Genomic DNA, 56,473 nt, shown 5'->3' on the forward strand with positions numbered 1-56,473 from the left:
TATAGGAGCCTCCTTCGGTACAAGATGTCAGAAAAAACCAAACCGGTTTTTTTCAATAATAAAGAGCGGAGCAAAGCCCCACTCTCACCATACTACCTCTACTATCATACGCAGTATACCACGGAACAGGCTCCATTGCAAGGGCTTTCCATGTTTTTTCACCGGGTACGGACGGGTAAAAATGGACGAAAAGGAGGGCGGAATCGGGAAATGCAGCCCAGCTGCAACTTTTTTTCACCTTGATGCGATATCATCACAGGGAAAATGAACGGCGGAGGCCTCGCCAGTGTTTTCCGCGTTGACATAAATAGAAAATATCCCTAAAATAATGTCTAAAGGTGCTGTTCCATATAGCCAAAAGGAAATGAGGAGAAGAAGGTATGAACCAGGCAGTACAAATTTTGCAGGAAGTGAAAAAAGCGGTGGTGGGCAAGGACGAGGTGCTGGCCCGTGCCCTGCTGGCCATCCTGGCCCGGGGGCATATTCTGCTGGAGGATATCCCCGGCGTGGGCAAGACCACCATGGCCCTGGCCTTCTCCCGGGCGCTGTCCCTGGACTACAACCGGGTGCAGTTTACCCCCGACGTCATGCCCTCCGACATCACCGGCTTCTCATTATATAATAAGGAGACTGGGAAGATGGAGTACCAGCCCGGCGCGGCGCTGTGCAATCTGTTCCTGGCCGACGAGCTCAACCGTGCCACCAGCCGCACCCAGTCCGCTCTGCTGGAGGCCATGGAGGAGGGGCAGGTGACGGTGGACGGCGTGTCCCACCCGGTGCCCCGGCCCTTTGTTGTCATCGCCACCCAGAACCCGGCTGGCGCCGCAGGCACCCAGTTGCTGCCCGACTCCCAGATGGACCGTTTTATGGTGCGCCTGTCCATGGGCTACCCGGCCCCTGAGGCGGAGAAGGAGATGCTCCGCCGTAAGCAGGGGGGCAATCCCCTGGAGCGGGTAGAGCGGGTGGTGGACCACGGCGGTCTGCTGGACCTCCAGCGGCAGGTGGACGCCGTACATCTCTCCGAACAGGTGCTGGACTACGTGGTGGCCCTGGTGGGCGCCACCCGGGTTCACCCCATGATTGAGCAGGGGGCCAGCCCCCGGGCCTCCCTTGCCTTGGCCGCCATGGCCAAGGCAGCAGCCTTTGTCCAGAACCGGGACTACGTGCTGCCCGAGGACGTGTCCCTGGTGTTCAAGGACACCGTGGCCCACCGGCTCATCCTCTCGCCCAGAGCGGGGGAGAACGATCCGCTGGAGGATGTGCTGCGGGCGGTGGCGCCGCCCAGGGTGCAGTAATGGCCCGGTGCCGGATTGGGTACCTGCTGGCGCTGGGGGCGGCGGTACTCTTTTTCATCTGCTTTAACGGGTATTTCTCTTTTTATGTCCTGGTGCTGGCCCTGGTATTCCCCATCTTCTCCCTGCTGGTGAGCCTGCCGGGCATGCTGGGGTGTACCGTAGAGCTGGCCCTGACTGCCAGAGCAGTGCGCCGGAATGAGACGGCGGCGGCCCAGATTACTGTTGCAAGCCGCAGCCGCCTGCCGGTGGGGCGGCTGAGCGTGGAGCTGCGGTGGGACAACGCCATGAACGGACAGTCCGGCCGTATCCGTATGGGGCTGTCCGGAGCGTCCCTGGGGGCAGTGCGGCGGGAGAGCCTGCCCACTGGCCACTGCGGCATGGTCCGCTGCCGGGCGGCGCGGGTGCGGGTGTGCGATCTGCTGGGCCTGTTCGCCCTTCGGCGGCCCCTACCTCCTGCGGCTGAGCTGGCAGTGCTCCCTCTGGAGCTGCCCCCAGAGCCGGTACCGGCCCTGCTGGGGGCGGAGAAAAACCCGGTTCTGCGTCCCCGGCCCGGCGGAGGCCCCGGTGAGGACTACGACCTGCGGCCCTACCGGGCGGGAGACCCCCTGCGCTCGGTGCACTGGAAGCTCTCCACCAAGGTGGATTCCCTGGTGGTGCGGGAGACTCTGGAGCCCCGAAAGACCATCATCATCCTCAGCTTCGACCATTTCGGTACGCCGGATGAGCTGGACCGGATACAGGACCGGCTGGACGCGGTGTCCCGGGCCCTCATCGAGCGGGAGCGGCCCCACGCCGTCCGCTGGCTGGAGGAGGGGAGCGGACGGGTCAGAGAGGAGAAAGTGTCCAGCCTGACCGAGCTGCGGACCTGCCAGTGGGAGATTTTCTCCACGCCGGCTCCTGAGCGGGCCGGAGGGGCTCCGGCGGGCGGCCTGGATGGAACCGCCGGTGACAGCCTGGTCCGCCGGCTCCACATCACGGCGGAGGACGACAGGGAAGGGGAGGGAGACCGATGAAGGAAAATCTCACCCCAATCCGCCGTACTGCGGTGCTGCTGTCCGACTGCCTCATGCTCTTCCTGGGCCTGTACGGCACGGTGTTCTGTCTCATTACGGCATTCCAACTGCTGGTGGAGTACCGGACCATCACCGTCACCTGTCTAGTGTGCGCCATCTTCTTTACGGCAGTGTTTGCCCTGCCCTGGCGCTGGGCCAGAGGCGCACTCTATCCGGGCTGCGCCGTGGCGGTGGCGGTGACGGCCTGGCGCTGGCTGGATCTGCTGGAGCTGGGCGGCCTGGTGCTGGCCAGGCAGGTGGTGAATACCTTTGCCTGGGCCGTGGGCAGCAGTGTGACTCTGGATATCACCGATCTGACCGGCACCACCACGCTGTGGAGCGAGGCGGCGGCTATTACCGCCCTGTTCCTGCTGCTGACGGTGGTCCTGGCCTTCTGGATCGGATGGCTGTGGCAGCGGATGAGGTCCTTCTGGCTCACCTTCTGGGGCACCTTCCCGCTGCTGGTGCTGCCGCTGGCGGTGACGGTGACGCCCGGCTGGGTTCCTCTGCTGATGCTGCTCCTGTTCTGGGGCGTCGGTCTGCTGGTGCGGCAGGCCAACAAGCGGGATCTGCCGGGCAGCGCCAAGACCGTGCTTATGGTACTGCCGCTGTGCGCGCTGCTGCTGGCGGGGCTGGGGGCATTGCTGCCCCGGGAGGACTACGAGCAGTCCGGCTGGGCGGAGGAGGCCCGGCTGGAGATCATCGACCGTCTGGCGGCAGCCGGGCGGGGCGTGACCAACGCGGGTGCGGATCTGGGTCTGGCATCCGGCTCCGACCAGATCGACCTGAGCCAGGCCGGACCCCTGGACTTTGACGGCGGCACTGCCCTCCGGGTCCGCAGCGGTACCACGGGACATATCTATCTGCGAGGCTTCTCCTCCGCTGTCTATACCGGCGGCGGCTGGGAGCAGCTGTCCGACGAGGTGTACCGGCAGATGCGGGAGGGCTGGGAGATCCTTCTGCCAGGCATCGGCGAGGTCTATGACGAGGAGATGAGCGGGGAGCCCTTCATGGTGGAGGGCATTGGGGAGTACCAGCCCATCAACTTCCCCGCCATGGCCGATATGAGCGGCAGCGCCACCCGCATTGAGGTGGAGAATGTTGGAGCGGCCGACCGCTTTGTGTACACACCCTATCAGCTGAGCACCACCCCGGAGCGGATGAGCGGCGCGGAGTTTGTGGGGGAGGCCTATCTGGCCCGGGGCACCGGCGTGTGGACCCATATCCTCTACGCCCGTGAGACGGCCAGCCCCCTCAGAGCACGGCTCACAGGCGATGCCGCCCAGGCAGAGGAGAACTACCGGTATTTCGTCTATACGAACTACCTCCAGATTCCCGATGAACTGAGCCAGGAGATCGCTGAGCTGGTGCAGAGTATGCAGGCATGGGATGGTCAGACAACCGCTGTGGAGGTGGGGACGCCCTATAACCTGACGGTAGCCCGTTATGTGGGGTTCTATCTGGCGTCCGTCGCGGTCTACGACCCGGATACCCCCGCCCCTCCGGAGGGGACGGACTTTGTCACCCACTTCCTGGACCAGGGCAGAGGCTACTGCATGCACTTTGCCACCACCGCCACCCTGATGCTGCGGAGCATGGGCATTCCCGCACGGTATGTGTCCGGCTATGTGGCGGACACGGTGGCAGGGGAGTGGGTGGACGTGCCCGACTACAATGCCCACGCCTGGGTAGAGGTGTATCTGGAGGGATACGGCTGGCAGCCGGTGGAGGTAACACCGGGCTATGACGGTACCTTTGCCTGGGAGCGGGAGCCGGAGGACACTCCGGAGCCCACCGAGACGCCCGAGCCTACCCCCACCCCCACTCCCACGCACAGTCAGGCGCCCCGGCCCACGCAGGAGGCAGAGACGCCTGAGGTAGGGGAGAAGATGGAGCTGAGTCCCCGGCTGTGGCTGCTGGCCATCCCTGCCGGTCTGGCGCTGACGGCGGGAGGGCTGGTGCTCCGACGCCGCCTGGCGGCCCGGAAGAGGGCGCGGAGGTTCGGACAGCCTGACGCCAACCGGGCGGTGATTGAGATGTACCTCTACATTGAAAAGATAAACGCCCATACAGGCGGGACCATGGACCAGACTCTGGAGTCCCTGGCCAAGAAGGCGGCCTTCAGCGCCCACGTGCTGACGGAAGAGGAACGGGAGACGGCCCGCGCCCTGACGGATCGGATCGCCGGTGAGGCGGACCGGAGCCGCAGCAGACCGGGACGGCTGGCCTTCCGCTATATTCTGGCGCTCTATTGAGAAAAATCTCCGCCGGACACCTCAGTGTCCGGCGGAGATTTTTGTTGTATTCAGAAGCCCTGGGCGTCCTCGAAGTCCAAGTCATCCGGGTCGCGGCCGTCCACAACATCCAGCAGGTCAATCCCTGCCGGGATGAGGAGATAGGCACTGTATCCAATCTGGACAATATGGCCATCCCTGCCGTAGGCTGCGCCGCTGAGGAAATCCACAATGCGCCGGGCCGCCTCCCGGGAGGCGCTCTCCAGATTGACCGCCACCACATAACCGTCAATCAGGCTGTCGGCAATTTTGCCCGCGTCCACATACTTGCCGGGGCTGAGCACCATGATCTTGCCGGCCGCGGTATCATCCGCCGGGGAAAAGCCCTGGCTCCGGCCCGGCCTGTTTACCGGCGGGTCCTTCTCCACAGCGCCGTCCGGCGCGTCCCAGTACTCGCCCAGAATACGCTCCCGCATTCTGCTCCAGATTCCCATGCTTTTCCCTCCCCGCTGATTTTTGTATTTCATATTATAGCGCAAGTCTACCGGCTTTACAAGCTAGTTTTTCCCCCAGTACGGCGTATTTTGACTGTTTTGCGGGAAATTCCGAAAATAAGGCCTGATTTTCGCTGTCAGAAAGATCCGCCGTCCCCGGTATCCGAGGACGGCGGATCTTATGCACTGGGCGGGCGGGTCAGACGCCGGAAGTCTATCCCTCCGCCTTTTTCTTCCGCAGATAGGCTGCAATCACCAGCCCCTCCAGGGCGGCCAGCACCACAGCGGCGGCGATGTCGATTCCGATGGTCACCTTGACCCAGTCCTGCATCCCGGTCTGGGAAATGTATGTCTCATACTTCCAGCTGCTCACCACGGTATACATGATGTTCTTACAGGCTGTGCGCATGTACTGCACCGTGCTGGCGCTGGGGTTGTCGGCGTCGTGAGGCATATTGGGTCCGGCGCCGTAGGTGGACAGCATGGCGTCCATACCGTTGGCCAGGGCGGCGTCGGCGTTCATGAAGCCGTGGCCGTTGTCCCGGAAGTAGTCCGACTCCACCATACCCCGGAAGCCCCACTCGTCCCGCAGCACGGTATTCAGCAGTGCGCTGGACTCTCCGGTCCAGGTGGTGCCCAGGAAGTTCCAGGATACCATGACCGCCTTTGCGCCGAACTCCTTGACGCAGATTTCAAAGGGCCTGAGGTAGTTCTCGCGGATGGACTGTTCGTTGGCCCAGATGCAGACCATTTTATAGTTGCCGTCGTAGAGGGCGAAGTGCTTGATATAGGCGTAGACGCCCATATCAGCGGCGCCGGCCACGGCGTTGCCCGCCATGTAACCGGAGAGGACGCCGTCCTCGGAGTAGTACTCATAGTTCCGGCCGCCGAAGGCATAGCGGTGCAGGTTCATGCCGGGGGCATACCAGCCCGCCACGTCCAGCTCACGGGCCATTTTGCCCATGATGCGGCCGTATTCCCGGGCCAGGTCCTGGCTCCATGTACAGGCGATGACCGTGGAAGCCGGGAAGCCCAGGGAGCCCGCGCCGGAGAAATTGTTGTTGATGGCGGCGGGGCCGTCTGCATCGTTGGTCTGTACCTTGCCCACCGACGCCACCGCAGGGGTCTGGTAGCCGCACATGGAGGTGAGGTCCAGCATGTCCCGGACCGTCAGCTGGTCCAGCAGATCCTCCCATCTGGGGTCATCATAGTCCGCGCCCCGGAGCTGGGCCAGGGTCAGCACGTTCTGCGCACCGGTGACGGGCATCTGGTCATCAGGGTCGATGTATTTGTCGTAGTCAAAGTTGACGTTGAGCTCATAGGTGTCGATCTGCTCCTGGGACATGGAGAGACTGGCGGGAGCCGCGGTGGCCTGGGCGTAATTGGCGAAGCGGTCCGCGCGGGAGAGATAGGTCACGCTGCCGCGGACATCGTCAAACTGGTTGACCGCAGCCGTCTGATCAGATTGGCGGGGATTGTCCTGGTCGTAGACCACGGTGGAATCCACAGTACAGGCCGCGCTGTCCAGAACGGTGTGGGAGTCGGAACGGATGCTGATCTCGTAGGTTCCCTGCTCCAGCACATAGGCCCCGGCGCTGCGGTCATCATAGGAGGCCATCTCCTCCAGCGGGAAGGCCACCGTCATGGTCTGGGAGGCGCCCGGCTCCAGCAGGTCTGTCTTGCAGAAGCGGATCAGGTTGACGGTGGATTTTTCAATGCCGCCCTCGGTGTAGGGCGGGTTGTAATATACCCCTACCACATCCTTGCCCGGAGCATCGCCGGTGTTGGTGACAGTGATATCTACGGTGACCGTCTCTCCGTCCGACGCCAGCTCCATACTCCTGTCAAAGGTGGTGTAGCTCAGGCCATAGCCGAAGGGATACTGGACCACAGCGTCGTAGTCGAAGCCGGGCATGCCGATGTCATAGGCGGTCTCATAGAACTTGTAGCCCACATAGATGCCCTCGGTGTAATTGACAAAGGAAGGGGAGTATTTCTGGGGCTTGCCGCTGTTCATGCCGTCCACCGCCATGTGGGTCATATTGTCGTAGTCTGTTTTTGCGCCGTTGTTCCACCAGGGGGCCTGTGTCATGTCGTACAGAAAGGTATCCGCCAGATGGCCGGAGGGGTTGACGGCGCCGCTGAGAATATCGCCCACAGCGTTGAAACCCACGTTGCCGGCGGCTGCACACCACAGCACACCCTTGATCTGCTCATATTCCTCCACAAAGCCAAGCTCAAAGGGATTGGCACCGTTGTAGAGCACGATGACGTTGTCAAAGTTGCTGCACACCAGCTCCACCATGTCCCGCTCACTCCGGGACAGCTGGAGGTAGTGCTCACCGGGGGCAAAGTCGTCGTACTGGTCAGAGTTGTTGTCGTAGCCCACCTGGCTCACGTCCATGGGCAGGTCGTTGTGGCCTTCGCTGGCGCCCCGGGCCAGGACAATAACCGCTACATCGGAGAAGGCTCTGGCGTTTTCCATCAGCTCGTCGGGGTAGGTGTCCGCAGGGGGCTCGGGCAGGCTCCAGCTCTGCTTTTCAATGGACATCTCACCCCGGCTGGGAGTATAGGCAGTGTAAAACGCCTCCAGTTCCTCGTTAACGGAGAAACCGGCGGCCTCCAGGCCCTCCTTCAGGCTGACGGTGTCGTACAGGGCGTTGATGCCGCCGGAACCGCCGCCGCTGTACAGCGGGTCCACGGACGCCCAGCCGAACAGGTTCAGCTTGTCCACGCCGGAGAGGGGCAGCAGTCCGTCGTTCTTCAGCAGAACAAAGCCCTCTCCCGCCACCTGCTCCATAATCTCCGCGGCCTCCGCCGTGGTCTCAGGGCTGACCTGGGCCGTGGGGGTGAACGCCAGGCTGATCAGGTTATGCATGGGACCCAGACAGATGAGGTTGGCGATAATCGCCCCGGACAGGACCATGGCGATGATCGCACTCCAACGGATCAGAAATCTGCCCGGTTTGCTTACCCGTCTGGTCACAGCCATGGAGATGATGACAACCACACCTGCGGCCATGAGGACGCCCAGCGCGATCAGATAGTTCCGGCAGGTATTCAGAACGCCGATAACGTCTTCCATATTGATGTTGAGCATCGTATTTCCTCCTTCACATGTTCCCGGCGGATGGGGGCACTTGAGCTTTGCACAGAGAGACACATTTTCTGACAGTATAAATTTTTCTTGACTACCTGTCTGGAAAAAACTATACTACGTGCAGGGGCACGGAGCAACGACACTTTAGAGAAAAGAAGCCGTTTTTTGACACATTTTTAAAAGTGTATAGAACTTTTTCAGGCAATACCTTGGAAAGGAAGTGCAGCATATGCCGGCTCAATCCACCCCGGCGAGAAAGACTGACCGCCGGACCATTTACACCAGAAACACCGTAAAGGACGCGCTGCTGGAGCTGCTGGAGCAGCAGCCCTTTGAGAAGATCACCGTGGCAGCGCTCTGCCGTCAGGCTGAAATCACCCGGGCCACCTTTTATCTCCATTTTCAGGATATCAACGCGGTGCTGGATGAGCTGCTGGACGAGGCGCTGATGGTAGCCAGGGCAGCCTCCAGGGATATGAGCATTGAGGCCCGGATGGAGCAGCTGGAGGACATTGCCCGCAGCGGCGATACTGCGCGGCTGCGGGAGAACGAGCGCCTTCTGGGGCCCTGCCAGCGGGTGGCGGACGATCCAAAATACCGGGCCATCTTTCAGGATGCCACCCTGTCCAACTATGTTATCCACCGGATCTACACCATGGAGCGGGACCAGATGGTGCCCTATCTTGTCCGTCAATGCCATCTGAGCCATGATGAGGCGGATAAGCTGTTCATGCTCATTGTCTACGGCTTGTTTTATGTCAATCGCTCTCTGAAGTGGAACAAGGATGAAAATTGGTATCAGATGCAGATGACAGTCAACCGCTTTACATTCGGCGGCTACGAGGCGCTGAGACGGGGAAAGAGCTGAGAAAAGATGATAGCACCGCCCGGAGCGGAGAAAATCCAGCACTCCGGGCGGTGTTATGTTGTCATAAAGCGGAAATACATGAATGGATAATATGGAAAAAGCGGCAGGTTCCATCTGGAACCTGCCGCTTTGTTGATTCAGCAGATATCTGAGCTGCCACGACAAAAAAAGATGGAGCAAGCACCATATGCCCCGAGCATTTTAATTTCCCACGGTATCCATAAAAATAACCACACCAAAAGGTGTGGTTATTTTTATGGAGCAGGTGAAGGGAATCGAACCCTCGTGTTCAGCTTGGGAAGCTGACGTTCTGCCATTGAACTACACCTGCATCTAAAATTGACTTTGCTAGTATAGCACACCCGCCGTCAAATAGCAAGGAAATTTTTCCGACACAAAAATACACAGTTTGTTTACAATTTATTTATCGATTTTGTACAAATGTCCCTTGTTTTTTGACCTTGACGGTCCTATAATAAAACCATCAAATTCCAGAAAGGAGGCTGTATCCATGTGGTGGAGTGACATCCAGAGCACGGATGTCGATGAATTGATTTTTGGCGGCGATGAACAGGTTATCGTCAGCGATCGATAAACTCGACAATACCTACCATGCAATGCAGAAGCTCCACACCCGTTTGCGGTGTGGCTTTTTGTTTACGTAAGGCGGCTTCCGGCCAAGGCCGGAAACCGCCTGTTTTTTACCTGAGGGCATGCAAGGATAAGGGATTTTCCTCTGTCCCGGCCGCATTTTTAAGTAATCTTAAATATTTTTATATGGCATCTTATGCCTGCCTGTGGTAGCCTTATGACAATGCCTGCCGGACAAAATACCTGAGTGTGTCCGACAGGCAACGCAAGACAAGGGGCTTGGCATATGAAAAAAAGAAATCAAAAATGGATTGCCACGCTGATTTTCACAGTTCTGGCGCTGGGCGGCATTCTGCTGTTTCTCTGGAACACAGGCTTTTTTGCCGCGGCAGATTCACTGGACGGAATTCAGGACTATATCGCCCGCTTTTCGCCCTACTCACATCTGGTCTTTTTCCTGGTTCAGCTGGCCACGGTGGTCGTTGCGCCTATCCCCAGCAATATCACTGCTGCGGGCGGCGCGCTGCTCTTCGGCATGTGGCCTGCCTTCCTGCTCACAGCGGGCGCAGTGGTTGTGGGCTCCATTGTCGTGTTCTGGCTGGCCAGGGTGCTGGGTCAGTCCTTTGCGGGACGCTTTGTCAGCCAAAAGATCTCCGATAAGTATCTGGACCTGATCCGCCGCAAGCGGGATGTATTTCTGGTGCTGGTGTTTCTCTTTCCCTTTTTCCCCGACGATCTTATCTGTATTCTGGCAGGTTTGACCGACATCGGATTTCTCCGCTTTCTGGTCATCGTGCTCTTCACCAGACCCTGGGGCCTGCTGGTGGCGTCAGCGGTGGGCAGCTCGGTTATCTCCATTCCGTTCTGGGCCATGGCCCTCATCGGACTGACCGGTCTGGCCCTGTTCCTGGTCCTGATGAAGTACGGCGACGTGTGGGAGGCCCGCCTGCTGGAAAAATTCAAACAATAAACAGAGGACGGGAGGACGCGCCGTGTTTGGCGCATCCTCCCGTTTTTTATGCTCCGCCGGGCGTGTCCTCCAGTGTGCACCGGTATCCGGCATACGGATCCAGGTGGTCAAAGAGCAGCCGCTCTCCCTCCCAGAGCTGGTACCGGACCGGGACGTGGTTTCCCGGGTACGCAGGCTCCAGAGAGAGACGAAGGGGGCCCTGGCGTATGAGAGTTCCTTCTGCCGTCCATCGATCCACTACCGCCCCGCGGTAGGAGGCCAGGCGATATTCATGCCCGCCATAGAGCACTGCACACAGGCAGTTGACCCGGGGTCCGGCCAGTGTGGGCAGACGCTCCACAGAAACCAGAAGGCTGTTGCTCCGCTCCTCCCGCCAGATGCTCTGACTCCAGAGGGAGGCGGCGGGCAGGGCAGTACCCCGGACAGTCTCAATAAAGCCGGTGCCGCCGGTGAAGTCAATGCGCCGCCCGTTGAGCATGAGAACCCCTTCCAGACGATGGCCCATGCTGATCACACCCCGCCGGACAGGGAGAAGTGTCAGTGCGCCCAGCGGCCCCATCAGTTCGGATTTAAGAGGGGTAAAGGGCCCGTAGCGCAGCTCACCGCAGAGGGTCATGTCCCGTGTACGCAGGTCCAGCCACACACCCTTCCGGTTGAAGAGACTGCCCTGCACCCAGATCTGAAACAGCCCCTCGGAGGCCTGCAGGCTCCCACCGGGACAGGACACATTCCATATGCCGTCCCGGGACTCCACCCGGATGACCGCCGAGGTATTTCCCGCCTTGTCAATCCGCAGCACAGGGAATATGGACAGCACCTCACCGGTGGGCGCCTGATGCCGGAGCTGCCAGCCTTCAAAATAGGGCCCCCGTTTTCCGGCCCCATAGAAATATTTCACCCTTCATCACCTGGTTCTCTGATCTCCCCGCCGCCCATCGGACGGGGCGTGTCAATCTCCGCTTTGTTACATGTTAGCACGTCGTCACGGCGATTGCAATCACCCCGGGACGGAAAAGATCGGCCCGAGAGATTTGTAGCCTCCGCCTTATTATATTTTGAATTTATGTCTATTTTTTAACCTTCTTCCAGCGCTTTTTTTATAAAAAAATAAATTCGCAATTCACCTATTGACATCTTTTTTTTATGTCACTATAATATGTTAGCAATCTAACTAAAGTGAGGAGGTCGTTTGCTATACAACGCCAAAATTCCGTCGGCTTTCTCATCCGAAGCATGTCCAATCTGCTCCGGCGGAAGATGATGGAGCTGGCCCCGCCCCCTGAGGATCGGCACGGTATCACGGAGACGGAAGGACTTATTATGGGCTTTCTCTGTGACCACCCGGACCGGGAGCTCTACCAGAGGGACGTGGAGGAAGTATTCTGCATCCGGCGGTCTACGGCCTCCCGCTTTCTCCAGAACCTGGAGCGGGACGGTATGCTCATCCGACAGAGCGTTCCCCAGGATGCACGGCTGAAGAAGCTGGTTCCAACAGAAAAAGCCCTGGCCATCCACGCGGAAATTGCGGAAAAAGCGCAGATTGCCGAGGCGATTATGACCGCCGGTCTCACGGCGGAAGAGCTGGAGCAGTTCATTGCCACGGCGCGGAAAATTCAGCACAACCTTTTAAAGTAGCGCTGGAGAGGTTTATATTGCCCCCAATCTGTTAGGTTCCTTACATCTTATCATTCCAACTGCAAAGGAGCGATTTCATGATCAAACGTCTGAGCGCCTGTATTCAGGAATACAAGCGGGACACCATTCTGACCCCAATCTTTGTTATTTTTGAGGTCGCCTTTGATGTTCTGATTCCCATGATGATGGCCGAACTCATCGATAAGGGCATTGAGGCCGGAAGCATGGAGAACATCGTGCGGTACGGCGTGCTGCTGGTGGTGATGGCCGTGGTGGCGCTGATGTTCGGCGCACTGTCCGGCCGGTTTGCCGCAAAGGCCGCCACCGGCTTCTCCCGCAATCTGCGCCGGGAGATGTATCACAACGTGCAGGAGTTCTCCTTCTCCAACATTGACAAGTTCTCCACCGGCGGCATCATCACCCGTCTGACCACCGACGTAACCAACGTGCAGATGGCCTTCATGATGATCATCCGTATCGCCGTGCGCTGCCCCATTATGCTCATCTGCGCCTGGGGCCTCACCTTTACCATCAACCCCAAGCTGGCCCTCATCTTCCTGGTGGTCATTCCCATCCTGGCTCTGGGCCTGTACCTCATCATGACCAATGCCCACCCTATCTTCGAGCGGGTCTTCAAGAAGTATGACTGGCTCAACAACGTGGTGCAGGAGAACCTGCTGGGCATCCGGGTGGTCAAGTCCTTTGTCCGGGAGGACCATGAGCGCGCCAAGTTCGGCAATGTCTCCAACGAGATTTTTACCGATTTCACCAAGGCTGAAAAGCTCATCGCCTTCAACATGCCCCTGATGCAGCTGTGTGTGTACGGCTGCATGCTGACTGTGTCCTGGGTGGGCGCTCACCTGGTGGTGGGCGGTGAGATCACCACCGGCAACCTGACCAGCATGTTCAGCTACATCATGATGATCCTCATGAGCCTGATGATGTGCTCCATGGTTCTGGTGCAGATCATCCTGGCCCGCGCCTCCGCCGAGCGTATCTATGAGCTGCTTACCGAAGAGAGTGACCTGAAGAACCCCGCTAACCCTGTCACCGAGGTGAAGGACGGCTCCGTGGTCTTTGAGAACGTGGGCTTCAGCTACGCCAACGACCCCTCCAAGGAGTGCCTGAAGGATGTGAACCTGACTGTCAAGTCGGGCGAGACTGTGGGCATCCTGGGCGGCACCGGCACCTCCAAGACCACCCTGGTCCAGCTCATCCCCCGGCTGTACGACGCCACCGAGGGCCGGGTGCTGGTGGGCGGCGTGGACGTCCGGGACTACGACATGGAGGTCCTGCGGGAACAGGTGGCCATGGTGCTCCAGAAGAACGTGCTCTTCTCCGGCAGCATCAAGGAAAACCTGCGCTGGGGCGACGCCGACGCCACTGATGAGGAGATGGTCCGCATGTGCCGTCTGGCCCAGGCCGATCCCTTCATCCAGGAGTTCCCCGACAAGTACAACACCCACATCGAGCAGGGCGGCTCCAACGTGTCCGGCGGCCAGAAGCAGCGGCTGTGCATCGCCCGCGCTCTGCTGAAGCGGCCCAAGATCCTTATCCTGGACGACTCCACCTCCGCCGTGGACACCAAGACCGACGCCCTCATCCGCCAGGCCTTCCGGTCCGAGATCCCCGACACCACCAAGTTCATCATTGCCCAGCGCATCTCCTCCATTGAGGATGCGGACAAGATTCTGGTGATGGAGGGCGGCAGGATCAGCGCCATGGGCACCCATGAGGAGCTGCTCCGGAACTGCCCGGTATACCGCGAAATCTACGATTCCCAGACGAAGGGAGGAAGCGACGATGAATAAGAGACCCCAGCCCTTTAACCGGCGCCACACCGCCAGCCGGATCCTCAGCTATGTGTTCGATGGCTACAAGTTCCGCTTCTTCCTGGTGCTGCTGTGTATTCTCGTCAGCGCCATCGCCTCCGTGGGTGCCTCCCTCTTTCTCCAGGCCCTCATTGACGACTACATCGCCCCCCTGCTGGCCATGGACGTCCCGGACTACACCGCCCTTCTCCAGGCGCTGCTGATGATGGCCTGTCTGTACGTCACCGGCGCCCTGTGCACCCTGGCCTATAACCGGATTATGGTGTCCATCTCCCAGGGCGTGCAGAAGACCATCCGCGACGACCTGTTCAGCCACATGCAGACCCTGCCCATCAAGTACTTCGACACCCACGCCCACGGCGACGTGATGAGCGTGTACACCAACGACGTGGACACCCTCCGTCAGATGCTCTCCCAGAGCATCCCCCAGATGTTCAACTCGGTGGTCATGATCGTCGTCACCTTCTTCGCCATGCTGTTCAAGAATGTGTGGCTCACCATCGTGGTGCTGCTGTGCGTGTGCTGCATGCTGGTGGTGACCCGCTACATTGCCGGCCGCAGCGCCAAGTACTTCATCCGCCAGCAGGTCAAGCTGGGCGACCTGAACGGCTACGTCGAGGAGATGATCAACGGCCAGAAGGTCATCAAGGTCTTCTGCCACGAGCAGGAGGCGCAGAAGGGCTTTGACGAGGTCAACGACGCCCTGTGCGAGAGCGCCTACCAGGCCAACAAGTACGCCAACATCCTCATGCCCATCATGATCAACATCGGCAACATCCAGTATGTGATCGTGGCCATGGTTGGCGGCCTGATGGCCCTTGGCGGCATCGGCGGCGGCATCACCCTGGGCGTCATCGCCGCCTTCCTCCAGTTGTCCAAGAGCTTCAGCAACCCCATCAGCCAGATCTCCCAGCAGCTCAACTCCGTAATTATGGGTCTGGCCGGCGCCCAGCGTATCTTCGACCTGATGGACGAGGCCCCCGAGGAGGACCACGGCGTGGTCACCCTGGTGAACGTGTCCTACGACAAGTCGGGCAGCCAGCTGGAGGAGAGCGAGAAGCGGACCAACCTCTGGGCCTGGAAGGTGCCCCACGGTGTGGGCGCCGTTATGGTGCCGGTACGCACCCGAGAGGACGGAAGCCTCAAGGAGCTGAAAAAGCCGGAGACGGGCTCCGCCTGGGCCTGGAAATACCCCGAGACGGAGAACGGTCCCTCCTACCGTATCATTCAGGGTCCCGTGCGCAACGTGGAGGGGGAGAATTACTACCTGATCAAGCTCTCCGGCGATGTGCGCTTCGACGGCGTGGACTTTGCCTATGAGGAGGGCAAGACCATCCTCCACGACATTACCCTCTTCGCCAAACCCGGCCAGAAGCTGGCCTTCGTGGGCGCCACCGGCGCGGGCAAGACCACCATTACCAACCTGATCAACCGGTTCTACGACATTGCCGACGGCAAGATCCGCTACGACGGCATTTCCATCAACAACATCCGCAAGAGCGACCTGCGCCGCTCCCTGGGCATCGTGCTCCAGGACACCAACCTGTTCACCGGCACGGTCCGGGAGAACATCCGCTACGGCAACCTGGACGCCACCGACGAGGAGGTGGAGGCCGCCGCTGTTCTGGCCAATGCCGACGACTTCATCCGCCGCCTGCCCCAGGGTTACGACACCATGCTCACCGGCAACGGTGCCAACCTGTCCCAGGGTCAGCGGCAGCTGCTGGCCATTGCCCGTGCCGCCGTGGCCGATCCCCCGGTGATGATTCTGGATGAGGCGACCTCCTCCATCGACACCCACACCGAGGCACTGGTTCAGCGGGGCATGGACAGCCTGATGAGCGGACGGACCGTGTTCGTCATCGCCCACCGGCTCTCCACCGTCCGCAACTCCGACGCCATCATGGTGCTGGACCACGGCCGCATCATCGAGCGGGGCAGCCACGACGACCTGATTGCCCAGCACGGCGTGTACTACCAGCTCTATACCGGCGCATTCGAGCTGGAGTAAAGCAATTTATAAAACAAGACAAAGAGAGGACCGGCCCTCAGGGCCGGTCCTCTCTTTGTTGTATTATCTTGCGTAGCAGTTAATCAGGCAGCCAGCCAGCACGATATCCCGCACGCCCCGCAGGACAGGTCCAGCGGGGACCCCCGGGCGAGATTGGAACTGCGCGGGCGGAGTGAATCCGCCCGGCATCAAGGTTTTGCCTGGGGCAAAACGCTTGGGACGCCGCAGGGGCGGCGGAGAGGCGCGGGATATCTTACTTGGCGTAGTAGTTGATGAGGCAGCCGGCCAGCACGATATCCCGCTCCTCACGGGTCATGCCGGGCAGGCGGAGCGTGACGGTGTGCTCCTGGCCGTTCTGGATGAGGGTGGCCTCCACGGTCTCCTCCATGGACTCCAGCACCTTCCGGATGCCGGGCAGCCACAGCTTGTCCCCGGGCTGGACGTTCCAGTCCTTCAAGCCGTCGGCCACAAAGGGCAGCATGCCCCAGTTGACCACGTTGGAGCGGTAGCGCTTGGTGGCGTACTCAGCGGCCAGATTGGCGCAGCCGCCCAGCACACGCTGGCAGGAGGCGGCCTGCTCGCGGGCGGAGCCGTCGCCGGGCTTGAGGGCCATGACGAAGGTGCCCAGACCGGTGGTGCGGCCGTCCTTGCCGCCCAGGGCCTCCACGACAGCGGCGTCCTGCGGGTTCTTCCGCCGCAGCAGCTCCACCTCCTGGACCGCCTTGGCACGGGGCACATACTGGGGGTCCTTGCGGCTCAGGGCGAACTGGGAGAGCTTGATGGGGTTGGAGCGGTAGGAGGAGGTCTCGCCGGAGGGGATGAGCTCGTCGGTGGTGGTCACCGGGTCGTAGATGGCGGCGGCGGCGGTGAGGAGCAGGTTCTCAGGCATGGGGATCTGCTCGGGCCAGTCGGCGATGTTGGGGCCAAAGACCAGCTCGGTCTCGGGCTGGGGATGGCCCACGCCGAAGTACACACGGGCCTTGTAGGCGGAGTCATCGTAGTGATAGGGCTCGCTGGCGGTGTCGGCGGGCACGTCGGGCAGCTCGGTGGCGGCGGTGAGTACGCCGCCGTTGAGGGCGGTGGCCGCGATGGAGCGGGCGTCCATCAGTGCCACATAGGCCACCTGACCGTCGGCGGGCTTGGAGCCCTCGCGGTTGGGGAAGTTGCGGGTGGAGTGGCGGATGGAGAAGGCGCCGTTGGCGGGCACATCGCCCGCGCCGAAGCAGGGACCGCAGAAGCAGGAGCGGATGGACGCACCGGCGGCCATCAGGTCGGCGATATAGCCCTGCTTGGTCAGCTCCAGGTTGATGGGCATGGAGCCGGGGTAGCAGGAGAGCCAGAAGGCGTCGGAACCGATGGTGTGACCCTTGAGGATCTGGGCAGCCCGGACCAGGTTCTGATAGGTGCCGCCGGAGCAGCCGGCGATGACGCCCTGGTCCACGTGGAACTGGCCGTCTTTGATCTTCTTGGTGAGGGAGGGGGCGCCGTTCTTCAGCTCCAGCTGACGCACCGCATCCTCCTCCACCTGGTGGAGCAGGTCAGCCATGTTGGCCTTGAACTCCTTGATGGTGAAGGCGTTGGAGGGGTGGAAGGGCAGGGCGATCATGGGCTCCACGGCGGACAGGTCCACCTCGATGACGCCGTCGTACCAGGCACCGTCAGCGGGGGCCTGAGCCTGATAGGTGTCGCCGCGGCCCAGCACGGCCAGGTGCTCCTTCACGGTGTCGTCGGTGCTCCACACGGAGGACAGGCAGGCGGTCTCGGTGGTCATCACGTCGATGCCGGAGCGGTAGTCCATGGACAGATTCTTCACGCCGGGGCCGAAGAACTCCATCACCGCGTTCTTCACCGCGCCGATCTTGAAGGTGGCGCCGATGAGGGCCAGGGCCACGTCCTGGGGACCCACGCCGGGGCGGGGCGCGCCGGTGAGGTGGATGGCGATGACCTTGGGGTAGGCGATGTCGTAGGTCTTGCACAGCAGCTGGCGGGCCAACTCGGGGCCGCCCTCGCCGATGGCCATGCAGCCGTAAGCGCCGTAGCGGGTGTGGGAGTCGGAGCCCAGCACCATACGGCCGGGGGCGGCGTACCGCTCCCGCATGTAGGAGTGGATGACGGCCTGGTGGGCGGGGACGAACTCGCCGCCGTACTTCTTGGCAGCGGACAGGCCGAACACGTGGTCGTCCTCGTTGATGGTGCCGCCCACGGCGCACAGGGAGTTGTGGCAGTTGGTGAGCACGTAGGGGAGGGGGAACTCCTTCATGCCCGAGGCACGGGCGGTCTGGATGATGCCCACGTAGGTGATATCATGGGAGGCCATGGCGTCGAATTTCAGCTTCAGGTCGGCCATGTTGGCGGCGGTGTTGTGGGCCTTGAGGATGTTGTAGGCCATGGTGCCGGACTTGGCCAGCTGGGGCGCGGGCAAACCCGCGGCCATACCCTCGGCCTCGGGGAGGAAGCCGCCGTCCCGATAGTAGACGCCGGAGAGAGTCAGTTTGATGCTCATGGACGTACCTCCAATATCTTGTGGATTTGAGAACTTCGCATGTGTACGAAACAGAGTCAAAGACCTGCAGCGGGACGTATGCCCGCCGGTTCAATAAATATTATCATACCAAAGCGGCGGGAAAAGTGCAAGCGGCAGGGGTGGGAAAATGCAGATTTCCCCAGATGTCCTGCAGGACACATAAAAAATTGTAAAAATTTATGTTAACCTTTTTGAGCCAAATCCATTGACGGACAGAGGGGGATTCGGTAGAATAATGAGGAGTGTTTGTCGCGGAACGGGCCTTTGGAAAAGGCACCAGCCACCCGTGCCATTGGTTTACAAAAGATTAAAGGAGTTCCCCATGAGACAGACAAAGAGAGTGGCCGCATTTCTGCTGATGCTGGCCCTGCTGGTGACTTTCCTGCCGGTACAGGCGGCGGGGCCCAACGGGCTGCTGAATATTGAGGTACATAACGAGACCACGGGACGCTACGAGCCCCAGCAGGCGGAGAAGGTGAACATAAGCCTGGACGGGACGGTCATCGACCTGACGGGAGACGTGCCCGGTCTGGCATTGGGCGGGCGTACCATGGTGCCCATCCGCACGGTGGCCGAGGCGCTGGGTGCCACGGTGCTGTGGCCCCAGGGCAGCAATCAGGTGATTCTCCGTAAGGGGACGGACACCATCGTCCTCACCCTGGGTTCGGCCAGCGCGGTGGTCAACGGCAAGGTAGAGCCTCTGCCCGACGGCGTGCCCGCCTGCGTGGTGAAGTGCCAGGGGGTGGAGCGTACCATGGTGCCCCTGCGGTTTGTATCCGAGCAGCTGGGGGCCCAGGTGGACTGGGACCAGGAGACCTTTACCGCTATCATCATCAGCGGCGAAGATGACGGCGCCTATATTACCCGTATCCAGCCCGACTACGACCGGCAGACCGTGTTCATCGAGATGGACCGGAAGCTGGAGTACCGGATTACCGACGGGGGCAGCAAGGTGACGCTGGACATCCTGGGCGCGGAGCTCTCAGCGGGCTTTCCCGGCGCCATCGCGGTGGACAACGACTTCATTGAAACCGTCCGCTATGCCCAGTATGGCTCCACCCTGTACGAGGGCTATGACCATGTGGTCCGTGTGGAGCTGGCCCTGGCCGACGGCGTCACGCTGGAAAAGAATCTGACGGTGGAGCAGCAGGAGGACGGCATCCTCATCACGGCCTTCCGGCCGGAGGAGGAGGCGCCGGAGCTTCCGGAGACGCCGGAGGAGCCCACCGACCCGGTAAACCCGTCCAATCCCATCGACCCCTCCCGCCGGACCGTGGTCATTGACCCGGGCCACGGCGGCACCAGCAGCGGCGCGGTGTATGAGGGTATTCTGGAGAAGGATCTGACCCTGCCCATCTCCCTGAAGCTGGAGGCACTGCTGAAGAAGGTGGGGTACAATGTGGTCATGACCCGCTCCACCGATGTCTACGTGGGCCTCTACGAGCGGGCGGACATCGCCAACAGCGTGGACGCGGATATCTTTGTCTCCATCCACGCCAACGCCTTTGACGACCCCTCGGTCAACGGCCTTATCACCTACTATCATCCCTCCAGCGGGCGGGGCAAGCGGCTGGCCCAGGCCATCCAGACCCCGGCCTGCCAGACAACCGGCGCCAAGGACCGGGGCGTGGCCTCGGCAGACTTTGTGGTCCTGCGTGAGACCGACATGTGCGCCGTGCTGGTGGAAACCGGCTTCATGACCAACCACGACGAGCTGATGAAGCTCAATGACGACGCGTATCAGGACAAGCTGGCCCAGGGTATTGCCCAGGGAATTATCAACTACCTGAACACGCTGGGCTGAGCGGGGAGCTGGAAAATACTTGACAATGTCCGCTGTCGGCGGTATAATGTCCATCACAATCGAACAGGACAATTGAAGCGCCCAGGAAAAAGCCGTTGGCTTGTCGAAGGAGTAACACTCTCAGGCGTTCCGGAGGGAACAGAGACTGTGCGTGGATGTCACTCTGGAGAAGCTCACGAACTGGGTGCCGAAGGGGCAAAGCGGTGCGGGACAGCGCCGCCAATCTCTCAGGCAAAAGGACAGAGGATAAACAATGGCGGCGGGGCCGGAAGGTCCGGCCGGAGGCAGTGTTTTTCTTTTCAGGCCGTGGGTAGACCCACGGCCTGTTTTTTCGAAGAAGAGGAGAGAAAACACTATGATGGAAACACTGCAAGCGTTGGAAGCCTGGCTCTACCCCATTGTCTGCAAAATTAACGTCACGCTTTCCAGTTACATTCTGGTCTTTCTGTTGATTGGCGTGGGACTGTGGTACTCCATCCGTACCCGCTTTATTCAGGTCCGCTGCTTTGGCGAGGGCATGCGGAAGGTGTTCGGCAATCTGTCCCTGCGGGGCGGCCGGCATGAGCGGGGCATGAGCTCCTTCCAGGCGCTGGCCACCGCCATTGCGGCCCAGGTGGGCACGGGCAATATCGTGGGCGCCTCCGGCGCCATCCTCACCGGCGGCCCGGGCGCCATCTTCTGGATGTGGGTCATCGCTTTCTTCGGCATGGCCACCATCTACGCCGAGGCCACCTTGGCCATTGAGACCCGTGTGACGGACGAGCAGGGCCACTTCCACGGCGGCCCGGTGTATTACATCACCACCGCCCTCAAGGGCGCTTTCGGCAAATTCCTGGCCGGCTTCTTCGCCGTGGCCATCATCCTGGCCCTGGGCTTCATGGGCTGTATGGTTCAGTCCAACTCCATCGGATCCACCTTCCAGACTGCCTTCCATGTGCCCTCCTGGGTGGTGGGAATTGCGCTGGTGATCATCTGCGCCGTCATCTTCCTGGGCGGCATGAACCGCCTGGCCGCGGTAACCGAGAAGCTGGTGCCGGTGATGGCCGTGATTTTCCTGGTGGGCGGCCTTGCCGTGCTGGTGGCACGGTACCGTTACCTGCTGGAGACCTTCGGCATGATCTTCCGCTACGCCTTCCAGCCCCAGGCCATCATCGGCGGCGGCTTCGGCTACGCCATCAAGACCGCCATCAGCCAGGGCGCCAAGCGCGGCCTGTTCTCCAATGAGGCGGGCATGGGCTCCACGCCCCACGCCCACGCCCAGGCAAACGTGCAGAACCCCCACGACCAGGGCGTGGTGGCCATGGTTGGCGTGTTTATCGACACCTTCGTGGTGCTCACCCTCAACGCGCTGGTGATCATCTCCACCCTGTACACCAGCGACGGCATCCTCTATACCGGCACCATCCCTGAGGGGATCAGCAATACCAATCTGGCCCAGACTGCCTTCGGCACTGTGTTCGGCACAGAGGGCGGCGCCATCTTTGTGGCGGTGTGCCTGTTCTTCTTTGCCTTCTCCACGGTGCTGAGCTGGAATATGTTCGGCAAAATCAACGTCATCTATCTCTTCGGCAAGAAGGCGGCTCCGGTGTACGCGGTAGTGGCCCTGCTGTTCATCTTCCTGGGTACCCTTATGTCCAATACCCTGGTGTGGGAGCTGACCGACATGTTCAATAACCTGATGGTCATCCCCAACGCCATCGCCCTCTTTGCGCTGACCGGCACAGTGGTCAAGATTGCCAAGGGCAGAGGCTCCCGGCTGTCCGCAGAAAAATAACCTATATTAGAACAGAAAGCGGGACAGCGGCATAGTGCCGCTGTCCCGCTTCTGCTATGTCCGTGGATGGCGTCTGATATCCCGGCGGTGTGCAAAAACTTTGGGCCGCCGTTGTCACAGGGAAAGCGGTATGCTATCATGGGACCATAAGCGGCGGTGTTGAGCGGCCCATCCCCGGCGGAAGCCGGACAGAGGAGGAAGAAGCATGGAACTGCTGGAGCAATGCCAGATCTGGAATGAGAACAACGAGTACCAGAAGATCATTGACGCGCTGGAGGCTGTCCCCGCCGGGGAGCGCACCCCGGAGATGGACAGCGAGCTGGCCCGGGCCTATAACAATATCGCCGGTCCGGAGGAGCGGGCGCTGTACTGGAAGGCCATTCGTCTTCTGGAGCCTCACGCGGAGTATTTTAAGGATGACCACTGCTGGAACTTCCGCATGGCCTACGCCTACTATTACCTGGACCAGGAGGGGATGGCCCTGCGCTATTTTGAAAAGGCGCTGGAGGCCCGGCCCGGTGACAGGGATACCCAGGAGCTGATAGCCGACTGCCGACAGCGCCTTGCAATGCCGCGGTTTGCCGAGAGCTTCCAGGAGCGGACAGCGAAGGCGTGGGACGCCTTTGCCCGGGAGGAGGCGGAGCTCCGCCGCATGATGGACGGGGACAGAGAGGGACAGAACGGCAGGGAGATCATCGCAAAGTGTGAGGCCATCCTGAACCTGGCCTTTGAGCAGATCTCCTTCAATCTGGGCTTCAACGGGGAGAAATACGAGCTGATTCTCACCCCGGAGGGCGACCGGCTGAAGCTCTTTGAACTGGCCTATTTTCAGCGCCGTGCCCCTGGGGCAGTGACGGAGAAGTGGAACATTCTGGTGGGCCGCCAGCCCGCCGCCGGCTGTGACCTGCGTTCCGGCGGCTGGGAGGTGTCGGGCGGCGACGTGCAGGTATGGGCGGAGAAGCTGGACCGCGGCGTGGGGCTGACCCTGTACTGCGAGAAGCTGCTGCCTCTCCTCCGGGAGGAGGAGAGCCGGGCCTGGTGGATGCTCTCCACCCTCACCGATCAGGTCCTGGGCGAAATTCCCGGCATGAGGTACATAGCCCGATTTGATGTGACGGACACACCGGGAGACGGGAAGTCCATCCCGCTCACGGAGCTGCCCGGCGCGCTGGAAGATATGGGGCTGAATCTGTCGCTGGACCCCTGGGACTATCTGGGCAGCGAGACGGTCTACCAGACGGAGCCGGACAGTGATCCGGACGCCGACTGGCGGATGGACGTGGTGGAGGGCTCCACCTGCTGCCCGCCGCTCATCAACGGCTACCTGAGCGGGGAGGATGAGGGGATGGACGCCCTCCACGCCGACGGCGCGGCGGCGGGCTTCCTCTGCTATCCCCTGGATGGCTTTGACGGAGAGGACCGCGACAGCAGAAGAGAGGCCTTCCGGGCCGCGCTGGAGTCGGCGCTGACCGCACAGGCCGGGGAGGACGCCCTCACCCTGACCGGCAGCGCCGCCGGACTCTACTGCGGCTATGTGGATTTTATCGCCTGGGACCTGTCCGCGGTGCTCAGCGCGGCGGTGGAGTTTTTCCAGGGGACGGAGCTGCCCTGGGCCAGCTTCCATGTGTTCCGCCGGGCGGTGCCCACCGTGCGGCTGCTGAACCGGGAGCCCCAGCCCCAGATCCATGAGGAGACCGGATCGCTGCTCTCCCAGGAAGAGATTGAGACCATGGAGTCCCTGGTCGGAGAGGCCAGCGGGTACTACGGCCGGATGTTTGAATATATCCGGAACTTTGTGGAGGCAGGGGTTCAGGAGGGAAAATTTACCCGGCAGCAGGCCCAGCAGGATTTGCAGGTGGCGCTGTGGTATGCCTACGCCTGTCTCAACATGGATGAATATGAGTTCTATTACCGGGCGGCTCAGTGGCTGCCCGGATCGGAGAAGAACGCCGGGGGCTGTGGAACCTGGTACTACCGCTATTCCGTGGCGCTGATGTACTGCGGCCGGCTGGAGGAGGCGCGGCAGTACGCCGAGCAGGGGACCCGGGAGGAGCCGGATTACCCGTGGATCTGGCTTCAGGCGGGCAAGCTGCGCAGCCACTTTGGGGACCGGTCAGGGGCGCTGGAGGCGGTGGAACGAGGCCTTGCCCTGGTGCCCGGCGACTATGAATTTCAGACCCTGCGGGAGGAGATCATGTCTGGGGCCACGCTGGAGCAGATGGAGTATCACTGGATCAATCCGGAAGCCGACAGCAGGCTCCAGAGCGGACTGGACAGGAATGCCGACAGCAAGCAGCGGGTCATTTCCTGCATCAACATCAACCAGGCGGGTCTGGCGTCCTTTATGGAGCTGTTTGGCCTTGAAGAGAACGACCTTGTGCGGGATGATCCCTACTGTGTCTTTGTCCGGTCCGTCCGGGACCGCAGTGTGGAGGTGGTCTTCCGCATGAACCAGGCGGGCCTGTCCAAGCTGGATGGGGGGTGGCTGGCCGTCCAGAAGGCCCGGCTGGATGACGGCCGATGGCTGACCCTGACCATACCCGATGGGGAGAAGGGCAGGCTGGAGGCGGTGCTCTTCGATTTGGATTACAGCGTCACCCTGGTCTACGAGGTGGAAGGGGAGGAGAACCGGTACTTCAGAGCCAAACTCAATGAGGACGGTACGGTTGAACACATTGAGAAGGATGAGAACCAGAGCGCCGGTGCGCCTGAGTATTACAGTCAGGACGAGATGGCAGCGGTGGAGGAACACATCAGGCAGTATTTCGGCAGCTTTGAGCGGGTGTGGCACGAGCTGGCCTCCCCGGACATCCATGTGGATATCTGCCTGATTCCGCCTGGGGACGAGCGGGACTACTACACCCTTGTGACCATGGGTATGGGCGCCCACCGGATGAACGTGCCCGGGGAACTGGCGGACCACAAGCTGGAGCGGGCGGAGCTGGCCATTGCCCTGCCGCCGGACTGGAAGCTGGGGGAGAAGGACCTGGCCGACGAGCAGTGGTACTGGCCCATCCGGCTGCTGAAGGTGCTGGCCCGTCTGCCCATCCAGTCGGACACCTGGCTGGGCTGGGGACACACGGTGGACAATCAGGAGGCTTTTGCGGAGAACACCGGGCTGTGTGCCGCCATGCTCATCTCTCCCCAGGGGGTGGAGGAGGGCGCCGGAGTCTGTATCCTGCCGGACGGCAGCGAGGTCAACTTCTACCAGGTGATTCCCCTCTACCGGGAGGAGCTGCGCTATAAGGTGGCGCATGAGGCCGAGGACCTGCTGGAACAGCTGCAGGGACTGAGCTTTGTGGTGGATCCGGACCGCCCCAACGCCATGGAGGCAGAAGACGCAGACCTGGAGGAGGCGGAGCCGGATGAGACCGGCGAGATGGATGACGGCGCCTTGCATATCAAGCGCATCAGGGAGAAGCACCTGCCGGTGGAGGAGCTGAACGCATTCAACCACATGGCCATCTATCTGCGCTGGTGCATGGAGCACGACCTGATGAGCCTGGAGTTTCTGGAGCGGTACGGCGGTCTGGCCCAGCGCTTCCAGGAGGATCTCTCCGAGCTGGATCTGCGGCCGTTTATTCGGGATCGGCTGAATGGGAAGCTGTTCTTTGCCCTCTTTGATGACGAGGGGGAGGCCTTTGCCCGCCATTACTATGGGCAGGGGGACACACCCTGCTTCCCCGCCGACATTGACAGCCACGCCCTGGAATATTTTGGACCGGCGCGGTACCACTCCGCCGAATTTGACGATGAGGCCTACCTGTTTGTCCCCTTTGACGAGGACTACTACCAGGCCATGGCAAAGGTCATCCAGGCGCGGTGGGACAGCTGGTGCTGCGGCTGAAGGACTGCCGGAGTCTGATACCCAGAGATAAAACAGCGCCCCGTCTGTAAACCAGACGGGGCGCTGTTCTGTTATCGGGATTTAAATGCGCGGCTCAGACCAGCTTGCCGTATACCTCGTCGGTGACGGACTCCAGCCACTGGTTGGAGCAGTTCTCGCCGGGCACCTCCAGGGCCAGGTGGGAGAACCAGCTGTCCAGGGCGGCGCCGTGCCAGTGCTTCACGCCGGTGGGGATGTTGACCACATCGCCGGGATGCAGCTCCCGGGCCTCCTGGCCCCACTCCTGGTAGTAGCCCCGACCGGCCACGCAGAGGAGAATCTGTCCGCCGCCCTTGTCAGCGTGGTGGACGTGCCAGTTGTTGCGGCAGCCCGGCTCAAAGGTCACGTTGTACACACCCACCTGACTGGTGGAGAGGGGCTGCAGGTAGCTCTGGCCCACGAAATACTGGGCAAAGCCGTCGTTGGGAGCGCCGATGGGGAAGACCATCTCCTGCTGGTGCTGTGCCCTGCCGTCCCCGGCGGTATCCTCAGCCCAGACCTCCTTGGCCATCCGGAAGGCCGCCCAGGCCTTGGGCCAGCCGGCGTAAAAGGCCGCGTGGGTCAGAATTTCCGCGATTTCCTGCCGGGTGATGCCGTTCTGTTTCGCGGTGGACAGGTGGTACTGGAAGGAGCTGTCCACCAGGCCCTGGGCCATCAGAGCCACCACGGTGACCAGAGACCGGTCACGCAGGGAGAGCTTGTCCTCCCGGCTCCACACCTCGCCGAACAGTACGTCGTCATTGAGCTGTGCAAACTTGGGCGCGAATTCGCCCAGGGCATCTCTGCCCGCTGTCTGTTTCACTGCCATATCAAATACCTCCTATGCAAGAGAAAAGGTAATCTGGACTGTCCCCTCTCCCAGCATTGCCTTCAGGTCGGTGGGATCGTCAATTCTGGCAAGCCGGGTAAAGCTCCAGGTGTTGGTGCCGTAGTAGATGGTGATCTGATTGCCCTGATAGAGAATCACATCCCCGGGTTCCGTGGTGATCTGCTGGTCGTTTCGGGTCAGGGTGGTACCCAGAGACCCCACCTTCTCAAAGTCGCCGTAGTCGTCCATCTCGACGGTCACCGGACCCTGAGCCAGCAGTTGTTTGAATTCCTCCGCGGAGCTGTTGTCCTCAAAGGTGGCCAGCAGCTCATAGTCTCCGACGGTGATTTTCAGCATGGCTTCTTCCTGACTGGATCCGGCTTCCGGGGACTGCTGGGGCGGAACGGTCTCCTCCGCCGGAGCGGCCGTCTGTGCCGGGGATGTGAGGGACCCAACCGGGGCCTCTCTGACATTGCAGGCGGTGAGGCTGAGCACCACAAGGAGCATACAGACTAATCTGGCCATGGAGTCCCTCCTCATCACGGACAATTACTTCAGATTTTTCCGGAAAAAGTTCTCAATCTTGTCAAAGGGGATGATGTCCTTCCGGTCGTAGAGGTCGGTGTGAACCGCGCCGGGGATGATGACCAGCTCCTTGTTGCCGGCGTAGGGGCTGTCCTTCACCATGTCGGCAAAGGCGTCCTTGCTGAAATAGCAGGAGTGGGCCTTCTCACCGTGGAGCATCAGCACGGCGCTGCGGATCTCGCCGCTGTAACGCAGGATGGGCATGTTGAGGAAGGACAGGGAGGAGGTGGTGTTCCAGCCGTCGTTGGAGTTGAGGGACCGCTCGGTGTAGCCCCGCTCTGTCTTGTAGTAGTCGTAGTAGTCCTTCACGAAGAAGGGGGCGTCCTCGGGCAGGGGGTCCACCACGCCGCCCGCGCGGGCATAGGTCCCGTTTTTGTAGTCCTCCGTCCGCTGGGCGTTGAGGGCTTTTTTTGTCTCATACCGGGCGTCTGCGCTGTCGGCGGCGTCAAAGTAGCCCTTGGCGTTCACCCGGGTCATGTCGTACATGGTGGAGGTGACGGTGGCCTTGATGCGGGTGTCCATGGCGGCGGCGTTGAGGGCCATGCCGCCCCAGCCGCAGATACCCAGAATGCCCACCTGCTCCGGGTCGATAAAGTCCCGGGTGACGAGGAAGTCCACCGCGGCGGAGAAGTCCTCGGTGTTGATGTCGGGGGAGGCCACATTCCGCACCGCGCCGCCACTCTCTCCGATGAAGGAGGGGTCGAAGGCCATGGCGGCAAAGCCACGGGCGGCCAGCTCCTCGGCGTACAGCCCGGCGCACTGCTCCTTCACGGCGCCGAAGGGACCGGCCACCGCCACTGCGGCCAGCTTGCCCTCCGCCCCCTTGGGCAGATACATGTCACCAGTCAGCTCAATGCCGTAGCGGTTGTGGAAATGTACCTTCTCCCGGGTGACGGTGTCCCGCATCTGGAAGGAATAGCCGTTATATCTGGAATTCATATGGGTGTCCTCCTTACATGTTCCTGCCCAGCTCATAGGCCTGCTTCAGGGCTGGGTGGTTCTGAATCTCTCCCACGGCCGTTACGCCTCCGGCAAAGACAGTGCCGGCCAGGCGGGCCTTTTCAAAGCAGTCAATCCAGCCCTGAAGACCGGTGACCGCTCCGTCCACAGTGTGTCCGTCCTCCTCTGCCGCAGCGGCCAGGAGATAGATGTCCCGGAACCGGTAGTCGGTGGGGAAGAGGGGATTGGCCCGGTCCAGCAGGGTTTTCATCTGGCCGCACATCCCGTAGTAGTAGATGGGGGTGGCAAAGACGATGGCGTCGGCGGTCAGCATGTTCTGGACGATGGTGTCCGCGTCGTCATAAATGACGCAGCGCTGGGTGTTCTGACAGACCAGGCAGCCCCTGCAGAACCGGATGTCCTTATCGTACAGGGTGACCTTCTCCACGTCGTTCCCGGCATCCCGGGCGCCGCGGATAAATTCGTCCGCCAGAGTCTCCGAATTGCCGCCCTTCCGGGGACTGGTGGAGATAACCAAAACCTTTTTGCTCATGTGCGATCCTCCTCGCTGATGGTACGTATGATACGGGCGGGCACACCGCCCACAATGGTGTTTTCCGGTACGTCCTTTGCAACCACCGCTCCCGCCGCAACAATGGCGCCGTCCCCGATGGTCACGCCGGGCAGGACGGTGGCGTTGGCGCCGATCCAAACGTTCCTGCCGATGTGGATGGGGGCGGGGATCATGCTGGCCCGGTCGCTGGGCGACTGGGCGTGGTTGAGGGTGGCCAGCACCACGTTGTGGCCGATGAGGGCGCCGTCCCCGATGAAAACGCCGCCCTGGTCCTGGAACTTACAGCCCATGTTGAAAAAGACGTTCTTCCCGATGTGGATGTTCTTTCCGCAGTCGGTATAGAAGGGTGGGAACATGCCAAAGCTCTCGTCCACAGGCTGGCCGATGAGCTGGGAGAAGAGGGCGCGCAGCTCCTCCGGCGTGTGGTAGCCGCTGTTGATTTCAGCCGTGATGCGCAGGGCCTCCTGGCTGACGCCGTGCATGAACTGATGTACCTCGCTGCCGCCCTGTACTTTCTCTCCGCTGTTCAGATGCTCCAAAAATGCGTTTAAATCCATCTTACACTCCTGATAGGTCAGATTTTCAATTTCATTGTAGCACTCACCGGAATGGATAACAAATACCTATATAGAATAGCTTACTATGCTTGAAATCTATGTTTGGCATGTGCTATCATCAGACCAGAAGGAGGCGGGTCTGTATGGAATTGAGAGTGCTGCAATACTTTCTTGCGGTGGCACGGGAGCAAAATATCTCGGCGGCGGCCCAGTCCCTGCATCTCACCCAGCCCACCCTCTCCCGGCAGCTCATGGAGCTGGAGAAGGAGCTGGGCAAGCAGCTGATGGTACGGGGCAGCCGGAAGATCACCCTCACCGAGGACGGAATGCGGCTGCGCAGGCGTGCGGAGGAGATTCTGGAGCTGGTGGACCGGACGGAAAAAGAGGTCATGCAGTCCGACGATACGGTCAGCGGCGATATCTATATCGGCACCGGCGAGACCGACGGTGTGCGCCAGATTGTCAGAGCGGCCAATCAGCTCCAGGGGAGCCATCCGGGCATCCGCTTCCACATTGTCAGCGGTGACGCCATGGATGTGTGCGAGCGTCTGGACAAGGGCCTGCTGGATTTCGGTATCCTCCTGGGCGACATGGACAAGACCAGGTACAGCTGCATGGAGCTGCCCATGAAGGACACCTGGGGGGTTCTCATGCGGCGGGACAGCCCGCTGGCACAGCGGGAGACCGTCTCGCCCCGTGACCTGTGGGACAAGCCGCTGATTCTCTCACGGCAGGTGGACAACAAGAGCGGCCTGTACCGCTGGCTGCGGAAGGAGCCCTCAGAGCTCCACACCGTGGCCACCTATAATCTGATTTACAACGCCTCCCTGATGGTGGACGAGGGGATGGGCTACGCCTTTACCCTGGACAAGCTGGTGAACACCGCCGGCAGCAACCTCTGCTTCCGGCCCCTGAAGCCCAAAATGGAGCTGGGGATGTACCTGGTGTGGAAGAAGTCCCAGCTCTTTTCCAGAGCGGCGGAGCTATTTCTGGAGCAGCTTCAGGCTCAGCTTGTTCCTCTGGATTAGACCATGGGAGCGCAGGAAGAAATACGGCTGTCCTGGTAGGACAGCTATATTGTAGAACAAAGAACAGACCATGTCGAATACCCATTGTGGATGGTCAGATATAGCTTTTGGGCATTTTTAATGCGTCTCACCAGCCTGGCCGCCGGCGGAGAAGCGTTGAGCACTGCAAACAAAAAGGCGGCGGGAGACATGTCTCCCACCGCCTTTTTTGCTCCCCTTGTCGCGCCTGGTGTATTTTTATTTCAGCTTTGCACCATCCTGGAAGGCATTGCCCACTTTTTCACCCAGCTTGCGGTAGGTGTGGTGGATGGGATCAAAGATGATGGGCTGGAGCTTGTCCGGGTCAATCTTCCCGTCGGCGTCCAGCACACACTCATCCGCGCTGACATTGACAATCTCGCCCACCAGGCGGCAGCTCTCCGGGTCGTAGCTCACCAGACGGCACTCCACCGCCATGGGCAGCTCGTCAATGAGGGGGGCGTCCACAAATTCCGACTTGGTGGTGTGCCAGCCCGCCTTTTCCAGCTTGTTGGCCACTTTGTTACCCGACTCGATGCCCACATAGTCGCAGGCCACCATCTGATCCGCCGTGGCCATGCTGACGGTGAAGGCCTTGCGGGCGAGAATGTTGGCGGTGGTCTTGTGACCGGCGCTGATGCACATGGACAGCTCCTGGTCGTCGCTGATGCCGCCCCAGGCGGCGTTCATGGCGTCGGGGGTGCCGTCCTCGCCGTAGGTGGCCAGGATAAAGACCGGCTGAGGATAGGTCCAGGGCTTGGCTCCAAAGTTCTTACGCATGGGAAATACCTCCTGTTGGATTGATTTTCAGCAGTCGCCTGTAAGCGCAGCGTTTCCTTGAACATTCCTTATCATCAGTATAGCACTGAGAGCGAAACAGGGAAAGGCCGGGTTTGCAATATGCGCGGCTGTGTTGGCATCAAAGAGATCGCAACTTTTTTTCCGTGATTTTCCGCAGACTATCCTTTATTCTGAAATCACAGAATGAGAAATACGGAAGCAGGCCTTTGCACGGCACAGAGCCGGGCATCGGCCTAAGAATGGAGGATACCATGATTACCATTCAGGGTTTATATAATACCGCTGTCTGCTATACCAACGAGCTGGAGGAGACGGCGCGCAGCCAGATTCAGGCGGTGTGCGATCGGCCGGAGTTTGCCGACTGCAAGATTCGGATCATGCCCGACGTCCACGCCGGTAAGGGCTGCACCATCGGCACCACCATGACCATTCAGGACAAGATTGTGCCCGGCATGGTGGGCGTTGATATCGGCTGCGGCATGGAGACGGTGGAGCTGGCGGAGCGTGAGATGGACTTTGACAAGCTGGACGCCCTCATCCGCCGGGAGATTCCCAGCGGCCGGGAGGTGCGCGACGAGCTCCACGCGCTGAACGGTCAGATTGACCTGACACAGCTCCGCTGCGCCGGTCAGGTCAACCTGGACCGTGCCATGCGCAGCATCGGCACCCTGGGCGGCGGCAACCACTTCATTGAGGTGGACCGGGCGGAGGATGGCCGGCTGTTCCTGGTGGTCCACTCGGGCAGCCGTCATCTGGGCACCGAGGTGGCCGACTACTACCAGGACCAGGGCAGACGTGCCCTCTGGGGCGGCGCGCACCACCAGATTCAGAGCACCATTGCCCGGCTGAAGGCTGAGGGCCGTTTTCAGGAGATTGAGAAGACGGTCCGGGAGCTGAAGCGGGAGCACACGCTGACCATCCCCAGGGACCTGACCTATGTGGAGGGCGAGCTGTTTGAGGACTATATCCACGACATGAAGCTGACCCAGCAGTTTGCCATGCTCAACCGCAAGGCCATGGTGGACGTGATCATCAACGGCATGGGCCTCACTGTGGCGGACGAGTTTACCACCATCCACAACTACATCGATACGGACGCCATGATTCTGCGCAAGGGCTCGGTCTCGGCCAAGGCCGGTGAGAAGCTGCTGATTCCCATCAACATGCGTGACGGCAGCCTGATCTGCATCGGCAAGGGCAACGACGACTGGAACTGCTCGGCGCCCCATGGCGCAGGCCGTCTCATGAGCCGCAGCACGGCCCTCCACACCCTGTCCATGGACACCTTCCGGAAGGAGATGGAGGGAATCTACACCACCTGCGTGGTGCCCGATACCCTGGACGAATCCCCCATGGCGTACAAGAGCATGGAGGAGATTGTGGCGCAGATTGGGCCCACGGCGGAGATTACCGCCCGCATCCGCCCGGTCTATAACTTCAAGGCGGCGGATTAAATCAAAAAGAGAGGAGGCGCCGGCTGATGAAACTTCCTCCCCAGGTGGAGAATGTGCTTGCGCTGCTGGAAGCGTCCGGCTTTGAGGCCTTCCTTGTGGGCGGCGCAGTGCGGAATTATGTGATGGGCAAGCGGGCCGCCAAGGACTGGGACATCGCCACCAGCGCGCTGCCCCAGCAGGTCAAAGCGGTCTTTTCCGGGTACCACCTTATCGAGACCGGGCTGAAGCACGGTACCGTCACAGTTGTGGTCGACCACCAGCCCATTGAGATTACCACATACCGCACGGACAGCGACTGTCCCAGTCCCAGCCTGAGGGCCGACCTGGAGCGCAGGGATTTTACAATGAACGCTCTGGCCTACAACCCCGGAACGGGAGTGGTTGACCTTGTGGGCGGAGCAGGGGATATTGAGAAGGGAGTTGTCCGCTGCACAGGTGACCCGGACCGGAGATTCCGGGAGGACGGCCTGAGAATCCTGCGGGCGCTGCGGTTTGCGTCCGTGTACGGGATGGAGATTGACGCGGCCACGGCAGACGCCATCCGGAGAAACCAAAGCCTGCTCCGGGGCGTGGCGGCCGAGCGCATCCAGGCCGAGCTGACCGGGATACTCTGCGGAAAGAATGAGGCAGCTGTTCTGAGCGGCTTTGCCGGTGTGCTTGCCGTGCCGCTTCCGGAGCTTGCGCCCATGTTCGGCTTTGCGCAGCACAATCCCCACCACGACAAGGACGTGTGGAACCACACCGTGGCTGTGGTGGAGAACGTCAGCCCCCAGCCTGTGCTGCGCTGGGCGGCGCTGCTCCACGATATCGGCAAGCCGCTGTGCTTCTCCCGCACGGAGGACGGCGTGGGCCACTTCTTCGGCCACGCGCAGAAGAGCGCCCTTCTGGCGGAGGAAATCCTGAGCAGGCTGCACTTTAACAGCGCTGGCAGGGAGCGGATTGTGCGCCTTGTCCGGCATCACGACATGCCCATCACGGCGGACAGGAAGCTTGTGACACGCCTTTTGAGCAAACATGGGGAGGAGGCGGCCCGGCAGCTGATTGAACTGCACAGGGCGGATACCCTGGGTCAATCGGATATCTGCCGATACCGGCTTGGGATTCTGGACGAAGTGGACGCCATGCTGGAGGAACTTCTGAGGGAGGAGCGCTGCTTCTCCCTCCGGGATTTGGCAGTCGACGGAAACGACATGATGGAGCTGGGCCTGAAGGGTAGAGACATCGGCCGTATGCTTCAGGAATGTCTGAACGCAGTTCTGGACGAGCGGATTCCCAACGAGCGGGACGCTCTGCTGGCCTTTGCCGGGCAGCAAGCTTGCTCCGCCTTTCCATCCCAGCTATAATGATGCTGGATACACTGCTTTAGAGGGAGTGCGGCTATGAAATTGATTCATCTCTCCGACCTGCATCTGGGCAAGCGGGTCAACGATTTTTCCATGCTGGAGGACCAGCAGTATATTCTGGCTGAAATCCTTCAAATCATCGACCGGGAGAAGCCGGACGGGGTACTGATCGCCGGCGATGTCTACGACAAGTCGGTGCCCTCCGCCGAGGCGGTGGCGCTGCTGGACGACTTCCTGGTGCGCCTGTCCAAGAGGGAGCTGCGGATTTTTGTCATCAGCGGCAACCACGACTCCCCGGAGCGCATGGCCTTCGGCGGCCGGCTCATGGAGCGCAGCGGCATCCACCTGGCTCCGGTCTACGACGGCAGGGTGGAACCTGTGGTGCTCACTGACGAGTACGGCCCGGTGAAGCTCTACCTGCTGCCCTTTGTGAAGCCGTCCCATGTCCGGCGCTGCTTCCCCGAGCGGGAGATTTCCACCTACACGGACGCGGTGGCGGCGGCCATTGAGGCCATGGGGGTGGATACCACCGCCCGGAATGTGCTGGTGACCCACCAGTTTGTCACCGGTGCTGCCCGGTGCGACTCGGAGGAGCTCTCCGTGGGCGGAACGGACAACGTGGATGCGGCAGTCTTTGACCCCTTCGACTATGTGGCCCTGGGGCACATTCACGGCCCCCAGCAGGTGGGACGGGAGACGGTACGCTACTGCGGAACGCCGCTGAAGTACTCCTTCTCCGAGGCGGGGCATAAGAAGTCGGTCACCGTGGTGGAGCTGGGCGCGAAGGGGTCCGTGACCATCCGTACAATCCCCCTGAAGCCTCTGCGGGACATGGTGGAGCTGCGGGGTACTTATGAGGAGCTGACCCTCCGGGCGTTCTATGAGGGGACCAGCTATCCCCGTGACTACATCCACATCACACTCACCGACGAGGAGGACATCCCTGACGCGGTGGGCAAGCTGCGGATTATCTACCCCAACCTGATGAAGCTGGACTATGACAACAAGCGCACCCGGGCGGGCATTCATCTGGAGGGTGCGGAGGACGTGCAGCAGAAATCCCCACTGGAGCTGCTGGAGGAGTTTTACAGCAGCCAGAACGGGCAGCCCATGAGCGAGGAGCAGCGGGCCTTTGCCAGAGACATGATGGAGCGTATTTGGGAGGAGAATGAGGGATGAGACCGCTGAAACTGACGGTATCCGCCTTCGGGCCCTATGCCGGGCGGGTGACCATAGACTTGGAGAAGCTGGGCCCCAAGGGGCTTTACCTCATCACCGGAGACACCGGCGCCGGCAAGACCACCATCTTTGACGCCATCACCTATGCGCTCTACGGGGAGCCCAGCGGCGATAACCGGGAAGTGTCCATGTTCCGCTCCAAGTACGCCCAGCCGGACACCCCCACCGAGGTGGAGCTGGTCTTCTCCTATGGCGGCAAGACCTATACGGTCCGCCGGAACCCGGAGTATGAGCGCCCTGCCAAGCGGGGCGAGGGGACGACCACCCAGAAGGCGGACGCCGAGCTGACCCTTCCCGACGGCCGCCTGATCACCAGGGCCCGGGAGGTGAACCGGGCGCTCATCGAGATCATCGGCCTCAACCGCAGCCAGTTCTCCCAGATCGCCATGATCGCCCAGGGGGACTTTCTCAAGCTGCTGCTGGCGGACACCAAGAGCCGCCAGGAGATTTTCCGGGAGATTTTCAAGACCCGGTACTACATGGTGTTCCAGGAGAAGCTGAAGGGGGAGGCCGGAAAGCTCCAGCGGGACTGTGAGGCCGCACGGGCCAGCGTGCAGCAGTATATCGGCGGCGTGGTGTGCCGGGAGGACGAGCCGCTGCGAGCCAGACTGGAAAAGGCCCAGGCGGGAGAGCTCCCCTTCCAGGAGACCACGGAGCTGATCAGGCAGCTGATTGCCAACGGACGGGAGGAGGAAGGGGACTGGCAGAAGGTCCTGGACCGGCTGGACGCGGAGCTGAAGGAGACCTCCATCCTGCTGGGTAAGGCGGAAGAGGCCCAGAAGAACCGGGAAAAGCTGGACCTGGCCCGCAGGGAGCGGGCGGAGCTGGTGCCCCAGGTGGAGGCGGCCCAAAAGGCCCTGCAGGCGGAGATGGAGAAAGCACCCCAGCAGGAGCTGCTGAACCAGGAGCTGGGCGCGCTGGAGGCGGAGCTGCCCCGGTATCGGGAGCTGTCCCAGCGGGAGGCCGGCCTGGCTGCCCAGACGGAGCATATCGCGGCGCTGGAGCAGAAATGCCGTGAGCGGGAAGAGGAGCAGCGGGCCGGTTCTGAGACACTGAACGCCTGGAAGCGGGAAGCGGAGGCTCTGGCGCCTGTGGAGGCGGAGAAGGAGCGCCTGCTGGGGAAGAAGAGCCAGACGGAGAGCCACAAGTCCGCCCTGGAGGCGCTGGAGACCCAGGTGGGCCAGTGGCAGGCCTGTCTCCGCCAGATAAGCGATGGACAGCGCCGCCGGGAGGAGCTGGATCGGCAGCGGGAGACCCTTGCGGCTGACCTGCTCCGGGAAAAGGCGCTGCTGCAGGCCAACCGTGAGACGTTCCAGGCCACTCAGTCCCTGACCGAGGAGAGACAGGAGCAGCTGCACCGTCAGGAGCGTCTCCGGGAGAGACAGCTGGCGCTGACAACGCTTGCGTCGGCGCTGGACAGCTATGCCGTGGAGGAAAAGTCCCTGCAGGCGTCCCAGGAGGTCTACCGGCAGGCCAGAGAGCGGTCGGAGCAGCTGGAAGAGGACTACCGCCGGAAGAACAGGGCCTTTCTGGACGAACAGGCCGGACTGCTGGCCCAGTCGCTGACAGAGGGACAGCCCTGCCCGGTGTGCGGTTCGCTCCACCATCCTGCCCCTGCCCGGCTGTCCGGCGACGCGCCCACCGAGGCAGAGCTGGAAGCGTCCAAGGAGGCGTGGGAGACAGCCCAGCAAGAGACCCAGGAGAAGAGCCTGGCCGCGGGGACGGCACGCGCCGCCCTGGAGGAGCGCCGGAACCAGCTGCTCCGGGAGCTGGCAGCCTATGTGGATACGCCCGCATTGGATACGGCCCGGCAGAAGCTCTCCGTCTGCCAGTCGGATGTGGAGCGGGAGCTGGCGCAGGTCCATGGGGCCCTGCTGGAGCTGGAGGGGCGGCTGGCCCACCGCCAGGAGCTGGAACAGGAGATCGGGCGGCAGGAGGAGGCGCTGGACAGCCTGACCAAGCGGCAGGAACAGCTGCAGGCGGCCATCACCCAGGCAGAGGTGGCCCAGGGTACCCTGGGCGGCCAGCGGGAGCAGCTGGAAGCGGCGCTCTGCCGGGAGCTTGCACAGCATCTGGAGCAGTGCACCCTGGAAGACGCCCCCAACGCGATTGCCGGTGCGCTGGAGCAGACCCAGAATGTCCTCTCCCAGCTGGCGGAGCAGGAGCGGGTGCTCCAGAGGAACAGCCAGCGGAAGGCGGAGCTGGACCGGCAGATTCCCGCGGCGGAGCAGAACCTGAGAGCGCTGGAGGAGGATGCCGGCAAGCGGAAGGCGGAGCTGGCAGGGGCCGTCAGCCGCAGAGAGGAGATGGCCGGGCAGATCCAGTCTCTGCGGGAGGGGCTCTCCTTCCCGGAGCCGGATGCCGCCCAGCGGAGGATGGACGCCCTGCGGGAGGAGCTCCAGGGGCTTGCCAGGGCACTGGCCCAGGTCCGGGACACCGCCGCTGCCCGTCAGGGAGAGCTGACCGCTGCCGACGGTGCCATCCAGGAGCTGGAGCATCTGCTGGAGCGCACCCAGGAGGTGGATGCCCAGGCCCAGCAGCAGCGCAGCCAGGAGCTGACCCGCCGGCGGGCAGAGGCCAGTGAGGCCCAGAAGGCGATCCATACCCGGCTGGTCACCAACGAGACCGCGCTGGAAAATATCCTGGGGAAATCGGCGGATTTGGAGAAGCTGGAGCAGCGGTACACCTGGATGCGGACCCTCTCCAATACCGTAAACGGCAACCTGGCCGGGAAGGAAAAGATCGCCCTGGAGACCTACATCCAGATGACCTTCTTTGACCGCATTCTCCAGCGGGCAAATCTCCGGCTGATGGTCATGTCCGGGGGACAGTACGAGCTCAAGCGCCGCCGGGAGGCGGAGAACAACCGCAGCCAGAGCGGCCTGGAGCTGGACGTCATCGACCACTACAACGGCTCTGAGCGCAGCGTAAAATCCCTTTCGGGCGGAGAATCCTTCAAGGCGTCCCTCTCTCTGGCGCTGGGGCTTTCCGATGAGGTCCAGTCCACTGCCGGAGGAATCCGGCTGGACACCATGTTTGTGGACGAGGGCTTCGGCTCTTTGGACGAGGAGTCCCTTGCCCAGGCGCTCCAGGCCCTCACCGGCCTCACCGAGGGCAACCGCCTGGTGGGCATCATCTCCCACGTGGCAGAGCTGAAGGAGAAAATCGACAAGCAGGTCGTGGTGACCAAGGAGAAGAGCGGCGGCAGCCGGGTGGAGATTGTGGTGTAATGACCGGCAGATACCGGGCGTGACACCCGAAAATAAAAGGAGCAGCTTTCATGTGTTTTCACGGAAAGCTGCTCCTTGCCATATCGGTTCTGATTGCCAGAGCGGACTGCCCATGCTATGATAGGGCTATCAGCCGCGCTGCATATCAATGCCGCCGGTGAGAAATCTGCTGCGGGAGGGAACGGGATGGTTTTTCTGATTGCAGGGGCGTCCCACACGGGGAAAACCGCCCTTGCCCAGAGGCTTCTGGAGAAATACGGATACCCTTACCTGTCCATCGACCATCTGAAAATGGGCCTGATCCGGAGTGGATACACATCCCTCACGCCCATGAGCAGCGACCGGGAGCTGACGGATTACCTATGGCCGGTGGTGCGGGAGATGGTCAAAACCGCCATCGAAAATGGGCAGAATCTCATCGTGGAGGGCTGTTACATCCCCTTTGACTGGGCAAAGGATTTTTCGGAGGAATACCGCGCTCAGATTCAGTACCGCTGTCTGGTGATGAGTGAGGCGTATATCCGCAGCCATTACCAGGATATCAAAGGATACGCCAGCGTTGTGGAACGCAGGATGGACGATTCAGACTGCACCCTGGAGACCCTGCTCCGGGACAACGCCCAGACGCTGGAAGCCTGCCGGAAATATGGCGCCCAGTACATCCTGATTGACGGGAACTATCATGTGGAACTTTGACTGTATGGAGACCAAGGAGGTGGCCCCATGCCCCTGCACATCGTGAGAAATGACATCACCACCATGAAGGTGGACGCCATCGCCAACGCCGCCAAGGAGAGTCTGCTGGGCGGCGGTGGCGTGGACGGCGCCATCCATCGGGCAGCCGGGCCGGAGCTGCTGGCCGAGTGCCGTACCCTGGGCGGCTGCAAAACCGGACAGGCCAAGCTCACCAAGGGCTACCGCCTGCCCGCCAGGTTCATAATCCATACTGTCGGCCCCATCTGGCAGGGCGGGACACACGGCGAGCGGGAGCTGCTGGCCTCCGCCTACCGCTCCTCGCTGGAGCTGGCCCTTGCCAACAAGTGCGAGACGGTGGCCTTTCCCCTCATCTCCGCCGGAGCTTACGGCTACCCCAAGGACCAGGCTCTGAAGGTGGCGGTGGACACCATCGGGGACTTTCTGCTCGCCCACGATATGACCGTCTATCTGGTTATCTTCGACCGGGCGGCCTACACCATCGGCGGAAAGCTTTTTGCCGACATCACCGCCTACATCGACGACCGCTATGTGGAGGAGCACACCGACAGCCGAGAGGAGCAGTGCCGCCGGGCCGCGGCCTGTTTGCGTGCGGACGAGGAAGAGGAACTGTGGGAGGGTGTGGCAGCGGCGCCCATGAGTCTGGATGAAGCCCTGGGCCATTTGGACGAGAGCTTTTCCCAGATGCTGCTGCGGAAGATTGACGAGGCCGGCCTGACCGACGCCCAGTGCTATAAAAAGGCCAACATCGACCGCAAGCTCTTTTCCAAAATCCGATCAGACATCCACTATAAGCCCTCCAAGCCCACTGCCATGGCCTTCGCCATTGCGCTGGAGCTGCCGCTGGAGGAGGCACGGGAGATGCTCCAGAAGGCGGGCTTTGCCTTCTCCCACGCCAGCAGGTTCGACATCATCGTGGAGTACTTCATCGCCCACCGGAATTACAACATCTTTGAGATTAACGAGGCCCTGTTCGCCTTCGACCAGAGCCTTTTGGGAGGTTGACGCCATGCCCCGCACCGATGTGACGCAGATGCCCTTTGCCAAGCTCTACCCGCTGCTGGTGAACAAGGCGGAGAAGAAAGGCCGCAGCAGGGAAGAGGTGGACCGGGTGACTGCCTGGCTCACCGGATACACGCCTGAGGCACTTGCACAGCTGGAGCAGTCCGACACCAGCTACGGCGACTTTTTCCGAGACGCCCCCGCCATGAACCCGAACCGTACTCTGATCACCGGCAAGGTGTGCGGCATCCGGGTGGAGGAGATTGAGGACCCTCTGATGCGGGAGATCCGGTACCTGGACAAGCTGGTGGACGAGCTGGCCAAAGGCAAGGCCATGGAACAGATTTTGAGGAAGTAAGCGTCTGACAGGCGTATCGGACCATTATCACAGGAGTGCACTGAAATGAGAGAAATCAGAAAAAAACGGGCGGTTGCCACCATAGTATGCCGGAGAAAGGATGTGATATAAAACAGAGAAAGGACGATTATTATGCATCAGATACCTGACCCTAATCAGGTCTTTCCCAACGAATATAAAACCTCCTGCTTTATCAAAAATGTGGTCAAGGCGCCCAATATCTCCATTGGGGATTACACCTATTACGACGATGCTGCGGACCCCACCGGATTCGAAAAGAACAATGTGCTCTTCAACTATCCGGAGTTTGGGGACCATCTCATCATCGGGAAATTCTGCGCCATCGCCTCTGGGACAAAGTTCATCATGGGGCCTGCCAACCACCGCATCAGCAGTGTCACGACCTATCCATTCCATGTGTTCGGCGGAGCGTGGCAGGAGAACACCCCGCCCCATCTGGACCAGCTCCCCCGAAAAGGCGATATTGTGATTGGCAACGATGTCTGGATTGGGCGGGAGTGCGTCATCATGCCGGGCGTCAAGATTGGTGACGGCGCCATTGTGGCCGCCTATTCCGTGGTAGCAAAGGATATTCCTCCCTACACAGTGTTTGGAGGCAACCCGGCCAGGTTCATCAAGCAGCGCTTTGATGAAGAGCTGACCGGACTGCTGCTGCAATTTGGCTGGTGGGATTTGGAGCCGGAGGCACTGGTGGAGGTTCTGCCTCTGCTGTGTGATCCGGACCTGGAAAAGGTGAAGAAGGAGCTCAAAGCAAGGCTCACAGAACCCAAATAAGTTTGTCGCCTGCCAGGCGACCAAACGAAAGCAAAATCCCCCTATACTGTGCCTGTAAGTCAGACAGCACAGAATAGGGGGATTTATTTATGAAAAAGAATTTGACCGAGCTGGTATTCATCCTGGACCGCAGCGGCTCCATGGAGGGGCTGGAGAGGGACACTATCGGCGGTTTCAACTCCATGCTGAACAAGCAGAAGAAGACGCCGGGCGAGGCCTTTGTCTCCACCATCCTTTTCGACGACCGGACCGAGGTGCTCCACGACCGTGTACGGGTGGGTGAGGTTCAGCCCATCACCGACAAAGAGTACTATGTCCGGGGCTGCACCGCTCTGCTGGACGCAATCGGCGGAGCCATCCACCACATCGGGAACATCCACAAGTATGCCAGGCCCGAGGACGTGCCGGAGCACACCCTCTTTGTCATCACCACCGACGGCATGGAGAACGCCAGCCGCCGCTATTCGGCTCAGCGGGTGAAGGAGATGATCCAGCGCCAGAAGGAGAAATACGGCTGGGAGTTTCTCTTCCTGGGGGCCAACATTGACGCGGTGGAGACGGCGGGGAGCCTGGGCATCGCTCCCGACCGGGCGGTGAACTACCACTGTGACAGTGCGGGTACCCGCCTTAACTATGAGGTGGTGAGCGACGCCGTGGCTGCTGTCCGGTGCAGCGCGCCTCTGGACGAGCACTGGAAGGACGCCATCGAGGAGGACTTCCGCAATCGTCAGGGCGACCGCCGCTGACGGAAGGGCTCACATCTGCCCCTTCCATACCCGGGCCAGAATGTCCTTGAGCACCAGCAGGGCGTCGGTGTTGTTGTAGCCGTAGTCCACCCGCAGCTGGGTGAGCATCTCCCGCAGGGTGGGGGCGTAGTCATTGATACGCACAGTCTTGTGGTAGGTGGCCAGCACGGGGTACTTCTTGCTCCACACCTTGTTCCAGTCGATCCGGGCCTGGGCCTCCTCGCTGACGCTCTCAATCATCTGCTGGGCCTGCTGCTCGTCAAAGTCGTACTCAATGAGCTCGTCCAGGGTCATATTGTAGAGCATGGCCAGCCCCTTGGACTGACGGATGTCGGGCAAGGTCTCATTGGTTTCCCATTTGGAGATGGTCTGGCGGCTGACTCCCAGCTTTTCGGCCACATTCTCCTGAGAGAGACCGCTCTTTTTCCGGGCGTGATACAGGCTGCTTCCCAAACTCATGGCGTTTTCCTCCTGAAGTATCATTTCTGCGTCTCAGTATACCGTCCGGGCGGCAAAAAATCTACCAAGGAAAGCTGCCACTTTCGCCCGGTTTCCTGACATACCCTCCTGTGATGTGCTATACTGGAGAGCATCAGACCGTGATATCTGTTTTCAGGAGGCAAGCATGACCTATTCCGAAGAAGAGCTGCTGGAGGCCAAGCGGCAGATTGACTCCACTCTGCACAAGCTGCGTGAGACCGTCAAGACCCTGGAGAGGAAGGAAAACCCTGCCCGCTGCCGCGCCCAGATCACCCTGGCCGAGCGCCGTATCCAGGCCTTTACCATTGCCGTCTCCCTCATCGAGGGAGAGCTGGAGAAGCTGTCCGCAGCCTCGTCCTGAGCGGGGTTCCGGAGGCGTCTTACTTCAATACTGCGGTTATCCGCTCCAGCCCCATCCCCAGCCCTTCAAAGCCCACGCACCGGCTGGGGCGGGTGTTGACGGCGTGGTCCAGCAGAGGCTGGAGCTGGCTGTCGGTGTCCAGACACAAATCCAGGGTAAGCACATCCTCCCACGCCCGGTTGAGAAAGGCCACCTCACGGCGGCCGTGGGTGCGGGTAATTTCCATACGGCCTGCCTGATGGAGATATTCCTCCACCTGATTTGGGGCAAATCCGGCTGCGGTGAGGCTGTCAATCAGCCCCTCCCGGAACAGTCCGGGAATGTCCTTCCACTGGAGGGGAGATACGTCATAGCGCACGAAGGTGTACCGGCTGTGACAGTGGACGGCCAGCAGGCACCTGCAACCCCGCAGGCCGATGACATGGAGATCCCAGCAGAAACGCCGGTCCGGCTCTGTGCCGTAGGCCGGCGTTTTCGCTTTCAGAAACCGCTGGAGGGGAAAGGTCAGGCCCAGTTCCATCACTTCACCTCGTGGGGAATGGTGATTTTCTCCACATGGAGCTTTCCGTCTGTCAGCTCCGCCGCCATCATGGTAATCTCCTGGTGGAACCGCCTGGGACCGCAGGAGCCGGGATTGAGCCACAAAATGCCGCCCCTCTCCTCCTGCATATACTTGTGGGAGTGGCCGAACACTACCACATCCACTCCGGAGAGGTCCACCGGGACCTCCTTCCTGTTGTGGACCATGTAAAAGGTCACGCCGTCCAGAGTAACGGTGAGGTCGTGGGGGATGTCCTCCGCCCACTCCTTGTCGTTGTTGCCCCGGACGATGTAGACCGGGGCGTATTTCCGCAGCTCGTCCACAATACTCTGCTTGTTGATGTCGCCGCCGTGGAGAATGACGTCGGCATTTTTCAGATATTCCGTCACCTCCGGCCGCAGCAGGCCGTGGGTGTCAGAGAGAATGGCAAGTTTCATGGAGTGATTTTCCTTCCCGTCTGTGTTGCCCCCAGTATACCAGATTTTCCGGCCCATCAAAAGAAATATATTTTCCCCTTGACTTTGACGCTCCGTCAACTGCTACACTGTCCGTAAGGAGGGATTTTCATGGAGTATTCCATTCAGGAGCTGTCGCGCCTGTCCGGGGTGACCACCCGCACCCTGCGCTGGTACGACCAGATTGGCCTGCTGAAGCCCAGCCGTGTGGCGGAGAGTGGCTACCGCTACTACGGCGGCGCGGAGGTGGACCGGCTGCAGGACATTCTCTATTACCGGGCCCTCGGGGTGGAGCTGGCCCAAATCAAGGAATGTCTGGACGATCCCTCCTTTGACCGTCTGGCCGCCCTGCGGACCCATCTGACAGCCCTGGAGGCGGAGCGGGAGCGGCTGGAGAAGCTGATCCGGTCGGTGAAAGACACCATCGGAGCGGAAGAGAGGAATGAAATCATGAGCGACGAGCAGAAATTTGAAGCATTCAAGAAGCGGGCCGTGGCGCATAACGAGGAGACCTATGGGGCGGAAATCCGCGCCAAGTACGGCGACAAAGAGGTGGACGAGGCCAACGCCGCGGTGATGAATTTGACCCAGGAGCAGTACCGGGAGTGGACCGACCTGGGCCGGGAGATTCAGGAGCGGCTGGAGGCGGCGGTTCAGGCCGGATTGTCCCCGGAGGGGGAGGAGGGAAAGGAGATTGCTGCCCTCCACCGCCGGTGGCTCACCATCACCGGGAACCGGTACGACCCGGCCAGACACCGGGGGATTGCCGAGCTCTATGTGATGGATGAGCGGTTTACCGCCTACTATGACAAACACACTCCCGGCTGCGCACGCTTCCTGCGGGACGCCGTGGCCCACTGGGTAAACTGAAACAAGACCGCCTGGGCAGTGAGCCCAGGCGGTCTTGTGTTTTATAAACGGTCTCAGCCCTGCAGCGTCCAGCCGCAGTCGTTGTGGTAGATCATCTGGCGGGTCATGCCGCCGTCAATGCAGAGGTTCTCGCCGGTGATGAAGCCCGCCTTGTCCGAGCAGAGGTAGAGCACCATATTGGCGATGTCCATGGGATTGCCCACCCGTCCGGCGGGCTGCTGGACGGCATCGGGGCCCTCATAGACGGTGTAATCGGTGTCAATCCAGCCGGGGGAGATGGAGTTGACCCGAACCCTGCCGCTGAAGCTCACCGCCAGAGCGTGGGTCAGGGCGGAGATACCGCCCTTGGCCGCTGTGTAGCTCTCGGTCTGGGGCTGGCTCATCCGGTCCCGGGAGGAGGAGATGTTCACGATGGCGGCCCCGGGGGCAAAGTGGGGCGCGAACAGCTTGGCGAGGTAAAAGGGCGCGGTGACGCCCACCCGCAGGGCATAGTTGAACTCCTCATAGGTGCATTCGTCGATGCCCTTCATCAGGGGCAGGGCGTTGTTGACCAGAAAGTCCACATGACCACAGTCGTCGATGACCTTGCGGGCGAAGTCCTCCAGGACCGTCTGGTCGGCCAGATCGCCCACATAGTAGTCATTGGGCAGCAGGTCAATGACGCATACCCTGGCGCCCTCCCTGCGGAACTCCTCCGCAATGGCCTTGCCGATACCCCTTGCGCCGCCGGTGACCACGGCAACCTTATTTTCAAACATGGCGTGTCCTCCTCAGTCCGCGTCCTCGTCCAGCGCCTCCACCAGAAAGCTCACCGGCCGGAATCCGTCATTGCAGGAGAGCATGGCGGACCTGGGATTTTTCATCCAGCCGTCGTAGAAATTCTCTCCGCCGTGGCTCAGGGCCAGCACAAAGGGGGAGAGGGTGTCCCAGGCGCTCTGGCAGAAGCCCTCGGGCCGCTCCCAGCCGTTGGCGATGAAGACCTGTCCCTCTCTCATGTCGCAGGCGTGGGAGATGGGATTCTCATATTGGGCCATCAGGTCCTGGTATTGGGTGATGCGCATGACGGTGATTTTACATTTCTTCATATGATGATGCCCTCGCAGTGGTCCAGTTCATGCTGGATAATCTGGGCTGTCCAGCCGGTGAAGGTTTTCAGCCGCTCCTGGAAATGCTCGTTCTGCCAGCGGACCTTGATGGACTGCCACCGCTTGGCGGGACGGATACCGGTGAGGGAGAGGCAGCCCTCCTCCGCGTCGTAGGGACCGGATTTTTTTATAATCTCCGGGTTGAACATGACCATGTAGGTGCCCTCGTTGTCAAAGGCGATGATGCGTTTGTTCACGCCGATCATGTTGGCCGCCATGCCCACACAGCCGTCCTTGTGGTGCTCCAGTGTCTCCAGCAGGTCGGCGGCAATCTGAATATCATCCGGCGTGGCAGGCTCCGCCTTTTGGGCCAGAAAGGCCTCGTCTTTGCAGATATCTCGAATCATAGCTGTCTCTCCTTGTGCGCTTGAATGACCGCCGCAATGGTCTGAGCCGCAATGCGGGAGCCCGGTTCGTTGGGGTGGACGCCGTCAGGGGCGTAGAGGTCCTGGATATCGGACAACTCATAAAACCGCTGCCCCACATCGGCGATAAGGGCGTGGTTTTCCTGAGCGGCTCTGTGGTACGCCTCGGACATGCTGCGGGCCATCTCGTCATAGTCCCAGCCCTTGGCCGCCAGCTTGTCCCCGCCTTTTTGGTAGGCCCAGGTGGCGTAGAGAACGGGGACAGCTCCGTTTTTCTGAATCTGCTCACAGAGCAGTTTCACGCTGGAAAAGAAGCTTTTTGGGGTGGTTATGGGCCCGTGGCTCATCTCCTGGAGCACTACATAGTCCCAGTGTTCGTTTTCCAGTGCCGCCTGCGTCTGTGCGCCCAGCTTGGTGCTGGGATTCAGGTGCTCGGACAGCCGGGCTCCGCCCCGGGTGTGGTGGACTACTTCCGCGCCGGTCAGACCGGCCAGCATCTGGGGCAGATTGTTGGTGAAGGTGAAGCTGTTACCCAGCATCAGGATTCGCATGGTAACACCCCTTCCTCTTTCGCGTGTTACCGGCATTATAGCACAGCGGCGGAGGAAATACCACCGGAACAGCCCCAGGCATAGAGCCCGGAAACAGCGAAAAGGCCGCTGACTGGCGTGTGGAAGTCCAGTCAGCGGCCTTGATGTTGGTGTGGGTCAGTATTTTTTATTTGCTGCCAGATGCGTCATGTCCCGTTTTGGGCTTCATGCCCCAGAACACCACGTTCATCACAATCACGATGAGCAAGACGGCGGACATGGCCACCCAGAAGCCCATATCAATCCCAAACAGGGAAGTGCGGCCGAACAAATCCATCCACAGCTTGGACCAGGTCATACAAAATTCCTCCTGTCGTCAGAGTAGTTCGCCGTAGTGGCGTACATAGGCTTTTTTCAGGCTGGTTGCCAGCACCATATAGAGCAGGATGCAGGGGATGAGGTAGGCGAAATAGGCGGCGGGCAGGGCGACGAAGCCGAGCACGGCGCCGAAGGGGGTAAAGGGGATGATGGTGAGCACGGCGATGCCGGTCAGTGTGAGCAGGGTCAGGGGAGCGGAGGCTCTGCTCTGGAGGAAGGGCAGTTTGGGGGTGCGGATCATGTGGATGACCAGGGTCTGGCTCCACATGGATTCCACAAACCAGCCTGCCTGGAAGAGACCGATATACTTTGCCTGCATCAGGGCCAACTCCGCGCCGCTGAAATGGGAGGCCAGGTCGTTGAAGAGCACGCCGCCGGAGACAAACATGGGGCAGAAGATAAAGTACATGAAGAGATAGGTGGTAAAGTCAAAGATGGAGCTGGTGGGCCCCAGCCAGAGCATGAAGTTGCCTACGCTGGAGGCGTCCCACTTCCGGGGCTTGGAAATGAACTCCTCGTCCACATTGTCCCAGGGAATGGCGGTGCAGGACAGGTCGTAAATCAGGTTGAGAAAAATGAGGTGCACGCTCATCATGGGCAGGAAGGGGAGCAGGGCAGAGGCGGCCAGCACCGAGAACATGTTGCCGAAGTTGGAGGAGGCGGTCATCTTGATGTACTTGATCATGTTGGCGTAGGTCTTGCGGCCCTCAATGATGCCCTGCTCCAGCACCATCAGGTCCTTCTCCAGCAGGATGATATCCGCCGACTCCTTGGCCACATCCACTGCGGTGTCCACCGAGATGCCGATGTCAGCGGCCTTCATGGCGGCGGCGTCGTTGATGCCGTCCCCCATAAAGCCCACAGTGTGCCCGTTTTCCCGCAGTACCGATACCACCCGTGCCTTCTGGTCGGGGGTGAGCTTGGCAAACACATCGGTGGATTCGGCGGCTCTTGCCAGCTCCTCGTCGCTCATGGCATCCAGGTCGGAGCCCAGCAGCATGTTGCGCACCTTCAGACCCACCTGCTTGCAGATGGTGCGGGTTACCTTGTCATTGTCGCCGGTGAGAATCTTGGTGGTCACGCCGTGGCGCCGGAGGGCCCGGATGGCGTCGGCAGTGGACTCCTTGGGCGGGTCCAGGAAGGCCAGGTAGCCGATGAGCACCATGTCCCGCTCGTCCTTCACACCGAAGGCCCCCACAGGAGAGGGGTTGCTCTTCTGGGCGATGCCCAGCACCCGGAAGCCCTTGTTGTTGAGTTCGTCCACGGTCTGAAGAATCCGCTGGCGCACATGCTCCGTCAGGGGCTGGACCTCACCGTCGCACTCGGCAAAGGAGCAGATGGAGAGCATCTCCTCCACAGCGCCCTTGGTCACCATCTGGGTTTTTCCGGACTTGTCCTGCACCACGGTACTCAGCCGCCGGCGGGCAAAGTCGAAGGGAATCTCGTCCACCTTCACATAGTGCTCCGACAGGTCCACCAGCCGGGGATCCTCCGCCTCGGCTTCCTCCGTCTTGCGGATGATGGCCAGGTCCATCAGGTTCTTGTAGCCGGTCTGGAAATAGCTGTTGAGATAGGCGTGGCGCAGCACACGGGTGTCATCCTCGCCGTTTATGTTGAGGTGGTACTCCAGCACCACCTGGTCCTGGGTCAGGGTTCCGGTCTTGTCGGTGCACAGAATGTCGATGGCGCCGAAGTTCTGGATGGAGTTGAGGTTTTTGACAATGGTCTTCTTCTTGCTCATGGACACCGCGCCCTTGGCCAGGCAGGTGGTCACAATCATGGGCAGCATCTCAGGGGTCAGGCCCACAGCGATGGAGATGCCGAAGAGGAAGGCGTCCAGCCAGTCGCCCTTGGTGAGGCCGTTGATGAAGAAGACCAGGGGGACCATCACCAGCATGAAGCGGATGAGCACCCAGGAGACGGCGTTTACGCCCTTGGTGAAGCTGGTCTCCACCGCCTCACCCGCCACCGAGGAGGCCATGGAGCCGAAGAGGGTGCTGTCTCCCACGCAGACCGCCACGGCCACGGCGCTGCCCGAGACCACGCTGCTGCCCATAAAGGCGATGTTGGTGTAATCGGTCACGCTCTCTTTCTGCGGGTTTGCCTGGGGCTGCTTCTCCACCGGCTCGCTCTCGCCGGTGAGGCTGGCCTGGCTGACAAACAGGTCCTTGGCCTCCAGAATACGCACATCGGCGGGAATCATATCTCCGGCAGACAGGTGGACAATGTCGCCCACCACCAGCTCGTCCATGGGGATTTCCACCTTTTCCTGGCCCTTGCGGGTGACCGTGCAGGTGGTAGTGATCATGGCCAGCAGCTTCTCCGCCGCGCTGCCGCTTCTGGACTCCTGGACGAAGCGGAGCGTGCCCGAGATGATGACCATGGTCAGGATGATGACCACCGTCAGACAGTCAAAGTCCTCCGGCGTGCTGCCGAAGAGGGAGAGGGTGGGAAAGACCATGTCCGTCATGGTGGAGACCAGGGCCAGGCAGAGCAGGATGGCGGTAAAGGGGTTGACAAACGCGCCGGCCAGCCGCCTGGGCAGGGATTTTTTCTTCTCGTGGGTCACCTTGTTGCTGCCGTATTTGGCGCGGCTGGCGGTGACGGCCTCCGGGTCAAGGCCGCTCAGCGGAGCATGAAGCTCTCTGAGAAGGGTGGTGACCGAGGCGGCTGCCGCGTCCTGAATGCGGCGGTTGTGTTCATCGCGGAGTGCAGCCTGCTGGGCTGCCTGATGCGCCAAACGGCGATTCTCTTTCTTGTTCATGGTTTTATACCTCCTTGCGTGTGTTCAAGGCGATACAGCCGCCGGGGAGATGGAACTCCACGGGCTGTATACGTTGAGGACTGCTGTCGGAATCCATGTCGTTCCCTCCCTCCTTGCGTCCTGAATGAGTATAAAAAAACCGCAAGAAAAATCACATGGCAGAAACCTTGCGATTTTCTTGCGATTTGGTAAGAATTTAAGATTACAGCTTGTCGCTGAATTTGTACCCGATGCCCCAGATGGTCAGGATATACTGGGGTGCGTCGGGATTCGGCTCGATTTTCTTCCGCAGCTTTCGGATGAAGGCCATAATGTTGCTGTCATCCAGCAGGTAGTCGCTCTCCCACACGGCCTGGTAAATCTGCTCCTTGGTGAACACCTCGCCCCGGTTGCGGGCCAGGAAGCACAGAATATCAAATTCCTTCGGGGTCAGGGAGATTTCCGTGCCGTCCCGGCTGACTCTGCGCAGTCTGAAGTCGATGGAGAGGCTGCCGCAGCGGAGGGTGTCCTCCCCTGCGGCCTCATGGGCCCCCTCTCCCAGCTCCAGCATCAGGGACTCCGCGCTGCCGTTCATCAGGTCTCCCAGCCCTTCCAGCAGCTCCTGGGCGGCGGGGGAGGGGGGAGCGGTGCGGAGCGCGTTGGAAAGCCAGCCTGCAAGGGAGAAATCCAGCGTGATAAATCCGATGTGTTTTTTCATCACAGATTCCTCCTCTCTTACAGCAGCTCACGCCAGCGGCGGATGTACCGGCCTTTGGCCAGGGTGACCAGGAGCAGGTACAGCGAGACAACAAGGGCCAGAAAGCCGAAATAGACGGGCGGCAGGGGGGTAAGCCCCAGGGGGCTGCCGGCCGGGGTAAAGGTCAGAACGGTAAAGAACAGGGTGCCCAGCAGAGCGACCAGCATCACCGGTCTGGAGGGCCTGCTCTGCAGCAGCGGTATTCTGGGTGTGCGCAGCAGGTGCAGAATCAGCACCTGGGTCCACATGGATTCCAGGAACCAGCCGGTCTGGAAGAGGGCGATAAAGCGCAGCGCTTCCCCACTGCCGGCCAGAGAGGCAAAGCTTCCGCCGCACACCGAGGGACATAGGACAAAGAACAGGTAGGAAAAGGTGAGAATGTCGAAGAAGGAGCTGATGGGGCCGAAAAAGCGCATGAAGCGGCCCAGGGTTCTGCCGGACCACTCCAGCGGCCGGGCGCAGATCTCCTCGTCCACATGGTCCCAGGGCAGAACAAGGCACAGGATATCATAGAGGAGATTCAGCAGCAGGAGCTGCAGAGAGGTCATGGGGAAAAAGGGAAGGAATACGCTGGCGACCACAATGGAGAGGATGTTGCCGAAATTGGATGAGGCCGTAATTTTGATGTACTTGGACACGTTGGCAAAGGATCTCCGACCCTCGTGGATGCCCTCCTCCAGCACATTCAGGTCCTTTTTCAGCAGGATTACATCCGCACCCTCCTTGACGGCCTCCGCCGCAGTGTCCACGGATATGCCCACATCCGCCTCCACGATGGCAGGCAGGTCGTTCATGCCGTCCCCCAGAAAGCCCACGGTATGCCCGTTGGCCCACAGAAGCTGGACAACCTGCACCTTCTGCCTGGGAGACAGTTCCGCAAACAGGGTGGTGTGCTCGACTTTGATGGGAAGCTCGTCGTCACTGAGCTGCTCCAGCTCTCTGCCGGTCAGGGTTTGGGCGGTGTCAATGCCCAGCCTCCGGCACACAGAGACCGCGATATCCCGGTGATCGCCGGTCAGCACCCGCACCCCCACATGGAGCTTCTGCAATTTTTGGATGGCTCCGGCGGCGCTCTCCTTGGGCGCGTCAAAAAAGGCCAGGTATCCCAGCAGGATAAAGTCGTGCTCGTCCGCCTGGGACAGCGTCGCCTCTTTCAGCGGCTTATAGGCCACGGCCAGCACCTTCATCCCGTCCTCCAGCATCTCGTCCACAATGGCGCGGACACTCTCCGCGCCGTCGCCGGAGAACGCATGGCGCTGGCCCTTGTACTCCACGCTGCTGCACCGGCGGCATACCTCGTCAATGCTGCCCTTGATGATCAGCAGGTTTTCCTCCTCATGCCGGACCAGAACGCTGGCAAACCGCCGCTCGTAGTCAAAGGGCAGCTCGTCCAGCTTTTGGTGGTGGGCAGCCAGCTCCTGAAAATACCTCTCATGGCCCGGCATCTCACGGCACTGCAGAAGGGCGCTGTCCAGATGATTTTTAACCCCGGTGTGATAGAGACTGTTCAGATAGGAGAAATCCAGAACCTTCTGGCTCTCATTGCCCAGAATATCCATGTAATATTCCAGCGTGATTTTGTCTCCGGTCAGGGTGCCGGTCTTGTCCACACACAGCACGTCCATACTGCCGAAGCCCTGCATGGCGTTAATATTTTTCACCACGGTCTGCTTTTTTCCCATGGCTGCGCTGCCCTTGGCCAGACAGGCGTTGATGACCATGGGGAGCATCTCCGGCGTCAGGCCCACGGCAACGGACAGCGCGAACAGGAATGCGGAAACCCAGTCGCCCTTTGTCAGGCCGCAGGCAATCAGAACCACCGGGATGAGGACGGCCATAAAGCGGATCAGGACCCACGCAATGGAGTTGGCGCCCTGGTCAAACCTGTTTTTCCGTGAGGACTCCGCCGCTGCAAACCCGCCGTAGACGGTGTCCTCGCCCACGGCCAGGACCACGCCCTCGCCGCTGCCGCCGGTGAGGGCGCAGCCCATGAAAACCAGGTTGCGGTACCCGGCGTAGGACTGTGCCTGGCCTTGAGAGAGGGTGTCGGCGTTCTTTTCCAGGATTGCGCTCTCACCCGTGATGACCGACTGGGAGACGAATAAATCCTTGGCTGCCGTCAGGCGGATATCTGCCGGGACCCGGTCACCGGCGGCCAGACGGACCAGATCGCCCACCACCAGCTCGGTGGAGGACACCCTGACCCATTTTCCGTCTCTTCGCACCAGTACCGTGGAAGCAATCATCCCCGTCAGGCGGTCCGCCACCCGCTTTGCCCGCAGCTCCTGGGTGAACCGTACCGCGCCGCTGATGAGCAGCATACACAGGATAATGACCACCGTGGTAATATTGCGGCTGAAATTAGAGGCCAGCACCACGTCGGTCAAAAAGGAGATGCAGGCCAGCACAAACAAGATGATGGTGAACGGGTTGAGAAAAGCCCGTCCCAGGCGATAGAGCACCGTATCCGAGGCACGGCCGGACAAGCTGTTTTTTCCATACCGGGCACGACTCTCTTCCACCTGTTCGTCGCTGTAGCCTTGGTCGGAAATGTGAAAATCCCGGAACAGAGTGTCAATGTCCATATATGCGTAATCAAGGACACGCCGATGGGCGATAGAACTTGCTTTCATTGCCTCACCTCCGAAGGGTTTTTCTATCATACCATAGAATTGCCCTGCTGCGTGGAACAAAGTCCTTGCTTTTCTCTTGCTTTCTGCAATGAAAATACAAAAGTGAGCGGGGACGGCGCCATACATGCGCTGTCCCCGCTGCCTGGTTTTCTGTTATTATGCCTGCCCGGTGGCCTGACGTTTCAGAACGAACTCCTGGGCGGGATGGCCGAATTCCTCGGTCAGCCTGCCCTCTGAAAAGCCCAGGTGCTTGTAGAAGGCACGTGCAGCCTGCCCGTTGGGGTCGTCTTCCTGATAGGTGATCAGGGAGATATCTTTGCCATCTTCTATCTGTGTCAGCATAAAGGACACCAGCTTCTGCGCGATGTGCTGTCTCCGGCAGTCTGGGTCCACCGCCAGGAAGCACAGCTCGGCGGGGTCTCTGGAGAACAGCAGAATGCCGGCCATGCGGTCCGCCTCCGCCGCGCAGACGGCAGAGGAATTTTCCATAAAGCCGAGGACGGTGACTCTGTGCTCCTCCATAGCCTCGGTGGTCTCCAGACCGGGAAAGACATCCCGGACCTGTTCCACCAATGCCATCCAGGCGTCAATGTCCTGCGCTTGCGCGAGTCTGATTTCCATAACCGGATTCCTTTCTCAGCTTTTCGGCTTCTTGTTCAGCTTCAGGCTGATATCCAGGCGGTCAGCGGCCGCCTGAAGCAGCTCCACAGCGGCAAGGGCCCGCTCCTTGACGGATTGTTCAGTCAGTTCCGGCCTGCTGCTCAGAGCGGCTATCACAGTGCGCAAGTCCTCCAGGGGCAGAAGGTAGACCGCCGTATTGAAAAGTGTTTTGCGGCGGCCATCGTTGTAGTGGGCCAGAAGTTCATCCAAAATCGCCCGTTTTTCCTCCAGCTGGGCAAGGTATGTTTCCAGTCCCAGCTCCCTGGCCTGGGCGACGTCCTGCTGCCGGTTTCGGTGTGGGACAAAGGAGTCCCCGTCGTCAAAGTCCTCGTAGCGGGAACAGGGGTATTCCGGACATTCCCAGCAGAACTGGACGCCGCCGTGCTCCAGGGAGCACTTGGCAATGGCACAGCTCTGATTGCCTGCTCCGCCGCCGCAGCCGGGACAGTAGCCGCCCAGGTGCATGGAACACAGGGCACAGTTGAGTCCGCACAGGGAGAAACGGGTTTCTGCCCGCGTAAAGCCTTTCATAGTACCCTCCTCACCGGATGCCGAATCACCGTTTTCAGCCGCTCTGGTTTGCACCGCCGCACATCGCTTAAATAAATCTCGTGGTGGAACCGGCTCTCCCCAAAGTCCTCCTCGTACCCCTGGGCCTTGATGTATTCCTCCATGGCGGCCACGGTGGCGGGTTCGTCGTCATAGGGACCGATGTGCATGCACTGGACGCACAGGCCCTCCTCCCAGGGGAAGAACTCTACCGGGGAGAAGTCCTGCTGTTTCTTTTCCGTAGCCTCCCGGATGGCCCAGTCAAAGACCTCTTTCGTCACAAACTCCGGCAGGCGGATGAGGGAAATCCACTGAAAATGCTCTTTATGGGTATAGTCCACTCCGTGGACGCCCTCCTGCCACCACAGGCCCTCCAGAGGCGGCACCACATAGTCAAAATACCCCTCCAGCTTGTGCTTGCCCATCTTGCTCATTTTGATGGTATATGCCACGGCATAGAGCAGCTCCAGGGCCTGCTTGTAGGCCCCATTTTCCTCATTGGGGTTACCCTGGCCACGCACTGCCAGGAAGTGCATGGCGGGTACTGTGACGATGCCCGGCGTCTTGGGCGGCAGATAGAATTCCTTATATTCTTTCTTGTAGTCAAAGGCCATGGTCATTTCCTCCGCGTCTTTTTGGGCTTGTTTCTCAGTGCCTCACAGGTGATGCGAGTCAGCTCTGTCATCAGTTCCCGGTCCTCCACATCCTCCACCAGAAAGGAGTCCCTGGCCCCATCATAGGGCGGGGCCTTGGGCAGGTGAGGGAAGGCCGCTTCTCCCTGCGGGGTGACTTTTACGAAAAACTGGTCGTCACAGATGACGGCGAAGAACACATCGTCGCAGTAAAGGCCGTATTCGCCGAACATCTTCCGGCTGCGGATGGCTCCGGCCTCCCGCAGCTGCTCGGCCACATAGTCCACAAAATCAGCATGAGACGCCATGTCAATTCCTCCTGTAACGGTCGGCCAATGTGTCGGTCAAATCCCTAAGTCGTTCCCGCAGATCTTCTGGCTCAAGCAACTCCGACTTGTCCCCAAAGGTCAGAACCCAGCTGAGCACGCTGTCCGCGTCTGGAAAGCCGCCGGTAAAGCGCAGCCGGCCGTCCGGCTCCACGGTGAAGCGGTCTGCGCCGTACTCCTCCACCAGCCGCCAGCGGCAGGTGGGTTCAAAGAGAACGGTGACCTGATATTTTACCGGAAAGACCCGCTCCGGGTTCAGGTTAGGCAGAGGTACGGAACGAGGGACAAAGAGTTCGCCGGTGGTGAGCTCCGTCATGCGGTTCAGTTTGAACAGGCGGAAATCCTCCCGCATCCGGCACCAGCCCCACACATACCAGGTGGACCAGTGAAACACCAGGTAGTAGGGCTCGACAGTGCGCACCGATTCCTCCTTGGGGGAGAAATAGGTAAAGCAGATGGTATGGTGCTGCTCGATGGCTCCCTGAATGAGCTCGATTTTCGGCGGCAGGCTGGTCTTGTACCAGGAGGAGAGGTCAATGAGCATGTGAGCACCGCCGGGTACCAGCTCGCCTGTTCCGGCGGACAGCTTCTCCATCAGCTGAGCATAGCGGCGGGTACCGCTGACGCTGTCCAGGCTGCGCAGTCCCGCCAGGATGGCCTGCATCTCAGGAGCGGTGAGCACAGTGCGGTCCACCCGGTAGCCCTCCATAATAGAGATGCCGCCGCCTGTGCCCTGGGCGGTGGTGATGGGAATACCCGCACGGCACAGGGACTCGATGTCCCGCTG

At 60.7% G+C, this 56,473-nt stretch carries 49 protein-coding genes, 1 tRNA gene and 1 riboswitch (1 of these 51 cut by a window edge); of the genes, 23 read left to right on the forward strand and 27 right to left on the reverse strand.

Features of this window, described 5'->3' with window-relative positions:
• Nucleotides 1–380: 380 nt before the first annotated feature.
• Genes ACOX7T_RS08540 through ACOX7T_RS08550 form a run of 3 tightly spaced genes read left to right on the forward strand, consistent with a single transcriptional unit; the run spans nt 381 to nt 4,602 of the window.
• Nucleotides 381–1,295, forward strand: coding sequence for an AAA family ATPase (locus ACOX7T_RS08540; protein ID WP_433441786.1), 915 nt, complete (start codon nt 381–383; stop codon nt 1,293–1,295).
• Entirely contained in the window at nt 1,295–2,308 is a 1,014-nt protein-coding gene (locus ACOX7T_RS08545; protein ID WP_433441788.1) for a DUF58 domain-containing protein, read from the forward strand. The genes ACOX7T_RS08540 and ACOX7T_RS08545 overlap by 1 nt, the downstream gene beginning before the upstream one ends.
• Entirely contained in the window at nt 2,305–4,602 is a 2,298-nt protein-coding gene (locus ACOX7T_RS08550; RefSeq protein WP_433441790.1) for a transglutaminase domain-containing protein, read from the forward strand. Before ACOX7T_RS08545 ends, ACOX7T_RS08550 begins: the two co-directional genes overlap by 4 nt.
• A 50-nt stretch (nt 4,603–4,652) precedes the next feature.
• On the opposite strand, the gene ACOX7T_RS08555 is transcribed toward ACOX7T_RS08550, so the two are convergent.
• Nucleotides 4,653–5,075 carry a cell division protein SepF gene (locus tag ACOX7T_RS08555; protein ID WP_433441792.1) on the reverse strand — a complete coding sequence of 141 codons (423 nt, stop codon included), beginning with the start codon at nt 5,073–5,075 and terminating at the stop codon, nt 4,653–4,655.
• 214 nt (nt 5,076–5,289) lie between these two features.
• Nucleotides 5,290–8,175 carry a glycoside hydrolase family 3 C-terminal domain-containing protein gene (locus ACOX7T_RS08560; protein WP_433441794.1) on the reverse strand — a complete coding sequence of 962 codons (2,886 nt, stop codon included), beginning with the start codon at nt 8,173–8,175 and terminating at the stop codon, nt 5,290–5,292.
• A gap of 229 nt (nt 8,176–8,404) precedes the next feature.
• Here ACOX7T_RS08560 and ACOX7T_RS08565 point away from each other — a divergent pair, with 229 nt between their 5' ends.
• Entirely contained in the window at nt 8,405–9,043 is a 639-nt protein-coding gene (locus tag ACOX7T_RS08565) for a TetR/AcrR family transcriptional regulator (RefSeq protein ID WP_433441796.1), read from the forward strand.
• A 257-nt stretch (nt 9,044–9,300) separates the two neighbouring features.
• Here ACOX7T_RS08565 and ACOX7T_RS08570 read toward each other — a convergent pair.
• Nucleotides 9,301–9,374 (reverse strand) — tRNA-Gly (locus ACOX7T_RS08570).
• Nucleotides 9,375–9,920: 546 nt separating this feature from the next.
• Between ACOX7T_RS08570 and ACOX7T_RS08575 the strand changes: the two genes are divergently transcribed.
• The gene (locus ACOX7T_RS08575; protein WP_433441798.1) at nt 9,921–10,604 is read left to right on the forward strand and encodes a TVP38/TMEM64 family protein; all 684 of its coding nucleotides are present in this window, start codon (nt 9,921–9,923) and stop codon (nt 10,602–10,604) included.
• A gap of 46 nt (nt 10,605–10,650) precedes the next feature.
• Here the strand turns inward: ACOX7T_RS08575 and ACOX7T_RS08580 are convergent, their stop codons facing one another.
• Nucleotides 10,651–11,502 (reverse strand): hypothetical protein, encoded by an 852-nt coding sequence (locus ACOX7T_RS08580; RefSeq protein ID WP_433441800.1) that lies wholly within the window; start codon nt 11,500–11,502, stop codon nt 10,651–10,653.
• Nucleotides 11,503–11,837: 335 nt separating this feature from the next.
• Between ACOX7T_RS08580 and ACOX7T_RS08585 the strand changes: the two genes are divergently transcribed.
• From ACOX7T_RS08585 to ACOX7T_RS08595, 3 genes are all read left to right on the forward strand, one after another.
• Nucleotides 11,838–12,239: a MarR family winged helix-turn-helix transcriptional regulator gene (locus ACOX7T_RS08585; protein ID WP_433441802.1), complete on the forward strand. Its 402-nt coding sequence runs from the start codon at nt 11,838–11,840 to the stop codon at nt 12,237–12,239.
• Between the two features lie 77 nt (nt 12,240–12,316).
• Nucleotides 12,317–14,050, forward strand: a complete 1,734-nt coding sequence (locus tag ACOX7T_RS08590; RefSeq protein WP_433441804.1) for an ABC transporter ATP-binding protein — start codon at nt 12,317–12,319, stop codon at nt 14,048–14,050.
• Nucleotides 14,043–16,082 (forward strand): ABC transporter ATP-binding protein, encoded by a 2,040-nt coding sequence (locus ACOX7T_RS08595; RefSeq protein ID WP_433441806.1) that lies wholly within the window; start codon nt 14,043–14,045, stop codon nt 16,080–16,082. Before ACOX7T_RS08590 ends, ACOX7T_RS08595 begins: the two co-directional genes overlap by 8 nt.
• A gap of 253 nt (nt 16,083–16,335) precedes the next feature.
• Here ACOX7T_RS08595 and ACOX7T_RS08600 read toward each other — a convergent pair whose 3' ends face one another.
• Entirely contained in the window at nt 16,336–18,585 is a 2,250-nt protein-coding gene (locus ACOX7T_RS08600) for a hydratase (protein ID WP_433441808.1), read from the reverse strand.
• Between the two features lie 343 nt (nt 18,586–18,928).
• Between ACOX7T_RS08600 and ACOX7T_RS08605 the strand changes: the two genes are divergently transcribed.
• The 3 genes from ACOX7T_RS08605 (at nt 18,929) to ACOX7T_RS08615 (ending at nt 26,031) form a co-directional block, all read left to right on the forward strand.
• Entirely contained in the window at nt 18,929–20,410 is a 1,482-nt protein-coding gene (locus ACOX7T_RS08605; protein WP_433441810.1) for an N-acetylmuramoyl-L-alanine amidase, read from the forward strand.
• 153 nt (nt 20,411–20,563) lie between these two features.
• Nucleotides 20,564–20,663: riboswitch (glycine riboswitch) on the forward strand.
• Nucleotides 20,664–20,768: 105 nt separating this feature from the next.
• Complete coding sequence (locus tag ACOX7T_RS08610; RefSeq protein ID WP_433441958.1) at nt 20,769–22,184, forward strand: alanine/glycine:cation symporter family protein; 1,416 nt, start codon at nt 20,769–20,771, stop codon at nt 22,182–22,184.
• 205 nt (nt 22,185–22,389) lie between these two features.
• Nucleotides 22,390–26,031: a suppressor of fused domain protein gene (locus ACOX7T_RS08615; RefSeq protein WP_433441812.1), complete on the forward strand. Its 3,642-nt coding sequence runs from the start codon at nt 22,390–22,392 to the stop codon at nt 26,029–26,031.
• Between the two features lie 94 nt (nt 26,032–26,125).
• Here ACOX7T_RS08615 and ACOX7T_RS08620 read toward each other — a convergent pair whose 3' ends face one another.
• Genes ACOX7T_RS08620 through ACOX7T_RS08640 form a run of 5 tightly spaced genes read right to left on the reverse strand, consistent with a single transcriptional unit; the run spans nt 26,126 to nt 29,533 of the window.
• Nucleotides 26,126–26,878 carry a carboxymuconolactone decarboxylase family protein gene (locus tag ACOX7T_RS08620; RefSeq protein WP_433441814.1) on the reverse strand — a complete coding sequence of 251 codons (753 nt, stop codon included), beginning with the start codon at nt 26,876–26,878 and terminating at the stop codon, nt 26,126–26,128.
• 12 nt (nt 26,879–26,890) lie between these two features.
• The gene (locus ACOX7T_RS08625; RefSeq protein ID WP_433441816.1) at nt 26,891–27,403 is read right to left on the reverse strand and encodes a cyclophilin-like fold protein; all 513 of its coding nucleotides are present in this window, start codon (nt 27,401–27,403) and stop codon (nt 26,891–26,893) included.
• Between the two features lie 24 nt (nt 27,404–27,427).
• The gene (locus ACOX7T_RS08630) at nt 27,428–28,402 is read right to left on the reverse strand and encodes an alpha/beta hydrolase (protein WP_433441818.1); all 975 of its coding nucleotides are present in this window, start codon (nt 28,400–28,402) and stop codon (nt 27,428–27,430) included.
• Between the two features lie 13 nt (nt 28,403–28,415).
• On the reverse strand, nt 28,416–28,955 hold the full coding sequence (locus ACOX7T_RS08635) for a flavodoxin family protein (RefSeq protein ID WP_433441820.1): 540 nt from the start codon (nt 28,953–28,955) through the stop codon (nt 28,416–28,418).
• Nucleotides 28,952–29,533: a DapH/DapD/GlmU-related protein gene (locus ACOX7T_RS08640; RefSeq protein WP_433441822.1), complete on the reverse strand. Its 582-nt coding sequence runs from the start codon at nt 29,531–29,533 to the stop codon at nt 28,952–28,954. Before ACOX7T_RS08640 ends, ACOX7T_RS08635 begins: the two co-directional genes overlap by 4 nt.
• Nucleotides 29,534–29,676: 143 nt before the next feature.
• Between ACOX7T_RS08640 and ACOX7T_RS08645 the strand changes: the two genes are divergently transcribed.
• The gene (locus ACOX7T_RS08645; protein WP_006575023.1) at nt 29,677–30,561 is read left to right on the forward strand and encodes a LysR family transcriptional regulator; all 885 of its coding nucleotides are present in this window, start codon (nt 29,677–29,679) and stop codon (nt 30,559–30,561) included.
• Between the two features lie 237 nt (nt 30,562–30,798).
• Here ACOX7T_RS08645 and ACOX7T_RS08650 read toward each other — a convergent pair whose 3' ends face one another.
• A complete protein-coding gene (locus ACOX7T_RS08650) occupies nt 30,799–31,359 on the reverse strand; it encodes a flavin reductase family protein (RefSeq protein ID WP_433441824.1) in 561 nt (186 codons plus the stop codon).
• Between the two features lie 272 nt (nt 31,360–31,631).
• Here ACOX7T_RS08650 and ACOX7T_RS08655 point away from each other — a divergent pair, with 272 nt between their 5' ends.
• From ACOX7T_RS08655 to ACOX7T_RS08695, 9 genes are all read left to right on the forward strand, one after another.
• On the forward strand, nt 31,632–32,834 hold the full coding sequence (locus tag ACOX7T_RS08655) for an RtcB family protein (protein ID WP_433441826.1): 1,203 nt from the start codon (nt 31,632–31,634) through the stop codon (nt 32,832–32,834).
• Nucleotides 32,835–32,860: 26 nt separating this feature from the next.
• Nucleotides 32,861–34,177, forward strand: a complete 1,317-nt coding sequence (locus ACOX7T_RS08660) for a CCA tRNA nucleotidyltransferase (RefSeq protein WP_433441828.1) — start codon at nt 32,861–32,863, stop codon at nt 34,175–34,177.
• Nucleotides 34,178–34,213: 36 nt separating this feature from the next.
• Nucleotides 34,214–35,356 (forward strand): exonuclease SbcCD subunit D, encoded by a 1,143-nt coding sequence (locus ACOX7T_RS08665; RefSeq protein WP_433441830.1) that lies wholly within the window; start codon nt 34,214–34,216, stop codon nt 35,354–35,356.
• Nucleotides 35,353–38,646 carry an AAA family ATPase gene (locus ACOX7T_RS08670; RefSeq protein WP_433441832.1) on the forward strand — a complete coding sequence of 1,098 codons (3,294 nt, stop codon included), beginning with the start codon at nt 35,353–35,355 and terminating at the stop codon, nt 38,644–38,646. Before ACOX7T_RS08665 ends, ACOX7T_RS08670 begins: the two co-directional genes overlap by 4 nt.
• A gap of 186 nt (nt 38,647–38,832) precedes the next feature.
• Nucleotides 38,833–39,342 (forward strand): zeta toxin family protein, encoded by a 510-nt coding sequence (locus tag ACOX7T_RS08675; RefSeq protein WP_433441834.1) that lies wholly within the window; start codon nt 38,833–38,835, stop codon nt 39,340–39,342.
• A gap of 27 nt (nt 39,343–39,369) precedes the next feature.
• A complete protein-coding gene (locus ACOX7T_RS08680; protein ID WP_433441836.1) occupies nt 39,370–40,365 on the forward strand; it encodes an O-acetyl-ADP-ribose deacetylase in 996 nt (331 codons plus the stop codon).
• A 4-nt stretch (nt 40,366–40,369) separates the two neighbouring features.
• Entirely contained in the window at nt 40,370–40,720 is a 351-nt protein-coding gene (locus tag ACOX7T_RS08685) for a DUF2200 domain-containing protein (RefSeq protein ID WP_433441838.1), read from the forward strand.
• Between the two features lie 132 nt (nt 40,721–40,852).
• Nucleotides 40,853–41,515, forward strand: a complete 663-nt coding sequence (locus ACOX7T_RS08690) for a CatB-related O-acetyltransferase (protein ID WP_433441840.1) — start codon at nt 40,853–40,855, stop codon at nt 41,513–41,515.
• Nucleotides 41,516–41,604: 89 nt separating this feature from the next.
• The gene (locus ACOX7T_RS08695; RefSeq protein ID WP_433441842.1) at nt 41,605–42,261 is read left to right on the forward strand and encodes a vWA domain-containing protein; all 657 of its coding nucleotides are present in this window, start codon (nt 41,605–41,607) and stop codon (nt 42,259–42,261) included.
• Between the two features lie 9 nt (nt 42,262–42,270).
• Here the strand turns inward: ACOX7T_RS08695 and ACOX7T_RS08700 are convergent, their stop codons facing one another.
• Complete coding sequence (locus ACOX7T_RS08700; protein ID WP_433441844.1) at nt 42,271–42,720, reverse strand: helix-turn-helix transcriptional regulator; 450 nt, start codon at nt 42,718–42,720, stop codon at nt 42,271–42,273.
• Nucleotides 42,721–42,886: 166 nt separating this feature from the next.
• On the opposite strand from ACOX7T_RS08700, the gene ACOX7T_RS08705 reads away from it, so the two are divergent.
• Nucleotides 42,887–43,102, forward strand: a complete 216-nt coding sequence (locus tag ACOX7T_RS08705) for a hypothetical protein (protein WP_433441846.1) — start codon at nt 42,887–42,889, stop codon at nt 43,100–43,102.
• 19 nt (nt 43,103–43,121) lie between these two features.
• On the opposite strand, the gene ACOX7T_RS08710 is transcribed toward ACOX7T_RS08705, so the two are convergent.
• Both ACOX7T_RS08710 and ACOX7T_RS08715 read right to left on the reverse strand, forming a co-directional pair.
• Nucleotides 43,122–43,622, reverse strand: coding sequence for a DUF6933 domain-containing protein (locus tag ACOX7T_RS08710; RefSeq protein WP_433441847.1), 501 nt, complete (start codon nt 43,620–43,622; stop codon nt 43,122–43,124).
• Nucleotides 43,622–44,080: a metallophosphoesterase family protein gene (locus ACOX7T_RS08715; protein WP_433441849.1), complete on the reverse strand. Its 459-nt coding sequence runs from the start codon at nt 44,078–44,080 to the stop codon at nt 43,622–43,624. Before ACOX7T_RS08715 ends, ACOX7T_RS08710 begins: the two co-directional genes overlap by 1 nt.
• 129 nt (nt 44,081–44,209) lie before the next feature.
• Here ACOX7T_RS08715 and ACOX7T_RS08720 point away from each other — a divergent pair, with 129 nt between their 5' ends.
• Nucleotides 44,210–44,968: a MerR family transcriptional regulator gene (locus ACOX7T_RS08720; RefSeq protein ID WP_433441850.1), complete on the forward strand. Its 759-nt coding sequence runs from the start codon at nt 44,210–44,212 to the stop codon at nt 44,966–44,968.
• A gap of 53 nt (nt 44,969–45,021) precedes the next feature.
• Here ACOX7T_RS08720 and ACOX7T_RS08725 read toward each other — a convergent pair whose 3' ends face one another.
• From ACOX7T_RS08725 to ACOX7T_RS08785, 13 genes are all read right to left on the reverse strand, one after another.
• Nucleotides 45,022–45,726, reverse strand: a complete 705-nt coding sequence (locus ACOX7T_RS08725; RefSeq protein ID WP_433441852.1) for an SDR family oxidoreductase — start codon at nt 45,724–45,726, stop codon at nt 45,022–45,024.
• Nucleotides 45,727–45,738: 12 nt separating this feature from the next.
• Nucleotides 45,739–46,053, reverse strand: coding sequence for a TIGR04076 family protein (locus tag ACOX7T_RS08730; protein ID WP_433441854.1), 315 nt, complete (start codon nt 46,051–46,053; stop codon nt 45,739–45,741).
• Nucleotides 46,050–46,460 (reverse strand): peptide deformylase, encoded by a 411-nt coding sequence (locus tag ACOX7T_RS08735; protein ID WP_433441856.1) that lies wholly within the window; start codon nt 46,458–46,460, stop codon nt 46,050–46,052. Before ACOX7T_RS08735 ends, ACOX7T_RS08730 begins: the two co-directional genes overlap by 4 nt.
• A complete protein-coding gene (locus ACOX7T_RS08740; RefSeq protein WP_433441858.1) occupies nt 46,457–47,029 on the reverse strand; it encodes an SGNH/GDSL hydrolase family protein in 573 nt (190 codons plus the stop codon). The genes ACOX7T_RS08735 and ACOX7T_RS08740 overlap by 4 nt, the downstream gene beginning before the upstream one ends.
• Nucleotides 47,030–47,195: 166 nt before the next feature.
• Nucleotides 47,196–47,366 (reverse strand): hypothetical protein, encoded by a 171-nt coding sequence (locus ACOX7T_RS08745; RefSeq protein WP_433441860.1) that lies wholly within the window; start codon nt 47,364–47,366, stop codon nt 47,196–47,198.
• 18 nt (nt 47,367–47,384) lie between these two features.
• The gene (gene mgtA / locus ACOX7T_RS08750; protein WP_433441862.1) at nt 47,385–50,150 is read right to left on the reverse strand and encodes a magnesium-translocating P-type ATPase; all 2,766 of its coding nucleotides are present in this window, start codon (nt 50,148–50,150) and stop codon (nt 47,385–47,387) included.
• Nucleotides 50,151–50,352: 202 nt separating this feature from the next.
• Nucleotides 50,353–50,847 (reverse strand): winged helix-turn-helix domain-containing protein, encoded by a 495-nt coding sequence (locus tag ACOX7T_RS08755; protein ID WP_433441864.1) that lies wholly within the window; start codon nt 50,845–50,847, stop codon nt 50,353–50,355.
• Nucleotides 50,848–50,864: 17 nt separating this feature from the next.
• A complete protein-coding gene (gene mgtA, locus ACOX7T_RS08760) occupies nt 50,865–53,519 on the reverse strand; it encodes a magnesium-translocating P-type ATPase (RefSeq protein WP_433441866.1) in 2,655 nt (884 codons plus the stop codon).
• 156 nt (nt 53,520–53,675) lie between these two features.
• Entirely contained in the window at nt 53,676–54,140 is a 465-nt protein-coding gene (locus ACOX7T_RS08765) for a GNAT family N-acetyltransferase (protein ID WP_433441868.1), read from the reverse strand.
• A gap of 15 nt (nt 54,141–54,155) precedes the next feature.
• Entirely contained in the window at nt 54,156–54,710 is a 555-nt protein-coding gene (locus tag ACOX7T_RS08770) for a DUF3795 domain-containing protein (RefSeq protein WP_433441869.1), read from the reverse strand.
• Nucleotides 54,707–55,342, reverse strand: a complete 636-nt coding sequence (locus ACOX7T_RS08775) for a GyrI-like domain-containing protein (RefSeq protein WP_433441871.1) — start codon at nt 55,340–55,342, stop codon at nt 54,707–54,709. Before ACOX7T_RS08775 ends, ACOX7T_RS08770 begins: the two co-directional genes overlap by 4 nt.
• Before the next feature lie 2 nt (nt 55,343–55,344).
• Nucleotides 55,345–55,668, reverse strand: coding sequence for a TfoX/Sxy family protein (locus ACOX7T_RS08780; RefSeq protein ID WP_433441873.1), 324 nt, complete (start codon nt 55,666–55,668; stop codon nt 55,345–55,347).
• Between the two features lies 1 nt (nt 55,669).
• Nucleotides 55,670–56,473, reverse strand: the 3' portion of a protein-coding gene (locus ACOX7T_RS08785) for a helix-turn-helix transcriptional regulator (protein WP_433441875.1). Its footprint extends 105 nt past the window's final position; 804 of the gene's 909 nt are visible here — the last part of the coding sequence; the start codon falls outside the window, past its right edge; its stop codon occupies nt 55,670–55,672.

This window comes from Pseudoflavonifractor sp., assembly GCF_050943825.1.
Classification (GTDB): Bacteria; Bacillota; Clostridia; order Oscillospirales; family Oscillospiraceae; genus Pseudoflavonifractor.

Bases quoted from the DNA above. Each gene is read 5' to 3' on its own strand.
- ACOX7T_RS08685 (WP_433441838.1), top strand. From the start codon at position 40,370: ATGCCCCGCACCGATGTGACGCAGATGCCCTTTGCCAAGCTCTACCCG.
- ACOX7T_RS08635 (WP_433441820.1), bottom strand. From the start codon at position 28,955: ATGAGCAAAAAGGTTTTGGTTATCTCCACCAGTCCCCGGAAGGGCGGC.
- ACOX7T_RS08550 (WP_433441790.1), top strand. From the start codon at position 2,305: ATGAAGGAAAATCTCACCCCAATCCGCCGTACTGCGGTGCTGCTGTCC.
- ACOX7T_RS08720 (WP_433441850.1), top strand. From the start codon at position 44,210: ATGGAGTATTCCATTCAGGAGCTGTCGCGCCTGTCCGGGGTGACCACC.
- ACOX7T_RS08730 (WP_433441854.1), bottom strand. From the start codon at position 46,053: ATGAAGAAATGTAAAATCACCGTCATGCGCATCACCCAATACCAGGAC.
- ACOX7T_RS08610 (WP_433441958.1), top strand. From the start codon at position 20,769: ATGGAAACACTGCAAGCGTTGGAAGCCTGGCTCTACCCCATTGTCTGC.
- ACOX7T_RS08575 (WP_433441798.1), top strand. From the start codon at position 9,921: ATGAAAAAAAGAAATCAAAAATGGATTGCCACGCTGATTTTCACAGTT.
- ACOX7T_RS08705 (WP_433441846.1), top strand. From the start codon at position 42,887: ATGACCTATTCCGAAGAAGAGCTGCTGGAGGCCAAGCGGCAGATTGAC.
- ACOX7T_RS08755 (WP_433441864.1), bottom strand. From the start codon at position 50,847: ATGAAAAAACACATCGGATTTATCACGCTGGATTTCTCCCTTGCAGGC.
- ACOX7T_RS08585 (WP_433441802.1), top strand. From the start codon at position 11,838: ATGTCCAATCTGCTCCGGCGGAAGATGATGGAGCTGGCCCCGCCCCCT.
- ACOX7T_RS08540 (WP_433441786.1), top strand. From the start codon at position 381: ATGAACCAGGCAGTACAAATTTTGCAGGAAGTGAAAAAAGCGGTGGTG.
- ACOX7T_RS08700 (WP_433441844.1), bottom strand. From the start codon at position 42,720: ATGAGTTTGGGAAGCAGCCTGTATCACGCCCGGAAAAAGAGCGGTCTC.
- ACOX7T_RS08590 (WP_433441804.1), top strand. From the start codon at position 12,317: ATGATCAAACGTCTGAGCGCCTGTATTCAGGAATACAAGCGGGACACC.
- ACOX7T_RS08735 (WP_433441856.1), bottom strand. From the start codon at position 46,460: ATGATTCGAGATATCTGCAAAGACGAGGCCTTTCTGGCCCAAAAGGCG.
- ACOX7T_RS08620 (WP_433441814.1), bottom strand. From the start codon at position 26,878: ATGGCAGTGAAACAGACAGCGGGCAGAGATGCCCTGGGCGAATTCGCG.
- ACOX7T_RS08655 (WP_433441826.1), top strand. From the start codon at position 31,632: ATGATTACCATTCAGGGTTTATATAATACCGCTGTCTGCTATACCAAC.
- ACOX7T_RS08715 (WP_433441849.1), bottom strand. From the start codon at position 44,080: ATGAAACTTGCCATTCTCTCTGACACCCACGGCCTGCTGCGGCCGGAG.
- ACOX7T_RS08770 (WP_433441869.1), bottom strand. From the start codon at position 54,710: ATGAAAGGCTTTACGCGGGCAGAAACCCGTTTCTCCCTGTGCGGACTC.
- ACOX7T_RS08660 (WP_433441828.1), top strand. From the start codon at position 32,861: ATGAAACTTCCTCCCCAGGTGGAGAATGTGCTTGCGCTGCTGGAAGCG.
- ACOX7T_RS08640 (WP_433441822.1), bottom strand. From the start codon at position 29,533: ATGGATTTAAACGCATTTTTGGAGCATCTGAACAGCGGAGAGAAAGTA.
- ACOX7T_RS08675 (WP_433441834.1), top strand. From the start codon at position 38,833: ATGGTTTTTCTGATTGCAGGGGCGTCCCACACGGGGAAAACCGCCCTT.
- ACOX7T_RS08780 (WP_433441873.1), bottom strand. From the start codon at position 55,668: ATGGCGTCTCATGCTGATTTTGTGGACTATGTGGCCGAGCAGCTGCGG.
- ACOX7T_RS08600 (WP_433441808.1), bottom strand. From the start codon at position 18,585: ATGAGCATCAAACTGACTCTCTCCGGCGTCTACTATCGGGACGGCGGC.
- ACOX7T_RS08725 (WP_433441852.1), bottom strand. From the start codon at position 45,726: ATGTTTGAAAATAAGGTTGCCGTGGTCACCGGCGGCGCAAGGGGTATC.
- ACOX7T_RS08650 (WP_433441824.1), bottom strand. From the start codon at position 31,359: ATGCGTAAGAACTTTGGAGCCAAGCCCTGGACCTATCCTCAGCCGGTC.
- ACOX7T_RS08645 (WP_006575023.1), top strand. From the start codon at position 29,677: ATGGAATTGAGAGTGCTGCAATACTTTCTTGCGGTGGCACGGGAGCAA.
- ACOX7T_RS08745 (WP_433441860.1), bottom strand. From the start codon at position 47,366: ATGACCTGGTCCAAGCTGTGGATGGATTTGTTCGGCCGCACTTCCCTG.
- ACOX7T_RS08775 (WP_433441871.1), bottom strand. From the start codon at position 55,342: ATGGCCTTTGACTACAAGAAAGAATATAAGGAATTCTATCTGCCGCCC.
- ACOX7T_RS08670 (WP_433441832.1), top strand. From the start codon at position 35,353: ATGAGACCGCTGAAACTGACGGTATCCGCCTTCGGGCCCTATGCCGGG.
- ACOX7T_RS08680 (WP_433441836.1), top strand. From the start codon at position 39,370: ATGCCCCTGCACATCGTGAGAAATGACATCACCACCATGAAGGTGGAC.
- ACOX7T_RS08710 (WP_433441847.1), bottom strand. From the start codon at position 43,622: ATGGAACTGGGCCTGACCTTTCCCCTCCAGCGGTTTCTGAAAGCGAAA.
- ACOX7T_RS08625 (WP_433441816.1), bottom strand. From the start codon at position 27,403: ATGGCCAGATTAGTCTGTATGCTCCTTGTGGTGCTCAGCCTCACCGCC.
- ACOX7T_RS08605 (WP_433441810.1), top strand. From the start codon at position 18,929: ATGAGACAGACAAAGAGAGTGGCCGCATTTCTGCTGATGCTGGCCCTG.
- ACOX7T_RS08615 (WP_433441812.1), top strand. From the start codon at position 22,390: ATGGAACTGCTGGAGCAATGCCAGATCTGGAATGAGAACAACGAGTAC.
- ACOX7T_RS08545 (WP_433441788.1), top strand. From the start codon at position 1,295: ATGGCCCGGTGCCGGATTGGGTACCTGCTGGCGCTGGGGGCGGCGGTA.
- ACOX7T_RS08560 (WP_433441794.1), bottom strand. From the start codon at position 8,175: ATGCTCAACATCAATATGGAAGACGTTATCGGCGTTCTGAATACCTGC.
- ACOX7T_RS08740 (WP_433441858.1), bottom strand. From the start codon at position 47,029: ATGCGAATCCTGATGCTGGGTAACAGCTTCACCTTCACCAACAATCTG.
- ACOX7T_RS08690 (WP_433441840.1), top strand. From the start codon at position 40,853: ATGCATCAGATACCTGACCCTAATCAGGTCTTTCCCAACGAATATAAA.
- ACOX7T_RS08565 (WP_433441796.1), top strand. From the start codon at position 8,405: ATGCCGGCTCAATCCACCCCGGCGAGAAAGACTGACCGCCGGACCATT.
- ACOX7T_RS08595 (WP_433441806.1), top strand. From the start codon at position 14,043: ATGAATAAGAGACCCCAGCCCTTTAACCGGCGCCACACCGCCAGCCGG.
- ACOX7T_RS08695 (WP_433441842.1), top strand. From the start codon at position 41,605: ATGAAAAAGAATTTGACCGAGCTGGTATTCATCCTGGACCGCAGCGGC.
- ACOX7T_RS08765 (WP_433441868.1), bottom strand. From the start codon at position 54,140: ATGGAAATCAGACTCGCGCAAGCGCAGGACATTGACGCCTGGATGGCA.
- ACOX7T_RS08630 (WP_433441818.1), bottom strand. From the start codon at position 28,402: ATGAATTCCAGATATAACGGCTATTCCTTCCAGATGCGGGACACCGTC.
- ACOX7T_RS08555 (WP_433441792.1), bottom strand. From the start codon at position 5,075: ATGGGAATCTGGAGCAGAATGCGGGAGCGTATTCTGGGCGAGTACTGG.
- ACOX7T_RS08665 (WP_433441830.1), top strand. From the start codon at position 34,214: ATGAAATTGATTCATCTCTCCGACCTGCATCTGGGCAAGCGGGTCAAC.
- mgtA (WP_433441866.1), bottom strand. From the start codon at position 53,519: ATGAAAGCAAGTTCTATCGCCCATCGGCGTGTCCTTGATTACGCATAT.
- mgtA (WP_433441862.1), bottom strand. From the start codon at position 50,150: ATGAACAAGAAAGAGAATCGCCGTTTGGCGCATCAGGCAGCCCAGCAG.